We start from the raw sequence: 57671 nt of genomic DNA on the forward strand, positions 1-57671 counted from the left end.
CATTAACTCTTTGGAAATATCCAAAGTAGATTCTATGGTTACTGACCCACCTTATGGTATTTCCACATCTAAAAAAGGAGATATGTCTGAAATATTTGATAAATTATGTTTATTATTAAAAAAAGGCGGTTATATGTCCTTTGCAGCACCATGTATTATGGATTTAAATTTAGAATTGGTAGAATTGTATTCTATAAAAGTACATAAGAGTTTAACTAGATATATTCACGTTTATAAAAAATTAGAGTAATTTTAGCCCAATAGTACAATTCTTCTAATTATATACATTTTTTATACATTTTCATTTAAGATTAATTTCTATTTTAAAATATAATTTAAAGTTTTAAAAAATTATAAATAAAACTATAGCATATTAATTATACCAAATAGTAATAATTTACATAATCATATAATTTACATATTTACATATATACAAACGTCATATTATAGCGTATTATAAAGTTTATAATAGTTTCTATGTTTACATTATGATTAGGAACACTATTAAAGACAGTTTCTAATGGAGGGTGTGATAACATGAAAATCATAGTTGTAGGGGGAGGAACCTCCGGAATACTTTCAGCATTAGCCCTTGGAAAAGAAGGTCACGAAGTATTAGTACTTGAAAAAAACGATAAAATCGGAGGATTATGCCGAAGTGAAACTATTGACGGGTACACCGTGGATATTGGAGTTCATGCAATAACCATGCTAAATAACGGACCATTAACTAGACTTTTGGATAAATATTCGCAGTATCTTCCAAATTTCAAACCTTATGGAGAATATTATATTAGAACAGACCAACTTCATAAGATACCAGTTTCTATGCATGAATGGATGACTACCGCCGTAATACCTCATAAAGATAAACTATTAGTTACTTCAAAAATTATAGACCTTATGACTGTTGGATTCGATAAGGAAGCTTCAGTATGTGATATTGTTAAAGATTTAAATCTTAGTGAACCTACTTTGGAATTTTTTGACACATTTTCATACTTCCTAAGTGGTGAAGGAATGGATAAAACGCCCCTTTGGAGATTATTCACCGGTGCAGGTTACATTCCAGAAGATGATATAATTCCATTCATATATAATGATTTAAGGATAAATCCATTACGTAAATCAATTTCCAAGAAATTTGATTCTGGAAGACTTTGGAATATGGTGGATGATGGATTATTAAAATCAATTAAAAATAAATCAAAAAAATATATTACTAAATTTATGGGTGAGGCCAGATTTGGTAGCCAAGGCTATCCAATGGGCGGAGTTCAATCCATTTGCAATTGTGTATGCAATTCTATGATAAATACAACTTTAAAAACCAATGAAGAAGTTTTAAAAATCACTCAAGAAGAAAATACGTATTATGTATATACTAAAAACGATATTTATAAAGCAGATGTCATAATTTATTCTGCGCCTGCTGTTACAATCCCTAATGTTGTTAAAAATGTTGAAGAAGTAAATAGTTATAATGAAAAATTCAAAAATATCAAATTTTCAGAATCTACTACCATATGGGTTGGTGATGAAGAAAATTACTTCCCATACATTGGTTCTGAAGTTTGGGTCGATTATCCATGTTGGGCTACAACTACATCAAATTATGACCCATGGCTTGCTCCAAAAGGAAAACATTTAATGGGTTTCTCATTTGTAAATAGCAAAGAAGAAGATGCAATAATTTCAATTGAAAATAAATTAAATATTAATCTTGATAAGGTTGATATGCTACATATTCAGAAAACAATCCCTGAACACGCCTCTTGTGCAATAGACCAGTTCTTTGTATACCCTAAAGTTAAAAATAACTTCTATGTGGTAGGTACTGATTCAGACCCTCGTAGTATGGGCGTAACTAGGGCATCTTACTCTGTTGAAATGATGCTTTCTGAATTCAAAAACACCTATCAAAATAATTTGCCACCTAAATTATAATATAACAATATTTATATTTTTTAATATTATAGAAAAGTTTAAAAATGTTTAAATATATCTTACTGTATTCGTATATTATTCGTATATTTTTGAAATTAATAAAGATAACTTATTTAATATCTGTTTTAGAATTTTAAAAATAATTAAAAGTACCCGAAAAGTACCGAATATAAACAAAATTTTACATTAATTTAAACTGGTGAAAATTTGAAAAGAGTTTTAGATGAAACATTGGAAAGTTCCCCCATAATCAAAAGAGGAGAGTATAACTACTTCATACATCCTATAGCTGACGGTGTGCCTTTATTCACATCCGATTTATTGAGAGATGTTGCTACAAGAACAATTAAAAAAATAGATACCAACATTGACAAAATAGTAACTGCAGAAGCTATGGGTATCCCTATTGCTACAGCTATTTCAATGTCAACAGACATTCCTTACGTAGTTATGAGAAAAAGACAGTATTTCTTAGAAGGAGAAGTTCCTGTTCATCAAGAAACCGGATACAGTAAAGGAGAATTGTATTTAAACGGTGTTCAGAAAGGGGATAGAGTTACAATCGTAGACGATGTTTTATCAACAGGTGGGACATTAATTGCAGTTATTAGAGCTCTCGAAAGAGCTGGCGCTGAAATAGTAGATATTGTTTGCGTAATTGAAAGAGGGGACGGAAAAGCAAAAGTTAAAGAAGTAACTGGCTACGATGTGCAAACTTTAGTTAAAATAGAAGTTACAGAAAACGGTGTAGTAATTTTAGAATCAAAATAATTATTTAAAACATTATATTTATATAAATTCTAATTTATTTTTAATTAATCTATTATATTTTTATTATATTTTTATTATTTTTAGAATAACTCTATTTTTATAATATATCAAATATTTTAGTTATTTTAAGTATTTTAAGTATTTTAAACAATATTTGACTATTTGACTATTTGACTATTTAACTTTTTAATTCACCAAATATTTATATCAAAAATCAAATAATTTAATATATAAATAGTAGGTGATACTATGGAAGCCATTTTTGAAAGAAGGAGCATAAGAAAATATCTTGAAAAGCCGATATCAAAAGAATTAATTCTTGATTTGCTAAAAGCAGGTATGTATGCCCCTACCGCATGTAATCAACGACCTTGGGAGTTTTTAGTAATTGATAACCCCGAAACTCTGTTAAAAATTACAGAAGTTCACCCATATTCTCAAATGCTGAAGGAAGCTCCGGTTTGTATTGCGGTTTGTTGCAATAAAGACAGAACTAATAAAATAGGAGACCCATTTTGGGACCAAGATTGTGCGGCAGCTACAGAAAATATATTGCTTGAGGCACAAGATAAAGGGTTAGGTGCAGTTTGGTTAGGTGTTTATCCAAAAGAAAATCTTATGAACGATTTGAAAAGAATTTTAGGAATTCCTGAAAACGTAATACCTTTTGCATTGATTTCATTAGGATATCCTGCGGAAAAACCAGAATATGTTGAGAAATTTGACAGTTCTAGAGTTTACTATAATGATTGGAAACATAGGTACTAATAATACCTGTAAAAAAATAAAATTAAAACTAAAAATAAAAATAAAAAATAAAAAATAAAAAATTATAATTAATTAAAATAAAATAAAAAATATATATTTATTATTTTAAAGAATTAGTGATGTAATCACCTAATTCTTCGATTTTTAATCTTTTTTGACTTCTTTCATCCCTTTCACGGATTGTAACGGTTCCACTATCTAAAGATTCACCATCAACGGTGATACAGAACGGAGTACCTACTTCATCCATTCTTAAATATCTTCTACCGATAGCACCACTATCATCATATTCTGCTATTATTCCAGAATTTCTAAGCGTTTCTTCGATTTCTTTTGCAATGATTGGCATTTGTTCCTTATTTACCAATGGGAAAACACCTGCTTTGATAGGTGCTACAGTTGGTGCCAATTTCATGAATGTTCTATCTTCTTCTTCGTTGAAAGAGTGTTCAATAACAAAGTAAGTTATTCTATCAACACCGTAGGACGGCTCGATAACGTGAGGAATTACCTTTTCTCCAGTTATCTTCTTAGTTACTTTTTTAGCGCCGATATATTCGCTTGTTAATTCGAATTCTTTATCATCTTCTGCTTTTAATACGTATTTATTGCCTTTTTCTGCATTTTCGATGTCTGAAACCATTTCTTCGATTTCTTTATAGTCCATCTCTGAAATCAATTTTTGAATTATTTTTGAATCTCCTTTAAAGGTTTTTCCCAATGCTTTAAAGTTTAATTCAATATCAAAAGTCTCAATTTCCTTAGGTTCTGCATATTCTACAAATACGCTTAAATCTTCACCACTTGTAGCCATATGTGATTTTAAATCGTAATCGGTTCTATCTGCTACCCCTACACATTCAACCCATCCAAATCTATCGGAATAAAGTTCTGCATCCCAACAATCTGAAGCGTAATGCGCCATTTCGTTTGGTAAATGTTGTCTAAATCTCATTTTGTTTGCGTCAATTCCCACGTCAAGTAAGAAATTAGCAGTTACTGAAATAAAGTACGCAATAGCTTTGTTTTTTACAATACCTTTTTCTACAGCTTCGCCCAAAGTCATTTTAACGATTTTTTCTTCTGCAGATAATGTGTCATCTTCTTGGTTTTTTGAAGGCAATAATGGTAAAACCATATCTTTTACACGCTCGAACTTCTCATAGTTCTTTTTATCAGGGTGTATAAAAAATTCAGCTTCTGCTTGGCTAAATTCCCTAAGTCTTATAACTCCCTGTCTTGGTGAAATCTCATTTCTGTATGATTTACCAATTTGGACAGCTCCAAACGGTAATTTATTTCTAAAAAACTGATTTATTCTTTTAAATTGGATAAATATACCTTGTGCAGTTTCAGGTCTCATAAAAGCTACTCTTTTACCACTTGGACCAATTGAAGTTTTAAACATTAAGTTAAAGGTATCAACGTCTTTAAATTCGCCACCACATAATGGACATTTTATATTATTTTCAACGATTAACGCCTGTAATTCTTCGAGTGTCTTACCTTCTGTATCGATATCTACGTTTTCCTCGATTATGTGGTCTGCTCTGAATGATTCATTACATTCTTTACATTGTACCAAGGGGTCTGTAAAGTTATCAACGTGTCCAGATGCCTTTAAAACTTCATAAGGGTTTATTGTAGGCCCCTCTATCTCGTAAAATCCTTCATTAATAATATAATGCTTTCTCCAAGTATTTACAATATTATTCTTTAAAATTGCACCTAATGGACCGTAATCAAAGAAACCTGCAATTCCTCCGTAAATTTCAAAGGAATTCCATAAATAACCTCTTCTTTTAATTAAATCCATTATTTTATTATATTTTTCATTTTTATCTATTTTTTCCATTTAATCACCAATTATTAAAAATTAGATTAAATCAACTTGATTAATATTATACTTTTATCAGAATTAATAAACTCATTAAAATTAATAGAATAATTTATTATATTTTCTATTATAGTTTATAGTATAATTTCCTATTGTTATATTTGTTTATTATATTTGTTTATATTATTTAATTATAACATTTACCTCTACAACATACCTATGAATCTTAATTTTCTATTTTAGCCAGGATTATTACAAAAGTATTGTTTTATTAGACAAAATTCTATCAATTAAATAAATAAATAATGCTGACGCCATTAAATCTGCAGTAGTCCCAGGATTTAATTTATTTGATTCTTGTGATAAATAAGTGTCAAAATCCAAAATTACAGTTCTATTGCCAGTTTTTTTAAAGTTTTCTAGGGTTTCTTTTGCCTTTTCAGAAACTAACTTTGAAACTTCGATACCTTTTTTCCTTGCTATTAATGTATCAGGATATTTTGAAAGAATTTCCAAAAATGTAAGAGTTACAGCTTCGTGTATTTCGTTATTTTTTTCATAATTATTCTTTAAAAGTTCGTAACCTTCGTAAGATATTTTAAAATTGGAAACCCATTCTTTAGAAATCGTATCCCATTCTTTAGAAATATTATAAACATCGTACAAGTTTAAATTCTTCTCGACAAGTTCTTTTTTTGAATCGTCATTTTTAACGTCTGGACCCTCTTCTGGAGGATTAACATAAGCCATTCCAATTTCTATTGCTTCGTATACGGCTATTGCATCATTTACCGTCGTATTACTTGTAATATATTCTGTCCATTTTTTTAAATCTTCTAAATTAAACTCTCCTAGTTTTGAAGCTGCCATTGCAATTGGAGTATGTAACATTATAATACCCAGATTTGCGTTGGAAGGTGACCATTTTACAGACTCGATTACCGCCTCTTTTATGGCTTTACCAACATTTATTTGAAAATTATTGGATTCTTTTAAATCGGAATTTGAATTTGAATTTGAATTTAACTTTATACTTACATCCAAGTCTTTAAACCTGTTTGAAACGGAATATATTGCATTTCCAAAAGCTATTCCTGAAGTTATAAAATGATGATATTTTATATCGTGATAATCACGAGTTCGATGAACGTTTCCAGGTTTAAAACTACTTACTTCCAGGCAACAAGCCATCTGTGATGCTTTCATAATATCAAAAGGATTCATTAGTATACACCCATTAATCAATTTATATTAATTTTATCCGTATTACATACTTAATTTATATTACATTTATATTAATTTTTATCAATTGTATATGAACGTAATTCATAATAAAAGTATTAATCTTTATTTAATTTATTTAAATAACACACTGTTTTATTATAAAATATTTGGTAAAAATTATAAAAAAGTATAAAAAATTACAAACGATGTATAAAAGTAATATAGTAATAGGTAAAAATACATATCTTTAAATATATCATAGTTACTATAATATAATATATAATATAATATATCATATGATATAGTATTTAGAATAGTAAAAATTTAAAATAGGATAATTACAAAATCACACAAAATAATTAATTATAAAATATGGGTAACTATGAAAACAAAGAAAAAAGAACTTATGGAATACTTAATACTTTACCACATCCGTGAAAAGCCATATCATGGCTATAAATTAATTTGTGATATTTCAGAAGATATTGGAGTACCTAAAGTGTCACCAAGCTTCGTATATCCGGTTTTATCAAGATTTACTAAGAAAAAGTACATAAAAGTAATTTTACATGACGATAAAAAAGTTTATGAAATTACCGATTTGGGTTTAGAATATCTAAAAGAAAATTCCGAAAAATTAGAAAAAATTCTAAAAATTAAAGATGATATTCGAGAATTTCACCTATCGGGCGGGGAAAAACTACATGATGTATTAAATGTACTTCACTCAGAATACTCAAAGCTTGACTCCGAATCCAAAAGAAAAATAGGTACTTGTATGATAAACTTTTCAAATGAACTGGAAAAAATAATTTATGAATATAAATTAAATCAAAATTATAAAAAATAAGGTTTAAAAGGGGGGAAATTATGGAAACAGAAGGTGTAACTAATTTATTAGGAGACCCTAAAAAAGCAATTCTTAAAATATCTACACCCTTGATAGTTGCTATGTTAATTCAGACGTTATATAACTTAGTAGATACCATATGGGTTGCAGGCCTAGGTGACAGCGCACTTGCTGCTGTAGGGGTATTTTTCCCATTCTTCTTCATACTAATGGCAGTATCCAATGGTGTTGGTGTTGGTGCTAGTTCTGCTATATCTAGACGTATTGGTCAAAATAACCGGGAAAAAGCGTCGGTAATAGCCGAGCAAAGTATAATACTATCATTCGTAATTGGTATATTGGTAATGGTTACTATACCGTTCTTAAAAGCTATGTTCATAGGGTTGGGATTTGAAGAAGATGTCGCAAATCTTGCTTATGATTATGGTAGCATTATGATTATAGGCTCTGTGATATTATTCTTCACCAATATGGGTTCTGCAATACTTAGGGGAGAAGGAAACACTAAAAAACCAATGTATGCCATAGTTGTTGGTTCCATTATAAATATAATACTTGACCCTATCTTTATATATGTACTAGGCTGGGGAATTAAAGGTGCTGCGATTGCGACAGTTATTTCAATGTTAATTACTGCACTGCTATTTGCATATTGGATATTTATTAGCAAAAACAACTATGTAAACATGAAATTCTCAAAAGATAGAATAATACCCGAATATTCTGTATACACAGAAATATTTAAAGTTGGAATACCTGCATCACTTGCTCAAATTTCAATGTCACTATCAATGTTTGCTATGAATTATATTATTGCAATTGTAGGAGGTACTGCAGGGATTGCGATATACTCTACAGGTTGGAGAATAGTATCTTTGGGGGTTATCCCACTTCATGCTATTGCCGCGGGTGTTGTAGCGGTTGCAGGTGCTGCATATGGTGCATGTAATCCAGAAAAAATTGAAGAAGCCTACAAATATGCAATAAAATTTGCAGTAGTTTGTGAAACAGTTGTGGCAGTTGTAATATTACTATTAACACCCCAAATTGCGTATTTATTTACCTATTCAGAAGGTTCTGCGCATTTGTACGATGGAATAGTATCCTTTATGAAATATATGTTCTTATTCTACCCTGTTGTACCATTGGGTATGCTAACATCTGCAATGTTCCAGGGGATAAACAAAGCACGTTATTCATTAATATTGACGATATTTAGAGCTATTGTAATGCAGTTAGTAGCCGCATATATATTTGCATTCGTATTAGGTTATGGATTAGAAGGCATATGGATGGGAATAATTGCTGGAAACGGAATATCTGTAATAATAATGTACCTCATAGGAATCCGCGTAATAAATAAATTAAAAAATACGTTGACTAAAAAGAATGTTGAATTTTAATAAATACTAAATTATAAAATACTTATAAAATACTTATAAAATACTTTTTTTTATTAATTTTTTATTAATTATATATCAATTTTTAGAAATATTAAAATTAAAAATAGAATAGTAATATAAGATAATATATCGGTACTATATTTTTAAACCAATATGTGATAGAAGATTAAATTATATAATTATAATTATAATCCTTTTGCTCTATCTAAAACGATATCAATAACTCTATCATCTGCACCCATTGGTTTTCTGTAGATTATTTCAACGTCTTCTGGGATATCCATAGGGTCTCCATGGCTGTGTGCGTGACCGTGAGCATGGTCGTGACCGTGTTCATGGCTGTGTGCGTGACCGTGGTTATGACAGTCACAGTTTTCGTCGTGGCATTCTTCATCTAAAAGACCTAATATTGTAGGAATGTCTCTTTCAGTGTGGTTTCCCGGTGCTAAAAATACCGGTGTTACAACGATTTTTTTGTAGCCCATATCTATAACTTTTTGAATTGCTTCTGGAATTGTTGGGTGGTTAAATTCCATCATACCAACTTCTACAACTTCAAATTGTCCTTTTGCCCTAATTTTATCTGCAACTTCTGTAACTGTTTGTTTGGAGTAAGGGAGCTTACTACCATGACCAACCAAAACTAATGCTTCCATAGTTAAAACCTCATACTAATTTATAGTAACACTACGGTATAGTTTAAAACCTAAATAGTATTACGATATTGTATATTTTATATTTTTAGTATTATTTTTATTAAAATTTTTAATACTGTATTTTTAAGTAGTGATTATATATTATAAATCTTTCTATCTACTTCAAAACATAAAAATATATTAAACATTTCTTTAATAAATATCTTGCTTATTTGAATTAGTAATAATAAAAGTTAAAATAATAAAAAGTAAAATTAGAATATACAAAAAGTAAAATTAAAGATAAAATTAAAAATTAAAACAATAAAATAAGAAAAAAGTTATTGGCATAAATTAATTATGCTTTTACTTCTTCAGTTTGAGCTTCTTCTTCGCCGTATATTTTGTGTGAAATTTCTCTTAAGGTTTCAACACCTTTTGCTTCTGTTTTTAACAATTCCAATTGTGCTAAAACTTTACTGCCGAATTTCTCTTCAATCATTGCTAATCTGGTTTCTTGTAATCCTCTTCTTGCTTTACAGAAGCTACATTCAACATCTGCAGGGATTACTTGGTTTACAACAACTGCGTCAACTGGTATTTTGTACTTATCAAGTGACTTCATTGCTCTCTCACTTTCTAAAATACTCATTTCTTCAGGGATTACTACTAATCTAAATGAAGTTCTGTCAGGGTCTGCCATGATTTTCCTTGCTTTCGTAATTTTTGCTTTCATTACTTCCATTTCTTCTAAAGCTTTATCATAGTCGACATCTTCGTTATCGCCACCGAAAGGCATGAATTTTTTCATCATTTTCATCATGCCACTCATTTGCTTTTTAAACTTAATCATTTTTGTCATGTATTTGTCCATGATTTCAGGTAAGCCTAAAAATCTTAATGTGTGACCTGTTGGTGCTGTATCGAATACAACGACGTCAAATTCATTTCCATCCATATATTTTAAAAATACATCAAATGCTGCACTTTCGTCAGTACCTGGAGCTAAAGAAGCCATTTCTAATTGCTCTTCTAACATTCCGCCCATCATTGGGTTTTCGTCCATTTGATTTTTTAATTTATCTTTATATTGGTCCATTGCTGCTTCAGGGTCAATCTCTACAACATATAAGTTATCGAATCCGTTTACTTTTGTAGGTTCGTGACCAAATTGTTGCTCAAAACTGTCTTTCAATGAGTGCGCAGGGTCTGTTGATACAATTACAGTTTTTAAACCTTGTTCAGCACAGTAAATACCTGTTGCGGCACTCATTGTGGTCTTACCAACACCACCTTTTCCACCGAACATGATGTATTTTGTTGTTCCATCTTCTTTATCTAATTTTTTTGAGGTAATTCCTTTTAAAGAATTTTTTATCTTGGAGAATACCAAATTATCACCTTTTAGTGTCATAAATTTAATAATAACAATAACAATAATTACTAATAAGAGATTTAGAATTATGTAGCGTAAATTTTATAATTTTATAATGTTTATCATAATGTTTAAATAATTATCGATTGGTAATGAGTAGTGATTGAATATAGTAAGTTAATATTATTTGTAAATTCTATAAGTTATTTATGTTTAAACTATTTATACTCATTGATTTAGTTAAAATAAAAATTTTTGATTAGATTTAGTATGTAAGTTAAATTAAATTAGTTAAATACTATTTTATGAATTTTCTTTGTTACAAGATTCTTTTAATTTACGTATAACTTCCTCTTTGTCCACCATAGTACATACACAACCATCCTTTAGTAGTAAGACACCTTGGACTGGTATACCTAACTTAGAAACCCCATTCATACCCATGAATAAATCTATGTGGCAAGCAACTGCGAATATACCATCGGGCTTACATTCCCTAAGCAAACGTTTCATAAAAGTAGAGCCTGGCACAATATAAGTAGCTATATAACCGCACTCCTCGCCTGCTTTTATTAAGTCACCCAGAGGACATTTTTTACAGTGTACGCATTTAATACCATCTTTTCCAAGTTTTGCTGGGCATTCTAAGTCCCTTAAGCAATGCGGCAATATTAAAACTTTTCGTTTAGATTTTAAGAATTTTTCGCGATAGTATTTATTATAAAAATCTATTGCTACATTATAGAAACTATATTCCGTACCAATCCATAGGAAAAATTTTAAAAGTATGGGGTAATAGTTATTTAATATATATAATGAAACTCTAGGCAATAATATAATCCCTCTTTTCATTAGTACATAGCCTAGAAAAATTGCTAAAGTAAGTATAGTACTAAAGACAAATAATATAATTAATGATACAATACCTAATGATTGAATTCCAAATCCTAATATATCCATGTTATCACGGTGATTTTATGAGTGTAAATATATATATTGACCATAATTTTTATGATAATAACGCCTACGGCTATGAAAATCATTCTGATAATAATAAATCAGATGAATGTTGTGTAGATGACTCCTATAACCCTAATTCCCAAATATCTTCAGAAGACAACGTTTTAAATAAAAATCCTAACGAGTTAGTATATATAACTAAATCAGGGGATTTGACTAAGTTAGACCATGTTTCACAATATGCGCCCCTCAGCGGGGATAATCGAATAGATTATTCCAACTATTGTGCAATTGTAATCGACGTATTAAGAGCCTCCACAACTATATCTACATTATTAGAATTATACGATAAAGTATATATAACAGATAGTATCGAAAAAACTATGAATTTCCCCAATTCTATCAAAATGGGGGAGAGAAATGGCATTAAAATAGACGAATTTGACTACGGAAATTCTCCCGTGGAAATATTAAAAGATAAAAATAAAATTACCGAATTTGCAAAAAATGGGGGTAATTTAGTACTTACCACTACAAATGGTACTCGAGTTTTGAATAGCATAATTTCAGATGATATTTATATGGGTTCTATAAATAACGCTGAAGCAGTTGCAAAAGAAGTATACAATACTGCAGTCAAAAAAGACAAAGATATCGTATTGATTCCGTGTCATAGGTGTGGTGATTTTGCAATAGAAGATTATATAGGTGCTGCGTTGATTGTAGAAAATATATTAAAAATTCCGGGAAATAAAATAACAAAACAATTAGAACAATTGATACCACTTAGAAGTACTATAAAATTTGACTGGAAAAATACAATATTAAATTCAAAATCCGGACAAGGTTTAAGAGATAAAGGGTATCCTTACGATGTACTGTATTCTGTTCAAGAAAATATATATGATAATGTTGGCAAATATAATCAAAAAGAGAATTATGTGTACAGAGTATAATTAATCGGTAATATTACAATTTACTATTTTTCTAATTTTTTAATTATTTTTATATTTTTATATTTTTATTTTGTATATTTTTATTTTGTATATTCTGAATTATCATAGCATATAGAAATTAATAAATATTTAAACTTATGATTTTATAGTACGACTTAATTATTTTTATAAATATGAGAATATTTAATCTGTAATATATTGTTAATATAACAATACAAAATTAAGTACATTATAAACATATAGTATGAGATTATATTTAGTAGATGTATTATTTAAGATTAAACAATTTATAAATCGTTTCAATAACTTAATTAATTAAAAACCATTTAAAATTACGCAATTACAAAAATATCAAAAATAGTTAAAATTTACCGAAAAAGAGAGATAAAATGTTATACATATTAGCAATTTTATTATATATTGCAATGATTGGATTTGTTGCATACATTAGTAAAAACAAAATAAAAGGATTTTCTGACTTTTTCCTTGGCGGTCGTTCCGTTAATCCGTGGATGTCTGCATTTTCATACGGTACTGCATACTTTTCAGCGGTTTTATTTATCGGATATGCTGGAAAAATTGGATGGGGCTTTGGTATGTCTGCCCTATGGATTGTATTAGGTAATGCTTTATTAGGTTGTTACTTAGCTTGGGGTATATTGGGCAAAAAAACAAGAGAAATGACCCAAAGGCTTAATATATCAACCATGCCTGAGTTTTTAGAAATTAGATATAATAATAAAAAATTAAAGGCCGTTACATCGTTTATAATATTTTTATTTTTGGTTCCGTATTCTGCTTCTGTTTATAAAGGTTTGGGGTATTTATTTGAACAAATATTTGGTATTCCAACGATATATGTGTTATTGTTAATGACCACACTTACAGGATTATATTTATACTTTGGAGGATTTGTTGCTGCTACTTTAGCGGACTTTATACAAGGTATTATCATGCTAATAGGTGTAGCGTTGATGTTATTCTTTGTAGTTGGCACTTCAACAGTTGGTGGAATTGATAACGTTATTCCTGCACTATATTCTATAAGTCCGCAACTAGTAGACCCCGTTGGACCTCCAGGATTTGTAGCATTGGCTTCATTGGTAATTCTTACAAGTTTAGGTACCTGGGGTTTACCTCAAATGATACATAAATTCTATACGATAAAAGATGAAAAATCTGTAAAATGTGCTAAATGGGTATCCACATTCTTTGCATTAATTATTAGCTTTGGAGCATACTTTATGGGTGTTTTGGGCAGGTTATTCTTCCCTACTGCGCCACCAACATATATGGGATTACCAACTTTCGATATGATTATACCTACCATGGTAGATACAGCATTACCTAATTGGGTAGCTGCAATAATATTGGTATTGGTTCTTTCAGCTTCAATGTCTACGCTAGCTTCTTTAGTTCTTGCTTCAAGTTCTGCGGTAGTCGTAGATTTCTTAAAAGAGATGAAACCAAACATTACAGGTACTGAATTAATGAAAACTATGAGAATAGTTTGCCTTATGTTTGTAATCTTATCCTTTATATTAGCGATATTCCCTACACCAATTATATCATTAGCTGCACTATCATGGGGTTTAGTCTCTGGATGTTTACTTGCACCTTACGCTCTTGGTCTTTATTGGAGAGGAACAACTGTAAAAGGAGTATGGGCAGGTATTATAACAGCATTAGTTGTTATGCTAGGAGGTTCTGCGGTTGTAGGACTAAACAGTTCGTTAATACCTACATTAAGTGCTATATCTATAGTATTGCCTATCTTTGTAGTTTATTTCGTTAGTTTATTTACTAAAAAGATGGATAAAAGATATTTGGACTACATATATGATACAGGATTTAACTCGGAAAATAAAAACAACGATAATAGAAATGGAAATGGAAATGATTTTAATTTAGAAAATCATGAAATACCTGAAAAAGTAAATATTAGATATAAAAAAATAGATAATAAGGAATAAGAAGAAATAATTAAATATTGAAAAACGAAAATAATATAAAATTAATTCTAGATTAATAGATATAGTTAATATAGTTAAAGTAATTGAATAATTTAGCATAATTGAGGAGATTATATGTCTGAAATTAAAATATGGGATGAAGTGGAAAAATTAGATAGGAAAGAAATAAAAAAAATACAGATTTCTAAATTAAAAGAAACTGTAAAAAGAGCTTATGAAAATGTTCCACTTTATAAAGAAAAATTTGATAAAATTGGACTTAAACCTGAAGATATACAAACGTTGGACGATTTAAAAAAGATTCCCTTTACTGAAAAAGATGATTTCAGGCAAAATTATCCTTTTAGAATGTTTGCAGTCCCTAAAAAAGAAATTGTTAGAATTCACGCATCTTCTGGAACTACGGGTAAACCTACCGTAGTTGGATATACTAGAAAAGATATGGATACTTGGACCAATTTAGTTGCAAGAATGATTACACAGGCGGGCGTAACTGATGAAGATACTGTTCAGATTGCTTTTGGATACGGTCTTTTTACAGGTGGATTTGGTTTACATTATGGTATGGAGAGAGTAGGCGCTTCAGTTATACCAATGTCGAGTGGAAACACGAAAAAACAAATTATGATTATGAAAGACTTCGGAACAACTGTATTGGTAAGTACCCCTTCTTACGCATTGCATATGGCAGAAGTTGCTGAAGAAATGGGAATCGACCCTAAAAAAGATTTAAACATTAAATTTGGTTTATTTGGGGGGGAAGGTTGTTCAGAAGATGCTAGGCGAGAAATAGAAAAAAAATGGGGCTTATTAGCTACTGAAAACTATGGTATGAGCGAATTAATTGGTCCGGGTGTTGCTGGGGAATGTGTTTACCAATGTGGCATGCACATTGCGGAAGACCATTTTATACCTGAAATTATCAATCCTGAAACTGGCGAAGTATTACCTGAAGGAGAAACCGGTGAATTGGTTGTAACAAGTTTATCAAAAGAAGCTCTCCCGGTATTGAGATACAGAACCAAAGATATCACAAGTTTAACATCTGAAACTTGTAAATGCGGTAGAAAAAGCGTTAGAATGTCTAAAATTAAAGGAAGAACTGATGATATGATGGTTATTAGAGGAGTAAATGTATTCCCATCACAAATTGAAACAGTTTTATCCGATGTAAAAGAAATAGGACCGCATTATGAAATTATTGTAACTACAAAAGGTCACCTTGACCAGATTGCAATTAATGTAGAACTTTCGGACAGCAACCTTCTTGAAAGCTATGGTTGTTTAGAAAAACTTAGTAAATCTATAGAACATAAGCTTAAAACAGTTCTTGGCTTAGGGATTAAGGTAAACCTTGTAAACCCTAAAACACTTGAGAGATTTGAAGGTAAAGCTAAAAGAATCAAAGATTTAAGAAATATAAAAGAATAATATCATGACGAATCGTCATCATGTTTAATCTATTTTTATATTATTTTTATATTATTTTTTTAATTAATTTGTTATTTCAAAATTTTAAAAAGAAATAATTATTTTTATTTATTTTATTATATTATTAGATTATTATTCATTTTGTCTTAATTTTGCCAATAATCTTAAGATTTCCAAGTAAACCCATACAACGGTTACTAAAATTCCAAATGCTCCATACCATTCCATATGCTTTGGAAGACCGTATTCTGCACCTTTTTCAATGAAATCAAAATCTAATAGTAAGTTTAATGAAGCTACACCTATTACAAGTAAGCTAAATCCAATACCTATTATTCCCCCTTCATAAATAAATGGGGCGTATATTCCAAAGAAGCTTAATATAAAAGTTAAAAGGTATAATAAAGCAATACCACCAGTTGCTATTAATAAACCTGTTTTAAATTTTTCAGTTACTTTTATTATTCTAAATTTATAAACAAATATCATTGTTAATAGCACGCCGAAGGTACCAAAACTTGCTTGGAAAGCTATTCCTGGGTACATTGTTTCAAATACTGCTGAAATAAAACCCATTGCTAAACCTTCACATATTGCGTATATTGGTGAAAGTATTGGGGCTGTCGTATTTTTAAAAGATATGATTAAGGCCAAAATAAAACCTACAATAATTCCGCCCATGCCCAGCAAACCTGCAAAACCAGGTTGTGACGCGTATAATGTCCAAGAAATTACTGCAGAACCTATTAAAAATATCGTTAATATAAATATTTTGTTTATTGAACCGTTTATTGTCATTTGCTCAGTTATAGGCATGCTTGAAGTACTACCTGCAAGTTGTCTATAACGTTCCATTGCGTGAGCTCCGAAAACTGGATTAGAACTTTTCATATGTTCACCTTTAAATTAATTTAATGTAAATTTTATAAATTAGAGTATTTTTAAATGATATTTAGATTAGACTTTAAAATAATAAATTTATAATTTATAAATTTATGTATCTATAGTATGTAAAATTAAATATATAAATTGTTCTAAATAATATATTATATAACTATGGGGTTGGTAAATATAAATATTTAAATTATATAATTAACGAAAGGTTTATATACTAAGTGGTAATATGTATAGTTGCAACTAATGAAATGGAAATAATGAATTAGAATGCAAAATTAAATATGTAGTGAGCAGGGATCGCCGAGCCTGGTCAAAGGCGCTGGACTTAAGATCCAGTCTCGTAGGAGTTCGAGGGTTCAAATCCCTTTCCCTGCACTAACTGATTTAGGAGTTTGATATTAAGTTATCAAGCTCCTTTTTCTATTTATGGAGTAATTTTTAAGGTATTGTACCATACCTATGGGACTGGATTTAATCCAGTAAGTAAATAGGTACAAATTCAGTTGAATAAAATTGAGACTTTGTTGTAAATGAATACTCATTTAGACAATATTCTCAAAAAAATTGAGTAGGTACTGGATAATTTGCTTTTTTAGTATTGTTTAGTATATTGGTTTATTTTAATGTATAAATATATTTGTCTATTGACGTATAGATATTAGATGATTGTGTTATTTTTGTTAAATATGTATCGTTTTATTTAAGTATATGGATATAGTTTAAAAAAAAGAATTTTAAGATTTATTCGCTAATGAAGAACCCTTTTCGTGGTTCGAACAAATCACCGACAATCTTTAACTTTTTTATGACTTGTTCATAGGTATCTATTGGATATTTTAAAACTTCAGTAACGTATTCCAACAACTCCGTTGTTGAGATTCCACCTTTAGCTTTATTGATGATTGCTTTATCTAAGTCTATTTTTATATTACCATTGAATATTTTTACAAAACTATTCAATAGGTTATCTATTCCGAATACTTGAATAGTTGCATTTTCTCGCTTTGTTTTTAACTCTGAGGAGTTATAAGTGTATATTGATGATAATATATTTTTTATTTCTTCAAATTTAAGCTTAATACCTAAATCTCTTTTAACGATGTTAATGATGCTTTTGATGTTTATTTTTTTATTGTTTAATTTATTGCCTAACTTGAATATCTTAATCAATACTTTTGACTCAAATATTCTTTTATAGCCTTTAACATCTTTTATATTATTTTTAAGTCCTTTAACAATGTTATATGCGATATTTATTCTTTTATTGATTGAACCCCATTTGGCAGGTGCACAACTTGAAACCGCTTCAGCAATTTCTTCAGTACTTGCATCTTTACCCATTAATAATTTTGAGAGTTCAGGGTATTCATTATGTAGTTTTAAGTAGCTTATTACACGTTTACATATTTTTATGTGCTTCATAACGAGGTATTTCTCAGTTTCAGTAAACATATCATATTTATGATGTAATGAGGCGGTGTCTACAGCTTCAAAGTTATCATTTATTATTTCTACAACTTTTAAAACTTCAAATTCATTTAATTCTTTTACAAATTTTCTTGTTTCAATAATGTCTGAAACATCGGTTCCTTCAATATCCAAATGCGGAATTATTTTCCATTCTGAATTGGTTGTTGCTTCAAAGTAAGTTTTTAATAAACTTGAATCTGCTACAATTTGTCTTTCTAATTTTCTGTTGACAAGACTCGCTATTTTAGATTCGTCAACGATATATTCGCCATCTTTCCACTTTAAAACTTGCAACTGATTTATCATATTTGTATATTTAAATTCCATATCTTTATTCATTAATTCGCCGTTGTATTCAGTCATTAAATATTCATTAAATAATGATAAATCTTCTTTTGCAATCTCCAACATTTTATTATATTTTAATATATTATGCTGGTGACCTGCTTGTGAATATATGATACAAGTATTACCGCCGTTTCTAACTCTTGCTAAAAACTGTCTCATTATGGTAGCGGATGAAGTTTTAAGTACTGCAACGATGTCAACTTTATCTTTAATATTCATTTGAACTGATTCTTCTTTTTCAGAACCATTTTTAATATTAATTCCTTCAGCAATGACTCTTGTTGCCAATATTAAACCATCGGGAATTCTTTCTTGTTTTATAATCATTTGTGCAGCTTCATCGGTCTCAACGGATTCTCTTGTAATTTCATAAATTGGTGAATTAAAATTATAAATATTTAATAATTCTTTAATCACTTCAATCTCTTTTTTAGAGTCAACTAACACCAATGACTTTTTACAATCCCTATTGAATGCCGTTGTGATGTATTTACAGAAATTAATAACATTATAATTCGCTAAATGTCCAATATCTGATTCAACAACGTAAGTATTTTTAAAATATTTTTTATTATCGTTGAATTCAGCTTTTACAATTTTTCTATTCTGAAGGTTTACAAGTTCAGGCGTTGCAGTTAAATATACTGAAGCGTGAACTTTTTCAGAATAATTTTCTATTTTATTAATTTCGTCTCTTCTAAGGTCCTTTTGAAGTATCATATTGTGAGATTCGTCAACGATTAATATTACATCGTCATCGTCTCTTATTTGTACTCTTTCGTATGTTCCTTTGCTGGTTTTCTCAAATTTGATACTTTCAAACTTGATATCGTCCATGATGTTAAATAATTGGTTGTAGGTTCCTATGATTAATCTTGTATCATTTGCGGTTCTATGCTTTGCTTTACTGCCTTCATAGTATGCTGGAACTCTAATTCCTTTATTTAGTAAATTGCTTTGTGTTTGCTTTACTTGGGTTCTGTAAGGGAACAATAGCACTATTGTTTTATCTTTATAATCATTGGTAAGTTTATCAATGTTATTTGTGATATTGTATGTTTTTCCTCGCCCTGTTTCAGCTTGTAGGATTACACTTTCTTTGGTTTTTATAGATTTATTTACTGCAGTTTGCAATACATCGTATGAAAGGTATTTGTTACACTTTATTGTACTTGCTTCTTTATTTTTATTTAATAATTCAATTAAATATTCTTCTGCAGATACGTAATCGCCTAAGTTATTTGAAATTCCTTTTAATTTTATAAATTCTAAAATTTTATCTTTGAAACCGCCCCATAAGTATGCTACAATGTTGGTTCTTAAACTGTTGTTGTGCCAGTCAACCGCTACAGCGTTATGTGCTTGGTTCGGGTATATTGTACAATCTGGGTTGTTTCCATCGTTGTAATATATGGAGTATATACTGATGTATTTACCATTTGATTTGTAACCAATTTTTAAATAATTGAATAATTCAATTATCCAATCTTTGTTATACTTCTCAGTAAGCTTTGTTTGAATAAATTTTGTAAATTTATATTCTTTTTTCGATAAAGATTTAAAATCTTTTATTTTAATATTAGCTTTTTTTAATTTGTTAATTAACTCAAATGACTCGGTTGTCTCGCTGGATTCCTTTACGGTTGATATATATTCTTTATTTTCGACTCCAAATTTAAATATAAATACTTCAGGCGTAATTGGAACTAAACTATTTTTTATAAATAAAATTTTACAGTTTCTTTCAGTTCCGTATTTTTCTTTTCTGTTCTTGGTTCCAGGGAGTCTGTCGACTCTTGCTATATCGTACATTGCAGAGTCTGCACCGTTTCCGATATCTTCAGCAATTTTTGAGAAGATTGGAAGTTCTAATCTTGATATAGGTCTGTCGATGTAGTAGATAAATCTTAAACCGCCACCTGTAAAAACTATTAAATGCGGTTTTGTATAATCATCAGGCAAGGTATTAAAGATATCTTTTATTTTTTGGTTCATTTCTTCCTTTGATGGTTCTTTGTCTTTCCATTCATCGATATCAAAATCAATTGGAATGTATGACCAAGCGGTTGATGATTTAGAAGTACCTTTCTTTTCTTGTCTTGGAGCTATGCCTATTGATACAGTTGTTATTCTTGCTTTTGAACCTATTCGTTGTTTTATTTGTTGTTCTTTTTCGTAAATTTTGTTTGAAATGGTTTCGGCAGTATTTGCGATGTTAATACTGCTGTTAAAATCTGGGATTTCCATAAATTCACAGTATGCCCAAGAATTTCTATTATTTGGCTTTTGATATTGCTTATCTAATTCTACCAAATATCTTACTTCAAAAAAGTTCATATTCTTTGCAGATTTGGTTAAATCTTTTTTAAGTTCTTTGATTGAACCGTCAGCTATGCCCAATACTATTTTACTTCTAAAATTAGCAATTGAAGTTAATAATACACCGATATGGTTAACTAATTGCTTCTTATCAGTTTTTTTGTATTGTTTATAGTTTTTCATAGTACCAAATCTTTTATTTTATCTTTTTATTATTTTTTTAGTTTTAATTTTATTTTTTAAATTTAATTTTTTATTATCTTTTAATTTAATAAATTTATAAATTTATAAATTCTTTTTAATGGTGTTCAATAATATGTTTGTTCTTTCTTTGCTGTGTGCATAGAATAGTGTTGTCTCAATACTACTATGTCCTAAGTATTCTTTGACAACTTCAATCGGAACACCTTTATTTAATAGTTCCACGGCTCTCCCGTGTCTTAAGGAATGAACTACTACCCTTCTATTCTTGGGGATTTTGCCCTGCTCTTTTAGCTTGACTACTGCGTTCCTGTATACTTGGCTTAACCAGCCTCTTCTTACAGGTCCGCCCCTTATACTTTGGAATATAGGGTCGCTGTTGCCAGTGTTGACGTTATATTTAACGTATTCCTTTAAAGCGTTCAATGTGTCACTTGAACATACTACAAAACGCTCATTGCTGGATTTTGTATTCCTAATTCTAAATTTAGCTTCTTTAAAGTCACAGTCTTCGTAAGTGATTCCGATTACTTCGGAAACTCTGCAACCTGTGTCCCATAACATTCTAATCATTAAAGCATCTCTTAAATTTGACCTACTGCGGTGCTGTAAGATTGCTTTTAAAATTTCATTTAATATTTTTGAATCAATTGAATCATAGTGCTTTACTTCAAATTTGCTGAATCGTCTTCGCTCTTTACATTCTGTTTCAAATTCTTTGAAGTTGTGTAATCTTAAAACCCTGTAAAATACTTTTAAAAGCTTAAAGTATTGGATTACTGAATTACCTAACTTTCGTTCATTTTCCAAATAATTAAAAAATTTGGTAAACTCTGACCTGTTCAATGTGTCAGGTTCTTTGTCTAATTTTTTACAGAATGCTAAGAAGACTTTGAGTCTTGAAATATCGCTTTTAATCGTGTTTTCTTTTATTCGGTCGAATTCTCGTTCTTCTCTAAATTGTGCTATCCATTTGTTTTCGTCTGTAATCTCTGTTTTGCTTCTACCAGTGTTTACGAGAATTAAATCTTTCATATTAGCATTCATATTCTTCCTCTTGGAATATTATGCAATTTAATAGAAAATTTGCCCCTATTCCGTACCTGGAAACTATTTCATTCTCCTTATCGGATAATGTTAATAATTTTTTAGTCTTTAAGTTTCTATTTTTTATTTCTGCGATTGTTTCAGGGGCTATGTTTTCACAATTCTCCATTTTATGGACGTAATATCTTAACTCACGTGCTCCGATGTTTTTGTATAAATTGAAGTATCTTCTCATCAAACCACCCTATAAACCTTCAATTCGGTTAAATACATCATGGTGGTCTAATAAATCTACTAAAACTATCAAATCTCTTATTTCAGGATTTAAGATCGATAATTTATCCGCTCCATTCTCTTCTTTTATACTTATTTCGAGCATATTATTGTCTTGTTCAATTATTTCAATTAAAACTTTATTTAATTCAAGTATACCCGCTTGCTTAACTTCATCGTAAATTTTTTTATTTTGCTTCTTGGTGTGTTCATTAAATGTTATGTAACTGTCCCAACATATTGGATAATTCATTAATTTACCAGCTTCTTGCATTATCTGCTTTTGTAACTTTAAAGTTTCTAAAACATTGGTAGATTCTAAAGAATAAGTCATTCTATTAGTTCCATAACCAGTAATCAATTCTAAAGCTAATTTATCATCGTAAAAATTTATACCCAATCTGCTGTTTGTCGTTTGATCTTTAACAAAAGGTATTGCTAAATTTTTAAACTGTTCCTTTGCCATTTCTTGAAATTCTTTTATTTGATTCATAATCTCACCCTATCAAAACATTATTAATTTTAACCCCATTTAGTCTTCTGAAATAATGAAAGGTACCCTAGATATTCTAGACAATTTTTTACATACGTTTAATAATTCCGTTTTTGATTCCATGTAAAAATTTATGGGTTTAGAACCTACAATTGCCACTGCAACGCCATATTTTGAAAAATAAGGGTCTGCATTCTTTCCATCATTTAGGATAATCAAAGCTTCTTGGATACCATAACCTTCAGAAACAAGTTTTTTTACAGTATTAATTTTTTCAGCATTCTTTTTAACCGTCATATTATACCCCAATACTATAACCTAAATTTATTAGGTCATTTTTTAATCGTTTAAGCTCGTTTTCATCTTCTAAAACTATAGCAATACCTAATTTACCTAAGTGTTTACGGGATACGCCAATTTCAGCCCCGTTGCCTCTTGGTTTTATTAACCGTTCTTTTGTGATTATCATTGCTTATCATCTTTTAAAAAATATTATTTTTAGAAAATAATTCATTTAAATTCTCTGAATCTTCTTCATCTTCGATAATTATTGTTATTGCACGTTTTCCTAAGTACTTACGAGACAGATTTATTTTAGCACCTGTTCCGTAAGGTTTTACTAATTTTTCATCTAAGATAATCATTATTGACCCTCAATACTTACCAATGAACCGATTATTTTTTCTTTAATGGATTCATTATCTGGCAAGATTATTAAGATAGCTTCCTTACCCAATTCGACCTTAGGTAAAGAAAATCTCGCTGAATTACCGTGAGGGGAGATTATACCCCAATATACATCAGTATCGAGTTTAGCTGTGTTTGCCATAAGTCACCTCTAAAATTTCCATAGTGTCTTGTAAATACTATTATTTAGTAGTATAATTTTACAAGTATATATAACTTATGTATTATTTTACAAGTACCGATATAACATACATATAAAGTATTATTTTATAACTAACATTTATTATACAGGGTAACTTAATTTTATTATAAGCAATATAATATACGAAGTGAAAAATCATGATAATTAATTTAATTAAAAAAAAGCATGTGGATAGAATTCTAAAATTACTTTATGAATCTAACGAATTGTATTTTGGACAACTTACATCTATATTAGGGATAGATACGGGTAATTTAAGCAAAATTTTAAATGAAATGTACAAATTAGGTTTACTTAAAAAAAGGGAAGAAAAAACAGAGTATAAGTTACCCCGAACTTATTATTCACTCACTGAAAAAGGTTTGAAATTAATAAAATTATACATTGAAATTGAAAATTTAGATAATACAAATTGTGAAAATAAAAATATAATTGATAATTCTAAAAATAAAGTTATAAATAATTCTGGAATAGTAATTGGAGATACTAAAGATTCCAATATTACTATAAAAAAATAATACCTGCTATTTTGTAAAAGTTAACATTAATTTTTATTTTTAACTTCTTCTTTTAAATTTTAAAATAATTATACAAATATTTATATTTTATGGTTACTAATTTATTATATACAAGTCCATTATATTAATTATTTAAAGATAAAAGTACTATATGCCTATTAACTATACGCCAGGGGAATTATATGAGTAATAAAAAAGGATACTATAATTTAGATAGTTTAGATGGTTATGAATTCGAAGAATTTGTTGCACAAATATTGAGACATAATAACTATGAAGATGTAGTTGTAACCCAAAGAAGCAACGACAAAGGTAAAGACATCATAGCAAAGTCAAAAAAGGGTAAAAGATTTAAATACCCTGTTGTTGTAGAATGCAAGCATCAAAAAAGTGTTGGAAGACCCGTAGTTCAAAAATTACAAGGTGCACTATTACATGAACTCGGTGACAGCCAGTATATTAAAGGTATGATAGTAACTTCAGGAACATTTACAAAAGGTGCTATTGAATATACTGAAGAAATAAATAATATGTATTCCGAAACTATGGAATTAGAATTAATTGACGGAAAAGAACTAATTAAAAGATGCAAAGCTTCAAACATCGTTGTAAAGAATGGTAAAATACAAATCAATAGTGATTTAACCTTTGAAAATATTTCTGAAGAAGAACAGTTTAATTATGCACTTAATAACTTAAAAAATATTACTGGAATTGAAAAAGTTCAATATGATATTAAATGTCTTAGAACGTACCACCCTTACTTTTTTGTTCCCTACGGTGTAGATTCAAGTACTTCGACAAGAGTTGGTTGTATTTATCAAGTACGTGAAAAAAACAAGAACATGGTATTAGATGGAATTTCTGGAGCAGTTTGTGAAGATGTCGAAGCAATCTATGATGAAAATGCAAAAGTTATAAAAATCCCCAAAAATGATTTAAAAGATTTAAAACCTTTTGAATTCTCTCAAAAAGAAATAGAAGATATTGTAAAAGACATTATAATCGATAAATACACTAAAAACGTAACATACACTGGAAACAATAACGTAACATATAATAAAGTGTGTTCCCCATTGAGAAAGGATATATTTTTTAAAAAAACGTCTGCAATATACTCCCCTACCTATCATAATGTTATAAACATTAATCAAAACCAATATTCTCAAAAAATTATTACAAATAAAACTTCAGTATTGGAATTAAATAATGAATTAACTTGCTGTAAAGTCTGCGGAGAAAAAGCCGAAAATCGATATATTTGCCCAGTTTGTGGAAAGATACTTTGTAAAAAGCATACCGTATTTGATTACCTCGATAAGTCCCCAGTATGTCAAGAACATCGTATCGCTCAAAAATTACTCCTACAAAATATATATTTTTCCTCACCACAATCTCATTATATGTTTATGGAACAGTGGGTAAATATGAATATAATCCATAAAATAATATGTGATAAATATGTTTCAATGTTATTAGTAATATTAGGAGTAGTTATAGCTAGTTATATACTTTAATCATTATTTATTTTATTTAAATTTTATATTTTTTGAATTCTAATTTATTATATATAACTCTTTTTATTGTGATTAATTAATAAATAATTAATATATGTTACAACAATTTTTTATTATTTATAATTATAATGAGGGATAATATGCCACCAAAAACTACAAAAGGCAAAATTAGAAAGACTTTAACAGGAGATGGGAGAAAAAAACCATCTAAATTTGTAAAAGAAAATGCAGAAAAAGCATTCGGAAAATCAAAGAAAAAATAATTATTTTTTATTAACTATTATTTAATGAGGGGTTAAATGTTAAAAGATACACCAAGCACACGAATATTATCAAAACATAAAATTAAGATTGAAGAAAATGTATTATCTGTTAATTCGGGTAAGAAAGCATATGTCGCACTTAATAAAATTACTGCAGTTGAATTTGATAGTAGTACTTTATTTGCCACTGTTTTTTTAGGTATTCTTGCTATATTGATAGGAATTTTTTTAAATTTTGTATTTGATAGTGCTGTGCCTGCATTAATAGGATTGGGCTTAGCATTTATGAGTATTATGGTAGGGCTTATTACAATTAGAGTTAATATATATGCTAGTGGCTATAAGCTTATGTTACAGGGGAAATACAAAGATATGAAAGAATTATATGAAGAACTTAAAAAATTAGTTTAAAATTTTATTGTTTTTATTATTTTTATAAATTATTTATTAACTATTAAAGGTGATTTTTTGAAACTTAAAAAGGGTAAAGCTAAAAATATATTGGAAAGTTCTATTGAATCTGCATTACTGGCAGTAGAGATTTATAATCGTCCTAGGGCACCGTTTAAAGTAGAAAATTATATCTCATTGATGATTATAGCATGGATGCGGTTATTTCATGCATATTTTAATAAAACCATTGGTGAAAAATATTATTATAAAGAAAAAAATGGACGATATAAGCTTTATGATAAAGAAAAAAAAGCATGGGAACTCGGAACATGTGTTAAAAAATTTAAAAAAAATAATAGTTTAAAAGAAGGGGTTGAAGAAAATATTAAATTATTTATAGGGCTAAGAAATAAAATTGAACATAGACATATTGATAAAGATGAGATAAGTTTTCAATTATTTGGAGAGTGTCAAGCACTATTGTACAATTATGAAGAACTTCTTGTTGAATTGTTTGGCGAAGAATACGCACTAAATGAAAGTCTAGCATTTTCACTGCAATTTTCAAAATCCCAAAATAATAATTTAGATCAGGCGTATAAAAAAATGATATCATCCAATTCACAAGAACTTTTGGATTATATTACGAAGTATAGAAATAAACTACCCCAAGATATATTTGACTCACAAAATTTTAGCATAAAATTAATACAAATTCCAAGAATTACTAGTTCTAATCGAGCAGATGCTGCAATTCAATTTGTAAATTGGAATTCATTATCAGAAGAAGATAAACAAAAATATATTAAAATCAATGCAATAATTAAAGAAAAAGTAGTAAAAACAGAAGCTATCAACGTAGGTTCTTTAAAGCCCATGATGATTGTCAACCAAATTAAAAGAGAGGTTACTAAAGATTTCTATATAAAAGATTTTGTCCATTTATATAGAATATTTAAAATCAGACCTAAAGATAAAGAACAAGAAGAGTTAGAAGGTACTATAACAAATACGAAATATTGTCATTATGATATAATACATAAGGATTATATCTATAGAAAATCTTGGTTAGATTTTATTAAAAGCTTAATTTTAGAAAAAAAATTAAGTCGTGAAGAATTGTGGGCCAAAGCGGATGCAGGAGAAACTTTAGATATTTCAGAATTTGAATAAAGACTACTTTTGACCTTTACATACTATATAATCTTTTTTATTAACATTAATTAGGAAATATATTTATAGTTATATATATACACTTTTATTATTTATTAATAGAACAGTTTTTGGTGATAGTATCAAGTCAGTATCATTAATTGGTTGTAAATTAACGATGACAGGTCAAAAAAACCTATCAAGTATAGAAGTAAATGGAAAATATATGGATTTTTACAATATATTAAGCGAATTTTTAGACACGCATAAAAAATTAGATCCTAAACTTAAAAAAGATGAATCAACATTTTATGTAAAATCCATTGTTGAAGATAATAGGTATATAACAGGTATTGGATTAGGGGGGACCACAAATAGTGGTATGGGATCTGTCGATAAAAAAACTAGTGCCTACGAAGATACAAACGACAAATTAATATCTGAAAAATTAAATTATGTATTATATGTGCCAAAAAATAAAGATTATGCATTAATTTTATTAGAAAAAAGAGGTAATTCTTCTTTTTTGACAGTATTTAGGGACAATTTAAAAAAATATCTTAAAGAAGTAGTTAAATTACCCAATAATATTATAATATCACAATATGCTACTAAAAATTTATGTATACAATCGTTAGAAGACTACCCAATGGATTCCCTAGAAGTATCTAAAAAATATTATCCTAAAGACAAAGATCCAATTACAAAATATAACATAGGAAGAATTACTGTCAAAATAGAAGGTATCGAAGATAAAACATTAATATTAAAAAAGATACAAGAAAAGGCTTTGGAAGATTTAAGAAATAATAATATAAATGTTAAAAATTTACTAGATGAAATACCTGAAGAATTAAATTTGTTACCTAGTGCAGATACTGTATCGTTAGTTCAAAGAATATGCAAAGAGACAACTAAAAAAATAAGTTTTAAAGGAAATAAATGTGAAGATATTAATGCATATTATAATATAACAGAAGAAGTAGGTAGAGATGAAATTGGGAATCCTACATCAGAATCATTAGTTGATTTGGCAAAAGAATGTATGGAAGATCTGGTTGAAGATATTGAAAATAACTAAACCTAATATTTTCTTTTTAAGTATTATATTTTATATTTTAATTTTTTTAAAAATATTAATAAGCTATTATAACCATATATTTTAATACAAAATCCTTAGGTAATACTTATGTCACGAAATATATCTAGTAAAACTATGAAATTATTGTTTGCAAATAGCGGTAATAAGTGTGCTATTTGTAAGACAGATATTACGGATAAAGAAGATGGAAATGCCACAGTTTTAGGAGAAATGGCTCATATAGAAGGATTAAACCCAAACTCTGCAAGATATAATACCAATATGACAGATCCTGAAAGAAATTCTTATGATAACTTAATGATCTTGTGCCCAACTTGCCATGCAAAGATAGATCATAATGAAGCTAAATATACTACCTATGATCTAAAAAAAATCAAATTAGATCACGAAAAATGGGTATCTGATAGATTAATTATTAAAAATTTTTCATTTGCCCACTTAGATGTTATACTATCATTTCTTATAAACAATTCTAGTGTTAAAACATACAATGAAGAAATACGTACCATCACACCAGGGGAAAAGATTGCGAAAAATAACTTATCTTCAAAAATTGCAAATTTTATAAAAATGGGAATGTGTAGAACTCCCGATATTAAAGAATATTTAAATAAAAATCCAGACCCTAATTTTTCAGATGTATTACGAAATATATTTGTAGAAAAGTATTTAGAGTTAAAAAATAAAGATATTTCTGAAGATGAGATATTTATAGAACTAATAACTTTTGCATCAGCGGGTAATATATATGACCTTAGTTATTATAGTGCTGGCATTAGCTTAGTAACTTATTTTTTCGAACTTTGTGAGGTGTTTGAAAAATGATACTGCCTAATAAGTCATTACTACTTAAATATTCAATATTAGGTTTAGGTAGTAAAATATTAATTGAATTAAATAACCCCCAAACTATTTCTTCATTAAGGGATAATACTAAAAAATACGAAGAACTTAAACCTTTTGATAAATTTATATTAACGTTAGATTTTCTTTATATGATTAATGCAATAGAATACAAAGATGGAATAATTAAAAAGGTGATTTAGTATGATTAAAAGCTTACGTTGTAATCAACCATCATTTAAAACCATAAATTTTAAAGAAGGATTCAATGTAATTTTAGCAGACACTACGAAATCATCTAAAGAAAAAGATTCTAGAAATGGAGTAGGAAAATCAACATTGATTGAAATAATACATTTTTGCTTAGGCAATACGCCAACAACAAAAACCGTATTAAAAGATGAACATTTGAAAAATTGGATATTCACTTTAGACTTTGAGCTTAGTGGTAACAATATTTCAGTATCCCGAAATACTGGTGATAGTTCCAAAGTTATAGTGAATAGTAATTTTTCTACATGGCCAATAAAACCTTCACGAAATAAAGAAGGAAAATATGTTTTGAAAAATAAAGAATGGATAGAGGTCTTAGGAAATTTAGCTTTTGGATTAACTAAAAATTCGAAAAAAAAGTATTATCCAACATTTCGTAGTTTGATATCCTACTTCTCAAGAAGAAGTTCAGGCGCATATTTGAACCCATTTAAACATCACCCCAATCAGAAAGAGTGGGATATACAAACAAATAACGCATATTTACTTGGTTTGAATTATAATTATGTTTGTGATCTTCAACTTCTTAAAGATAAAAAAAATACCCTTAACGAATTAAAAAAAGCATCAAAATCTGGAATTTTAACAGAATATTTTGATTCCAAAGCAGAACTAGAAAATTCAAGAGTAAGACTAAATGAGGAAATTGAAAAATTAGAAGAGGAATTGTCTTCTTTCAAAGTACACCCTCAATATTATGAAATTGAAAAAAATGCAAATAAATTAACTGAACAAATACATGAACTTGTAAATAACCAGTCATTAAATAATAAGTTAATTATGAGTTATCAGAAATCAACAGAAGAAGAAAAAGTAGATACGTCATTAGAAAATGTGCTATCAGTATATGAAGAAGCCGGGGTACTGTTTCCCGAAAGAGTAACAAAACGTGTTGAGCAATATATGGAATTTCATAAAACTATTATATCTAATAGAAAAAAATATCTAAGTGACGAAATTCAAAATTTACAGTTAGAGGTTACAACCCAAAGCGAAAAAATAGCGGAGTTAACAAATAAAAGAGCAGTTTATTTGGATATATTAAAGAGTAATCATGCATTAGATGAACATACAAAGTTATCTAACTTATTATCTGAACATATTAAACAAAGAAATTATATTGTTAACATACTAAGTAATTTAGATAAATTTGAAAAAGGTAGTAGTACTATAAAAATTGAAAATGAAAAATTACATTTAAAACTAATGACCGATTATGACGAAAGGAAACATTATATAGATAAAGCAATTAAAATTTTTAATGAAAATTCGAATCATTTATACTCAGAATCGGGTAATCTATTAATAGATGTTAAAAAATCAGGGTATAAATTTGATGTTAGTATTAAAAGAACCCAAAGTCAAGGTATAAGTTATATGAAAGTTTTTTGTTACGATATGACATTGATAGAACTTTGGGCACAGAAAAAATACTCACCTAAATTTTTAATACATGACAGTACAATATTTGATGGTGTTGATGAAAGACAAGTATATAAAGCATTAGAACTTGCCATGGAAAAATCAAAAAAATTGGGATTCCAATACATTTGTACTATGAACTCAGATAATGTTCCATATAATGAATTTAGCAGAGAGTTTAAAAATAAATTTGAAGAGAGCACCGTTGCAAAATTTACAGATAGTAGTTCAGATGGTGGTTTATTGGGTATTAGATTTTAAGTAAATTAACTTATTTTCTAGAATACCTATACAAAGTACTCTTACTTATCCCAGTAATCTCTTTTATTTCTTTTAAAGTACAATTACCTGAATTATAAAGCTTAATGGCCATTTCTAATTTTGATTTATCAACTTTAGGGCGACCACCGACACGTCCCCGAGTTCTTGCAACGTCTAAACCATTTTTAGTCCGTTCTGATGTCAAATCCCTTTCAAACTGAGCTAACCCTGCAAAAATAGTAAATAATAATTTACCGTGTGCAGAACTGGTATCAAGCCAAGATTCTTTTAAACTCTTAATCTCAACGTTTAAAGATTTGCAGTTTTCAACAATCTCAACTAAATCTTTCGTACTTCTTGAAATACGTGTAAGTTCTGTAACGATTAAAACATCATCTGCCCTAAGTAATTCAAACATTTTATCGAATTCAGGCCTATTTCTTTTAGTTCCGGAAATCTTTTCTAAAAATATCTTTTCACAACCTGCTTTTTTTAAATCTTCGACTTGTCGTTCCAGGTTCTGGTCTCTTGTTGACACTCTTGCATATCCAATTTTCATAATATCACGTAATTCCCAAAACTCATAAAATATTTTAGTTTTAAAACTTTGATTTTGGTACGAGTTTTGAAACCAATATTTTAACAAAAAATAATAAAATAATAATAAAAATAAATAGTACCATAAACGACCGTTATTGGCACTTTGTAAATTCTAAAATTTATTAAAAAATAAAATGTAAAAAAATATTAATTAATATAATTTATTAATCACATTACCAATATTATCTTTTCTTAAAATCTTTCCATTTTTGTCATGGGCATTTAATATAATCACAGGTATACCATCTAAAAACGCATATGTATGTTGCACATACTTGTGATAAGGTACGTTAGCATCTTCACCTCTTTCTTCCTTATTTTTTTTGTATAAATGTCTAACTTCTGAACTGGCTAATGTTACTTTACTACTATTATTTGACGTACTTATTTTTGATTGTTGCATATTATATAATATTTCTAAATTCATTTTTTAACCTCTTTTAAATTTAATAAATTAAATTTATTTTATTTCTTTAACTGATACAATCGTTAAATTATTTTTGTATTTTTCATTAATCTCATCTAAAATTGCACTGGATGAATTTATTGAATAAATATGTTTTTGAGTGTAAACTTTTGATGTTCCGTTACTATAGGTTACTTTTAACTTCCAATTAAATAATTTATTACTTCTTCGATATTTTGAATAATAATGATTAATTAATGGTTTTGCTAAAAGCAATGATATTAAACTGATTAAAAAAGTTGCATCCAATAAATAATTTAATTTAAAATAATAAAATATTCCTATCATTATAATCAATACTGCTATGAAATTTAAATAACGTTCATAGTAGTTTAATATAGTTTTATATCCCATTCTACCACCTTTATTTATTCTTCAGTATTTTTTATCTTGATATTATCAGTATTTAATAAATCCATAATGTTTTCGCATCTTTTAATATCTTCAATAGCCCTATTCTTTTCATTGATTAGTATATTTTCCAATACTGCTCCATCTTGTCCTAATATTCTCAATAATCTTGTAATACAGATAGTATGTGTTGATAACCTTCCAGTATAATAATCAATCCATATTTCACTTTCGTTAACGCCGTTTTGATTAGCAATTTTATTTAATGTTAAATAATAAGCATCTTTTTCAAATAATTTTAATTCATCTTTTGCAAGTTCTTTTATTTCGTTGTGTAATTCTGAATACTTTGTTTCTGTGTCTTTTACTTCGTTTGGTATCTCAATACTATTATTGCTTCTTTTAATACTGTTTAAAAAGTTCATTATAACACCTTATCGATAGTTTGATTTAAATGATTTAATTCAATTAATGCATCATCTGCAAGTTCCTTTATTTCATCTTGTAAAGTTTTTGATTGAATCTTTCTTAATTTTTGAAAGATTACAAGCATACTTTTAGCACATACAGTCTTAGCTTGAACTGTTTTAGGTCTTCCTCGTTTCTTTTTCTCTTCTTCATCGTCATCTTCAATTACTTCTTTTTTAGGACTAATTGGCGGTATTTTAAAATTAGGAATATTAAATTCAGGTTCTGCAGGTTCTTCTTCAACTGTTTCATTTTTATGTTCAATTGCTTCAGGTTCTTTATTTTTTTTAATAACTTCTTCCATTGGTGGAATGTTCACTTTATTCATCAATACCTGCCCCCTTTTTCAATTGATTCTCTAATTCATCAAATACTGAAAAACCCATTTCCATTCCTGAAAATTCTTTTGCTCTTGACTCTTTTCTACCTTTCATTCCTTCCCTACCTTGGTATGCTTTCATTGTAGGATTTAATGCAATTGCTCTTTCTAAAATTACCGGCAATTCATCCTCTAAAATTTTAGTCATTGCATTCTTATAAGCTTCAGCTTTTTGTCTTTCAATATCCCAAAATATTCGTTGTCGTGGGTCATTACATTCTATCGGAATAACTTCTTCAGTTAATGGATTAATAACTCTAAAAATATGTGCATATACTGTTAATACTTCATTTCCTTTTTGAATACAGTATTCAGGGACTTTTAAAATTCTATATTGTTCCTTGGAACCTAAAAATATATTTCTTAATTTAATAATTAATTCTTCAAAAAAGTCAATCGCTCGTTTACGATATAGTATTATATAACCAGTTTCAGAAGGAATTAAAGCTTCAGGATATCCATAAATAGTTTCTTTTTCCCCATCGTTCCATAAAATAAGTTTTTGAGTACAAGAATATGGTTTTAAAGAGTTAATAATTAAATTCTCTTTATTTTTCTGTTCTTTATTTCTTCGATATTTATCTAGTGGATTGGACAAAGTTTCTTCTTCAGACTCTTGGTTCTTTAGGTATTGATTATTATTGTTATTATTGTTATTATTGTTATTATTATAATTATTATTAGATTGTTGATTAGATTCTTGTTCTTTTTTCGAATCATTATTTTTAAACTTACTAAATAACCCCAAAGTATCACCCTATAAAGATTGAGGTTGTCGGAATTCTATCCTATCAGTATATGATTTATCCCAAGAAAACCACCCTTTAAATTTCATTTTCTTTTTAAAATCTTCATATTGAGTATATGTAGAAACTGGGTCTGGTGGTTCTACCGAATCCTCAAAATCATCAATCAATTTATTTAAAACTTTCCAGTCTGTATGTGATGCTAATCGTCCTATAATTCCAACGTGTGAAGCTCCCATCAATAGTGATTGAGGCAAGCCATACATATATTGAGTTGCAGTAATTAAATTGATACCCATAGAACGCCCTTCTCTTAAAATTTTATCAACCGCCCATTGTCCATTTTTATCGGTTAACATATTCTGAACTTCGTCAACTACAAAATATATAGGTGTTCGTGTCTGTGATGCGTGATTAATAGCATACATTACTAAAAACTTAAAAATAAGACACTCTTCTTCATGGGTTAAATCAGAATTACTTGAAAAATCAATAACGTTTATTGCATCGGTTGATAGGTTAGTAAATAAAGTATCTTTTTTAGAAAATAATTTATCATTTTTTATTTGATACATTGTTTCTGCAATTCTTAAATAAGTTGCTGAAGGATTAGACTTATTATTTTCATACTCCAATGCAATTCCTTTAACTATACTAGGGTCTTTTATTCCTTGAACTTCCCAAATATTTTTTAATCTTTGAGCATAAATTGCCTGGTCTCCCAAATTACTTAATGCAGATAATAATGAGAATGGAATTTTATCATAGGGTATTTTTCCATCAAAGACCTTACACATATGCCAACCATTATCCATTGAAATATATTCTTTCCTTCGTCTTGGTCTGAATACAAAACGTCTTGTTGGAAATACATAAGGTTGCAAGCCTTGACGTCCTAAAAATGTATTTTTATCATCATATTTATAGAATTTTCCAATTATATTAGGTACACCAAAAGCAAAATCTCCCATCATCCCCAAATGTTCCTTATATTGATTTTGCATTTGAATATAATTTTCAATATAATTCCAAACCCATTCCCCATATTTTTTATATATCTTATTGTCTGAAGATTTTTCAGTCTCCGTATTATATATTTCATGTATCTTTTCTGCTTTAGTATGGTCTGTTTTCTTTTCCAATACAATAATCATTGCAGGAATCTTTGCCATATTGTGAGCGATATTTATTTCTTCAACTAAGCCCCTCATTAGTGTAGTTTTCCCATATCCTGATTTTCCTAAGAATATCATATGGTTTGCTTCGCCTACACTCATCTTCACATGTCTTTTTGTCTTGTCTCTTTTCTTTGATGTGTCGGCTCTTCCTAATCCCATAAACATGTTTATATCCATAATATCACTATATTCAAATTAATAATTATAAAGGGTAGATATTTTTAGCCATACCCTCAAATCACCGGGTTTGGGTAGTAGTAACATAATAAAAGAAGGGTATATAGGTCGTTAGTAGTGGTAGTAGTGGTAGTAGTTACAGTATAAAAAACTAAATTTTAGTTAGTACTTGTAAATTAATTACAATGGAATTTCGTACTTCTTCTTTGCTCTCATCATCATTAAACCTATTACTAAACATACTATTACCCCAAAAATTCCAGCTATTTTAAAATTAAATAAATCTTTCTTCATATCGTTGTATGAATTTACATAGTTATTAGCTGTTTCATTTGATTGTTTGTTAATTAAATCAGTTATTATATCTTTATAATCTTTATTTTTAGATTCAACGAATTCTTTTTCAGTCTTTATGTGTATTATTTTCTTATTTAATTCTGTTATATTTTTATTTAATTCAATATTTTTCTTTTTATAGGATATATATTCAGCGAGTAATTTATCTTTTTTAGTTAATTCTTCTTCTAAACTTGTTATATTATCCTGCTGTTGCTCCACTAATGCACCGTATGCGTTTAAAGTCATAGTTTGATTAGTATTAGTTGTTTGTGCATTAATTGGAATTATTTGAATTAATATAATCGATATTAATAATATTATTATATTTTTATTCATAAGCTCACGCCCACCATTAACCGAATAAGCCTTCCATTTTACAATGACCCGTTCTTCTATCAACCATTACATAACCCATAAAATCGCCCTCGGTTCCTACCTTTCCAAATCTCATTTTAAACATCCAATAATAATTATCATTCTCTCGATATTCTTCAATTGACTCGGGTTCTACATCAATCATATAGTTATGTTCTGCTAATTCTTGATTATATTCTGAATTTAAATAAGCCCGTGCTTTATTTAATGCTTGAACCCCACCGATTGAATACTTTTTAGGTGAGTTAGATAATATTACAAAAGAAGCGTCACTATAACGAACGGTTTTATTTGTAATAATGTACCCTGATGAAGGATAGCCATATTCTTCCATTCTTTCATTTATAATATCTTCTTCAGACTGCTGAATGTTCAAAATAGTAAATGTACTAATAAAAATAATTAAAAAAATAAAAAAAAGAGTTTTTAATATTTTCATATTATCCCAACCCAGGGATTCCTGGAATTGGTGGCAATAAAGTTATATTGGCTCCAAACGTAGCCACTGTTGCACCAAGCCATAAATAAAGTAAAAGCTCATCATCACCTGTTTCAGGAGCAAGGATATACAATGAACATACTGCCGCTGAAATAACTGCAGGAACTGTTATAGAACCTGATGATAAAGTAATAGTCCCCATCGTCGCATAAAGCACTGCTATAAATGCTATTATTGCAGTAATTACTGTTTTTATAAGATAATTTGTAGTACCTGCAGGAATTATCTTAGAATACATTTTTGACACGTCTGCATATTTATCCAAGAGCTCTATGAAAACTATTACTGCAAATGGTAATGATGCAAATGCAGTTGTTACTTCATTTATATTTACAGATTGCGTATTTAACCAGTATAATAAAGCACCAACACCTAAAGCAGCAGCTGCCGCCTTAGGTATCCACGTACTGGTGATATATTCCGTAGATGACACATTTATCACCCTATACTAATTCGAGAACTTCAGTCCCGTTTGGAATTCTGTAAGTATTATTGTTGTATTCAACATTTATATAATAATATAAATTTGAATTATTTGCATTTACAGCCAATGTTACAACTTTTGGCAATGATACATCTGAAGAACTGTAAGCTTCAATAAATGAATCATTTGTATAACTTGTAAATATTGTTAATTGTGATGCAATTATATTTTCAGAAGATGCTTCAATTGATATTACTGAATTATTAGTTGAATTATCAAATACTGCAGATGTAATAAAATTGATTGTATTATTTGTAGTTTGATTAATTGTTGAATTAATTAAAGTATCATTTATTAATGTATTATTATTATTAGTGTCATTATTTGTTGAATTATTTGTTGTATTTTTATTTTTTAAAAAATCGAATAAAAATCCGCCACCATCGCCACCATTTCCATTTATGCAATATACTCCTACACAAGTTAGGACTAATGCAATAACTAATCCAATTGTAATATTTTTATCGAGCTTCATTTTCCACCTCTGAATAATTAATATTCAATTCTTCAGGGTCATCAGTAAGTTGTACACCTTCATAAACCCCTTCATGAATTGTAATATCTGTTTTACCGTTGTCCCAAGCTATTGCATAACCTAAAACTTTAATATCACACTCTTCTATATCATTGATAGCTTTTTTTAATATAGAATAAACATTTTTACAGGTTTTTTCTTCAGCTTTTAAATCCAATATATCACCTATTTCTTTTTACTCTTCTTTTTAGTCATTTCAGAACGTGACTTTTCAACTACGTTACCCTCTTTATCAACGTAATAGAACGCCCCTTTCTTTTTATTAATTTTACCTACGTTTCTTACCATTGTATCACCAATTAACTAAAATTAATTATTGATTGATTTAATGTTTGATTTATCGAATTATTCAATAATGAATTATTTAAAAGATTTAATGGTATAGCCCCAGTACTTGGGAATATAGTATTTAATATATCGCTAAAAACTCCAAAATAACTCAATAAACCAATTATTAAAATAGAAATTAGAATCAACTTCCAATTTTTTAAAACAAATATTAATGCTACAATTAGTATGATTTCTAAAATATGAGATTGAAAAAATACTAAAATTGTTGATGTATCTATCGCCATTACTTACCACCTTTTGCAAGATAACCAATAACGACACCAGTGCCAACGCCTAACATTAGTTTTGACACTTCTAAAAGTATACTATCGATATTTTGAGTGATGTACAACATTGAAAGAGTTGCTAAAACAATTAATGATATTGCATCACCAAGTCCCCAATCTGAGGAAGCTAATTTCCAAACACATAATAAAATCAACACTGTTGGGGTTGCCCAAGCCAATAATTCAGAAAATCCCAAAATATTGCCAATAGTAGAAATTGGTTCATTATATGCCAGAGTTACGAGTAATGCGAGTATTATTGCGATTATTTGCTGAATCATTTAAACCACCGAATTATGTACTTAATCCAGGGATTGAAGGAATTATATCAATGTATTTAGCCATCGTTGCAATGGTAGCTCCAAAGTATATATAAAGCATATACGTTTCAGAACCCGTACTTGGTGCTAAAATATACAGGGCAAATATTGCTGCAACGATAATTGCGGGAGTTGAGGAACCTACCGCGAGAGTCATCGAACCAGTAAGTAAATAAGTTAACGAAAGGAAAATAACGCCCGCTATCAATACCGTTACTAAAACTCCTGAACTATTTCCTTTGAATGCTTTCCCATAAATAGTATTCATATCAATAAAATGGTCAATAATCTCTGCTAAAATATAGAATAACAGAGGAACTGCTGCAAATCCAGTGATGATTTCATTTCCCGAAACACTATTCTGCATAATATACCAGAACAGACCTGCAAAACCCAAAGAGCAAAATATAATCTTTAAAATCCTATTAAAAGAGTTACTCTTTGGGATATTGGTGGTAATATTCTTTACTGCCATAATATCCCTCTTTTTTTATCTTTTAAGTACGTATATTGTACCAATTATCAAAATAATAGCTACAATTATAAATGTCTCATCGGGTACATGTGCAATACCAAGACCCGATTTTATTTCGTGGAATTTTTCAAGTAATGCCTGACCACCAGCGAATAATACCGATGGTTCATATTCTTTAGCTAATTCTTCCAACTTTTTAGCGTTATTAGCAAGTGCTTCAGCTTCTTCAGTATATCCTTGTTCATACTTTTCAGCAGCTTGAGACCAGTAATCACCAGCGGGTTCATAACAAGATGCCGACAAATAAGTATATCTTTTTACATCTTCAGGATTATCAGTCGTTTTTGACTTTTGCAAATATTCTAAAGCTTTAGAATAATCATTTATTGCGTTTTTAGATGCAACTTTTGCATTTTCATTTGTATAATATCCCGAATTGGATTTAGATTCTACAACGTCCCTTTTTTGCTTTGTAGACTTTTCAGCTAAATCAATGATTTCATTAATCCTTTTTCTATCGGATTCGGATATTGACCCATCAGCTGTTAAATCTGCAATTTCTTTCCTATCTTCATCAGATATAGAATATTTTAAGTTATTAATTACAGATACCAACGGACGAGTGATATACCATATAGGAACTTTAGAATATCCATCGTCTACATCAGCGACGACTAAAAAATAGGTTTCATAGGTTTCAGTATTTTTATTATAAAGATAATTTAATGCAGTTTGTACCTCGGAGTGTACGCCCATATCGTGGAAGTTTCCAGGTGTTTGACTTACTAAATTTGAAGAATTAGAATTTAATCTTAAAACTACTGCCCTATAATCATCAGTTATGGTAACTGGTACTGGTTCTAAGTTTTTAGGTTGCCCAATTGCTACAAATCTGTATTTTGAACTTGAATTATAGACGTGGGTACAACTTGCCCAGGTTCTTGAAATAATATTAGATGTTGCACCGTTAGAATAACCAGCATAAGCAATTAACTCCAAATTATTAATATAATCTACTGGAAGCGATGCAGATGCACCATTAGTATAATATTTACCATTCTTTTCATTATTCCAAGCATCTAAAGATTTTAATTTAGTATTTATATTAATGGTTTTATCAAATTCTTCACTTTCACGAGTGTATGTATGTCCATCCTCTGAAGTATGGGATGTTCTTTCAATCTTGTACAATTGGGCATTACCGTGTACTTCAACAATTATTTCAAATTTTTTAACCTCTGCGTCCATTAATTCTTTTAATGTATCACGATTAGGTATATTTGATATCATAGAATTAGCCTTACCAATATATGGGTCAGGTGCTTTCATTGTAACGTTATAAGATACTTTGTGAATATCTCCTTCATGTTCTTCACAATCTTTCCATAATGTAGGAATATCATTTATCCTTTTTTCATTCCATTTTCTACCTGATGAATCCACCAAGTATATGGAAATATAATCAATATTAACGTATGATTTATTTTCTGAACCCGTTATAGCTTCAGTTAATTCAACAGAAATTGGGAAAGCTGAAAATCCATAAATCCTTTCAGGACCTTCAAGATTAATAATAACATCTGATAAAGTGCCTTCAGTTTTATAATTATAATTACAGATTGAACTATCTAAAGTATTTCTTAATTCTAAAATATCTCTTGCAGCTGATTCTTCTGAATATTGTTTAAATCCTGCAATTTTTTGGTAAGCTTCAGTATTGTTAATATAATTAGTATTGCTTACGTTTTTCTCACCTGTTACAACTGCAGCATCAGTGTTATCTTTTCCTGACAAGTATCTCCAACCTGCGTCAGCAACTACTGCACCAACTGCCACACATCCAATTACGGCTACAGCAGGTAGCCAGACGGGTGCAGTACCCGCTGCAACCAGTCCTGCAGCTACAGGTAATACTACTGCAGTTCCAAACCAAAATCCTCCCGCACCCCCTACAACACCAGCAAGACCATCATCTACCCCTACATCATGACCGAAAATGTCAATAGCACATGCTGGTTGTATAAGTAAAAGAGATAGGAGAATACTAATCAATTTATAATGATGATTTATCATTTTTTACCCCACTTTAAATATATTGTAACTGCTGCAACAATTATAATTATTATTGCAATAATTAACAAATAAGTATTATTGGAAGTCAAACCCCCAATTGGTAAAAATGAGTTTTTAATAGTTAATACAACGTTATCAGAGAATATAGCATTATTATTTTGGTCATAAACAGTTAATAACATGTTGTAATTATCAATACCTTCAGTAGGTTCAGGAACTGTAAAAGGGACTGAAACAGCTTTATCTTTTGAAAATGGAGCTATTGAAAAAGTCTTATTAACCGTTCCATTTAGGATGTTAGATGATAAAATAGCCTTATAATTCTTTACAGTGTTTGAAGGATTTGAAATAGTAAATTGTACATTTGCAACTGTATTTTTAGCAGCAGTAATATTTTTAGTTTTTAATATTACCGGGTCAATTATTTCAATCGAATAATAAGATTTTACAGTTCCTGCTTTTGCAGTTAATTCAAGTACATAATTACCTGGTTCGGTTATTGGAACTTCAAAAGATTTTTCACAATATTCTTGTAATGCTTCAGACGAACTCCAAACCTCTGTATTATTAGTATATAATGCTACAAGAATTGAATATGATTCCCCTTTTTGCTCCGTAACCGTTAAAGTATTAGTTCCAAGTTTCCAATCAGGTATTTCAAGTAAAAAAGGTAATTCTAAAACTTCATAATTAATAGTTTCTAAATTAGTATAAGGAGTACCTTCCAAATCCAGTGCTGTGATTTGAGCGGTAAAAGTTCTTTGACCCCAAGATGATGGAGTTTTATATTCAATAGATAATGACTGTAAATCACTGATATCCCCTAAAATATAAGAACCATCTGTAGTTTTTGGCAATATTTGGTTTTTATAAGTAACTTTAGTTACTTCAGCCCCTGAAATTCTCAATCTTGTAGAATACGCCGAAAGAACTGGCTCCAAATTTAATTGAACTCTTGAAATAGAGTTAGGATATATATTTTCTTGGAATTGTTTTGAAACCTTAAAAATACCATTTTTAGCATTTAAATTTATATGAAATTCTTTTGACGTATTTGAAACAGTGATTGTATCTTCATACGTCCAAAATCCTTCTTTTTCAAGTTTAATAGGTATTTCTCCTTCATGTGTATCGGTTGTTAAATAACCCGAGTTATCTACAAGTCCTTTATCAAAAGATTCTACCCAAACTCTTGCACCAGGTTCCGTATATATCTGAATCGTTTGAATTGGTGCAGGTTCACGAAGTTTATAATTTGCATCATGAATATACATATCTGATTTAGAAACTACAAAAACTGTAGATGATGGAGGGCATACAGCACTATAATCAGCAATTATAGCTACCATTCCCGCTAGGGGTACCATACCAGTATAATATCCATATGCCGTACCCCCAGGTTCTTTATTTCTACCCCAACATTTTATTCCATTCAGATATACATTAGAACCCGAATAGAGATATTTACCGTACGAACTTCCAAAAAGATAAGTTGTAGATGGAGAACTGCAAGTAAAATTGTAATATTTAGTAGGTTGAGAATATAATTTATAAATAGAAGGATTAAATAAAACTCCTTCAGAATAGCAAGTTAGTTCCATAGCTAATGTATTACTAGAGTATGAAATGGGCAATATTGCACGTACTAAATCTTTTTCAGACTGAAAATATGCTTTATTACCATCTATACTTTCCACTTGTGGCGTGTATCCTTGCCATGTCGTATTAAAATATTGGGAAATTGTATAAGTAGTATAAGAATCTGGAAAAATAGCATAATAATCAGTTGTTGCACTAACTGATGCTACACTTAATAATATTAATAAAAATAAAAAAATTCTTTTCATTATATCACCGAATTAATTGCGATTTCTAAAATAATGTAATCAGGTTTTCGGTTCTTTTTTCTTTTAATTTCAATTATTTTTCTAAAAAATAATTCTTTTTGTTCTTTGGTTAAATTTAGCTTCTTAGCTATTTTACCGCCGTTCATTTTAAGATTTTGAATGTTTGAGCATTTTGCATTTTTTAAAATAACTTTTGATTGCAAAGCTCCACAGTTAAAATTTTCATTATCAACGTTTACTGGTTGAAGTTCCCCAATGTAATCATTATTGTAAAACTCAACAGGGTTCATACAATAAGGACAAATATGTATCAAAAATAACACCTCAAAAATAAATATATTCATAAATTTCGATATAACAAAAATAGAGATAGATATTAGGAAATGAGCATCCTCATCATCGAAAAATCTCAGAGGAGAAAAGGCAAAACGGATATTACAGTTTAATATGTGTTTAAAGTAATATATAAATATATCTACATATACCGATATAACCCTAAATACTAAGGTAGCTTAACCATATTAAAGAATAAATCGGTCGTATATAGTACAATCGACTTATTAAGGATATTAACAAATAAAAATAATTACGTAAACAACTTAAAAACTAATAATAAATAACGGCTTGAACTATCGCTAAATTGAAAAAGCTTAGTAAATAATATAACGTTTATTTTATAGATTTATATAAAATGTTGAACTCCGGTGCACTTAAGATCCAGTCTCGTAGGAGTTCGAGGGTTCAAATCCCTTTCCCTGCACTAACTGATTTAGGAGTTTGATATTAAGTTATCAAGCTCCTTTTTCTATATATGGAGTAATTTTTTAGGTATTGTACCATACCTATGGGACTGGATTTAATCCAGTAAGTAAATAGGTACAAATTCAGTTGAATAAAATTGAGACTTTGTTGTAAATGAATACTCATTTAGATAATATTCTCAAAAAAATTGAGTAGGTACTGGATAGTTTGCTTTTTTAGTATTGTTTATAATATTGGTTTATTTTAATGTATAATTTTAATTTTTTCGGATACTAAATTATAATATATAAGTTTTTCTGGTTTAATAGTTTAGAAACTAATTAATATATAAAATTACAACAAATTACTTATTTAGCATTGAAATAAAACAATTGAATTAATTAAAGATATTAAATCCTTAATTATTGTCTTTTTTATTTCTTTTTATTTTAGATTAATTTTATAATTATCAAAAAATTCTTTACAATTCATATATCGTTTTTTTTAATTTCTTAATTTCTTAATTTTGTAAAAATAATAATCTAATCAAATCAGGAATAATACATCAATAATGTAATATATTAATAACGCAAATATTAAAATAAAAATAAAAACTTATAATTATAGCATATTAATTTAAAATTGTAAAAATTTATAAGATAGTTGTTAAAATGAAGGTGATATTATGGTTTCCGTATCCATAATTGGTGGTACAGGATATACTGGTTCAGAATTACTTCGATTACTTGCAAATCATTCAAAAATTGAAGCAATAGAGCATATTACATCACGAAAAGAATCCGGGAATAGTATTTTAAAAATACATCCACATTTAAAGTCTATGGGCTATGATAACCTATGTTTTGAGGATATTGACCTTGATAAAATCGATAGTGATGTTGTATTTTGCGCAACCCCTCACGGTGCCTCTATGAATATAGTTCCTAAATTACATGAAAAAGGAATTAAAGTAATTGATTTAAGTGGAGATTATAGATTTGAAGACATCTCCATGTATGAAGAATGGTATAACTTAAAACATACTGGAAAATTAAATGCAGTATATGGTTTACCAGAATTACATAGGGAATTAATAAAAAAAGCGGATTTAATAGCAAATCCTGGCTGTTTCCCAACTGGGGCTATATTATCAATTGCACCCCTTGTAGAAAAAGGAATTATTGAAGAAAGAGTTATTTTTGACTCTAAAACAGGCGTTAGTGGTGCAGGGGTAGAACCAAGTCAAACTACACATTATCCTAACGTAAATGAAAATATAAAGCCATATAAGATAACAAATCATAGGCACACACCAGAAATAGAAAAAGAACTAAACAAATTAGTAGAAGTTTCCAATAAACCCGTTAAAGTATCATTTACCCCGCATTTAGCCCCATTTACACGAGGCATACTAACAACTGCACACACTTACTTAAAAGAAAATAGTTTAGACATTACCCAGGCGGAAATTGTAGAAATATATACAAAATTCTACAAAAAAGAACATTTTGTTAGAGTTTATGATGAAGAAATGGTTTCCTTAACCGGCGTTAGAGGAAGTAATTTCTGCGATATTGCAGGCTTTGAAATCGATAGAAATGGGAGATTAGTAATGGTATCAGCCATAGATAACCTAGTAAAAGGTGCTAGTGGTCAAGCCATCCAAAATATGAACATAATATTGGGTTTTGATGAAAAAGAAGGTATAAACTATTGCGGTTTAAAACCTTAAAGTAGTTAAAATTAAAAAATAGAAGATATATGCTATTATTTAGTATAAATCAGATATAAGATATAAAATAATGATAATATAATTTATTATCTAAATATTATTTAATTTATTTTAATTTATTTTAATTTTAATTCTTAGCAGTTTTTCTCACTTTTGAATCCAATGTTATTATTTCCGTATTTTCGGATAATGAATGAGTTAATCTTTTAACATCAAACCTACCTGCTGAAGAATGCTTCGAATCAACAATTATTCCTATTTTCTTTAGATAATTGTAAGTAAGTGTATTTTTACCATGTATAAATATTTCTCCAAGGTCCTCTACAGTATTTACATCTATTGACATATAGAAAGAAGGTACTATCGAAATATCTACGTCTCTAGAAATAGCTTCTTCCAAATGCTTTACGTAACTAAAACCTTCAAATTTTGGAGAAATACAAGTTTTGGGGCTCATTAATAATAAATTAGTGCCACCACCTCTAGAAGGGCATAGCAATATAGAGCCATTATTAGCCTTAGAATTATTATTAGCGTTATTTGAATTATTGATATTAGTAATACTATTAACATTATAGGTAGTATTCCTATCATTAGTATTATTAGAATTATTATTCGCATTATTTGTAAAATTATATAATATACTTTTTAAATCCTCATTTTTTATCAAAGGAATGTCTGCAGGGGCTATCAATACAGAATCTTCTTTTACGTAATTTATTGCATAATCGATGGCATCATTTAAGTTATTTATTTCATGAGGCTCTTTTATTGGAACTATCCCATATTCAGAAAATTCATTTAATAATTCATTGTCTTTACTTATTATATAACAAGTATCACATATGGGGCTTACTTTTTCATAAGTATCCATAATCATAGTTTTTATAAGTTCTATTCGCTCTTTTGGCGTTAGAAACTCTTTTAATCTTGTTTTAACGCTTGAAAGTGGGGATACAGGTATTATTGCTGCAATCATAATATCACAAATAAGTATTTGATATACCGCATTTTTATTATTATTTTTATCGTAATTAAATTATATATTAACTAAATTATATATTGATTAGAATTATGGTAATTACATAAATATTATTTTTAAACTATAAATATCTATTCAAATAATTGCATTAAAAATTAAAAAAGCAAAATAACCAAAATAATTAAGAATTGTAATAAAATAAACATATTTTAAAATAATAGATTTTGTAAAAAATAAAAGATTAAGATTAAGATTAAGATTAAGAATTAAAAATTATTAAATAAACATTGTTGCGTTAGCAAAAGCACTCATATCGCCGGTTTCTCCATGTCCTGGTAATATATTTACTATTTTTTTAGAATAAGCAACTCTTTCAAGACTATTTATTGAATCTCTTAGTTCAGCAATGTTTCCAGTTGGTAAATCATGCCTACCGACGCCGTAAGCAAATAATGTATCGCCAGTTATTAAATTATCCTTATATACTAAACTTAAACCACCCTCTGTATGTCCCGGCGTTTCAATATATTCAATGTTTGCTTCTTTTAACTGCTCTTCTACTTCATTTATAACCAGTATATTTTTTGGAGGTATCATATCAACCCCAAATAACCTACTAACTGTTACATTATCCGCATTCTTCAAATGGGGCAAATCTTTCGAACCTATTATTACAGGAGCGTTATATGCCTCTTCAAATAAGTAATCACTACCCGTATGATCGTAATGACAATGTGTATTTATAATATAATCTATTTTACTAGTATATTTTGATATTTCCTGCCTTAAATTTTCAAAATTACTTGAGGTACCAGGGTCTACCAAAATAGATAGCTTATCAATTATCAAATAACTATTACTATCGTATCCAATACCATTTAACCTTACAATCATTAAATCACCTTAAATGAATACAATCGCCAACTTCAATCAATTTTATACCTAAATCAGAATTTGTATCTAAATATAAACCATTAAAATCAATATTTACGACTTTCCCAGTTAATTCACTATCTTTTAATATTATTTTCACATTTTTATTTAGTGTTTCCGAATTTAATTTATAGTTATTAATTAAATCATCTGAATTCATAGTTAAATAATTTGTAAAATTTGATAATAACCTCGTAAGGAATAGATTTTTATCTATTTGCTCCTTTTCCGTATTTTCAAACATTTGGTTTAAAGATATCGCTTTATAACTACAATCATTGTCAATATTACCCAAAGAATTGTTTAAATTTACACCTATTCCGATTACAATATAATTTTCCTTGATATTTAATTCAGACAATATACCGCAGATTTTGCAATTATTAAGCAATATATCATTTGGCCATTTTATAGAATAATTTATGTCATCAGAAGTATTAAAAGAACTTGAAAATTCTTTTAAAGTAGTTAAAACACTTAAAGAAGCTATAAAATTAGAATGTGCAATTTCCTCAAATTTTGATATATCCAATACAATAGATAAATAAAGTCCACCTTCCTCAGACGCCCAACTTCTATTTAACCTACCTTTACCATCTGTTTGGGTGTTTGCCATAACTATAAAATTGTTTTGACCATTTTTTGCTAAATTATGACTTACAATATTTGTAGAATTTACCTTATCGTATTTAAAAACTTTAAATTTCAAAAATATCCCTTAATATTCTTTATATATGCTATAATCTGGATATACTTTATATTCATTATATCATAATATGTTAATGTAATATAATGAATATAATATATTATAATATAATATACTGTATAATACATTAAAAATTATTAATTAGAAATTTTCAATTGTATTTAGTATCATATTGTCGATACTTACATTTTTGATAATTTCGGGGGAAATATAGATTTCGTTTTCCTTATCCTTTTTAACTTTGCCGATAATTAAAACAATATCGTCTTTTTCAAATTCGTTCATTATTTTAGACATTCCTTTAAAACCTACGACTCTAACTTCTTCAGTCAAATCGTCAATTGTGTAAGCGGAAAATTCTTTAACTAAATTTGTATATTTAGACGAAATAATTCCGTAAAGGACTACTCTGGTTATTTTACCATATTTCTCACTTTCTATATAATTAGATTCCCATTGTCCCGAAGTTTCGATATAAGTACCGTTCCTGATTTCGGAAATAGGCAATCTTATGCCTACCGACCTTGTTAGTGCCATTACATCACCAGTATGTGTATTTATACTCATTAACAGTTTTTAACAGTTTTTAACAGTTTTTTATTTTAGATATATATTCTTCAATTATTTGACTATTTTTTCCAATTTCGTTGCTTATTTTTGAAGTATTATTGGAGTAAATTACATATCCTCGAGGAGTTAATTTGAGCACTCCAAAAATCATTAGAACGTCTTCTTTTTCGTGATGACCTTCGACCTTAGAAACTATTATTTCACCAGTTTCATCATATACTTTCAATTTTTTTCCTTTATAGTCTACAAGCTTTACGGTACCTAAAAGTGCAACAGAACTATCGATATCTTTTAACTCATCTATTTTTTGTAATTTATACATCTTCTCACTTTTCCATAGTTAAATATCTTTTTATTTCCTCTACGGGATTTGAAGGGTGCCAGAATTTAGATTGAAATATCGTTTCGTCGAAATAATCATTATGCTTAGCATATCCCGAAACTACAATATCCAAACCCATTAATTTTTTATTTAGCAATTCCATAATATTTTCATCATCGATTACCATTTTTTTAAGGTTTTTGAAGTCTAAAAAGTCATTTTCATCGTTTAAAGTTAGCCTTATAGTTCCTGTACCATCATCTAAAGTAACATTTACTAAAAATACCCATTTTAAATCTTCAGCTTCTTCATCTATCTTTTTACCACATTTACAAACGGCATAACCCTTTTTTAACACCATTTTCTTTTTACAATCATCGCAAAGTGGGAAATAGGGTTCTTTTGTGTGTAGAGCTACAATTAAACCCCTTAGTTCAGTATTATCCCCCTCCTGTAAGTCAGCTATAGATTTCCTAGATGACGAAGATGACGAACCTCCATTGGCTAAAAGTTCATTTAAACTTGGTAAATTACTTTTTACCTTAATTAAATTTCCAGAATTGGTTATTTTTAAGTGTATCCTATTATTGTATAATTTAGGGGCCTCTGCATCTTTTATTAATATAGAATCGCCCACAACCACGTCTTTTAATAAAGAACGTTGGTTACCCCAAAGTGATAATAATCCTTTTCGAGTGCCGTCATTTACCACGACGTTTATTACCTTTGTTCCTCGAACTTCTGATTCATCAAATATTCGTTCCACTCGAACAATAGTATTTATTTCTATCATCTTTTCTAAAATATCGCCAAGTTTTATAGTATCGCATTCTGAAACATCCAAATTAGTATTGAAAGTTAAATTATTGGTATTATCCTCATCTTTGTCCATATTATTTTTATCAATACCATTACTTTTTATCATATCCTGCTCTTCTTCATTATTTGTGGCATTAGATGATTGAGTTATGTTATCTTGCGTACTTTGTAGTTTTTGCGCATCTTGCCTATTTTGAGTACTTTGAGTTTGCTCAATTTTTTCCGACTTTAAAATTTCATCTAAATTTTTGCCAATACCGCTTGACATCTTATTCACCAGGGGATATTTTAATTACAAATATCGATTATTTCATAAAATTAGTTTTCAAATATATTTAAGCTTAATTATTATCTTATCTATGATATATTGTGATTTTAATCATTTTTATGTATTTTTATTTAATTTTACATAAAATATTAACAATATATAAAAATTAAGTTATTTTTTACGAATATTTTATTATTAAATAGATTTTATACATTTATTTATTTTATATATTATTTATATATTAGCATATATTAGCATATATCATTATAAAAATAGGCAATTGTAAAACATAAAAACATAAATATTTACATGCAATATTATATAGATATAAGATATAGTGAAATATGTATTTGAATAATTCATTTATAAAAAGTCCAAAAATGTTTTGGTAAAGTGTGCGCGTGGTGAAATTATGATAGGTAGCCCATTGTCATCCAACTCTAAAAAATTACTACTTTTAGGAAGTGGAGAATTAGGCAAGGAAGTTATTATTGAAGCTCAAAGGTTTGGTATTGAATGTATAGCGGTTGATAGTTATCAAAATGCTCCTGCAATGCAAGTTGCACATAAAAATTACGTAATTGATATGAAAGACTTCGATAGCTTAGTGGAACTCATAGAACGAGAAAAGCCTGACTATATAGTACCTGAAATAGAAGCAATTAATACAGATGCACTTGTCGAAATGGAAAGCAGGGGTTTTAACGTTGTACCGACTGCAAAAGCTACTAAATTAACCATGGATAGGGAAGGAATAAGAAGACTTGCTTCTGAAGGTCTAGGATTAAAAACTGCAAAATATGAATTTGCAGAAAGTTTCGAAGAATTGAACGAAGCAGTTGCAAAGATAGGAATTCCCTGTGTTGTAAAACCAATCATGTCATCTTCAGGTAAAGGACAATCTACAATAAAATCAGAAGAAGACATTGAAAAAGCCTGGAAAATTGCTCATGAATCAGCAAGGGGATTGGGGAGTAAAGTAATCGTTGAAGAATTCGTCAAATTTGATTATGAAATAACACTTTTAACGGCTCGAACTGCTTTTGGAACAAAATTCTGCGAACCTATAGGTCATATTCAAATTGATGGAGATTACCACGAAAGCTGGCAACCTCACGCAATGTCAGAAAAAGCTAAAAAAGACGCTGAAGCTATGGCTAAAAAAATAACTGATGAATTAGGAGGTTATGGTATTTTTGGCGTAGAAATGTTCATAAAAGGCGATAAAGTCATATTTAGTGAAGTTTCACCAAGACCCCATGATACAGGCATGGTTACGATGGTTACTCAAAATATGAGTGAATTCGAAATTCATGTTCGCTCGATATTAGGATTACCCGTGCATATTGAACTTTTAAAAGAAGGTGCAAGTCACGTAATAAAATCAGAAGTTAAAAAATATGCCCCTTCATATCTAGGTGTTGAAAAAGCACTTGAAGACCCAGCTTGTAAAATACGATTATTTGGAAAACCACTTGCTAAAATAGGTAGAAGAATGGGTGTGGCATTAGTTACAGGCAATAATACGGATGAAACTAGGGCAAAAGCTGAAAATTGCGCTCATAATATTAAGATAGAGTAAAATAATAATTCTAATAGCCATGATACTTGTAATAATTATAATATTAATTGCATAAAAATATAATAATATTTTTTTAAATTATTTTTTTAAATGTTAATTAAAAATAGTAAAAATAGATTAAAAATATTTTAATTAATTATTTGTCCTCGAGTCTAAAAATTCTCCTAACTCTACTACCCCGGCCATGTTCGTCCTTTGGTTGGTTAAAAAAATTACTTAGCTTATCTTCGTTCACATTTGGATAAATATTTAGATTAAAGTAATTATCCATTGTTATTAAATAATTGGAGTACGCCGTATCGACTATGTTACGTTCAATAGTCGTATTTGTAGGAATATCCTCAAATATATCATTTAAACCGCCATCCCATGCCGTATCCCATCCTGAAAAATTCATTAACATACATAGTGACATTAGCGTTACAAAAATATTAATGTACATGGTAACCCCTATTAGTATTTTAAGTTTTTAAGTTTCTAAATTTTAAGCTTTTTTAGCACTAAATTAACTATTTATCATTATTATATATAACATCTTCGATATGTAATTAAATTTAGTTATTTATTGTTACATATATTGCGTTACAATTATATAAATTTAATATCATATCATAGGTGGTTGGCAAATTATTTAAATAATAATATACTACATACTACATAATTCTAAAACCATTATTTTATAATTTTCAATAATATAATTTATGGAACTAACAAAACGAATAATTACGAAAATAATCGGTAATTATCAATATGGTGAAAATATGTATTCAATTCAAGATTGGAGGAGAACCCACTACTCTAAAGAAGTTGTTGCCGAAATGAACGAGCAAGAAGTTACATTAATGGGCTGGGTACACTCAATTAGAGCTTTAGGAAAATTGGCTTTTGTTATATTAAGAGACAGAGAAGGTACAATACAAATTGTAGTACCTAAACAGAAAGTTTCAGAAGAAACTTTTGAAATTGCTAAAAAATTGGGAAAAGAAGACGTTGTAGCAGTTAAAGGTAAAGTTGTAGCAAGTGAAAAAGCACCAAACGGATTTGAAATTATACCAATAGAAATAAGAGTATTAACAAAATCAAATGCTCCATTACCATTAGACCCTGCTGAGAAAGTACCTGCAGATATCGATACAAGATTAGACCACAGATTTTTAGATATTAGAAGACCTAAAATACAAGCTTTATTTAAAATTAGGGCAGAAATGTTAAAATCTGTAAGAAAAACATTTGATGAAACCGGATTTATTGAAGTAAATACCCCTAAACTTGTAGCAAGTGCTACAGAAGGTGGAACAGAATTATTCCCTATTTCATACTTTGAAAAAGAAGCTTTCTTAGGACAGAGCCCTCAGTTATACAAACAGATGATGATGGCAGGTGGATTTGATAGAGTATTTGAAATCGCTCAAATCTTTAGGGCTGAAGAACACAACACAAGAAGGCACTTAAACGAAGCAGTGTCTATCGATATGGAAATGTCATTCTCAGACGAATATGATGCAATGGATGTACTTGAAAAAGTAGTTTACAACTGTTACAAAGATATCGCAGAAAATAAAGCTGACGAAATTGAAACACTAGGAATTAACTTCGAAGTTCCAGATAAAAAATTCGCAAAATTAACGTACTCAGATGCGGTAGATATTGCAAATGGTAAAGGTATCGAATTAGAATGGGGAGAAGATTTATCAAGAGCTGCTGAAAAAGCTGTTGGTGATGAAATGGGTGGCTTATACTTTATTACAGAGTGGCCAACCGTTACAAGACCATTCTATACAATGCCATACGAAAACGACAATACAATCTGTAAAGCTTTCGATTTAATGCATAAAGAATTAGAAATTACTTCAGGAGCTCAAAGGGTTCACAAATACGATTTATTAGTGGAAAACATTACCAAAATGGGTATGAATCCAGAAGGATTTGGAACTTACTTAGAAGCATTTGAATATGGTATGCCACCACACGCAGGCTTTGGATTAGGTGCTGACAGATTTGCAATGATTTTGGCACAGGAAGAAAACATCAGAGAATGTGTTTTATTCCCTAGAGATAGACAGAGATTAACACCTTAATCCTAAAATCTCATAATTTTTTTAAATTTTTAAATTTTTAAATTTCCAATATCTTTTTTAAATGTAATTTTCAAAAATAAGTATCTCAATAAGTAATAATATATAAAAAAGTAATAAAAAAGTAAAAATATTTTTTTAAAGTCTTAAATTATCCAAAATAACTTAAATCGTCATTTTCGTTGGATAATTCTGACTCTTCTTGTGTAAGTTGTACTTTTTCAAGTAATTTTTCAACTTCTAAAGCTCTTTGTTCTAATTTTTTAGAATCTACTTCAAAACCAAGGGCTTTAGATAACACATTTAAAACATTAGTTGATGCTTTTGGGTCTACGACATAACCTATGGTCTCAGCCATTAAACAGGTTGCTTCTATGTTGTTCAATTTAGAAAACATTAGCATTAAACCAGCTGCTCCTAAGATACTACCATTATCGTCCCTAAATTCTACGCCATACTCTTTATGTTGTTCTGCAATCTCTGCAGAAGTTGATGCGACATAAACTTTTAAATCTTCGGTTGGGATTTGACCAATTCCTAGACCACCTAATGTATATGTTTTGGTAGCTCCGTATTCAATACCCAATTCCATGAGTCTCTTAGAAACTTCGTATTGACCCGCAGGCGATAATGATTGAGTATTGCCCACTATTATAACCATTGGAATAGGTTCTTCGATTAAATAGATGTCATTACTCATAAATTCAACGGAACCGTCCGGTTTAACATTTACTTGAGGGGGGAAATCACTACAGTAAATTTCCATTACCTTTTCTCCGTTGAACTCGTCAATTAAGTGTTCTGCGGCAATTCTACCAACGTGTCCAATTCCGGGCAAACCTTCAATTAATACTGCGTCCTTCAAAGGTTCGTGTTCCTTAATTTTTTTCTCAAACAAATTTATCATAGTATCTCCCATTTTTTAATAATTAAATAACTGTTTAAATTATACTTAAAGTAATAAAAATAATAATAGCCATAAAACAGAACTAAATATCATATATTATATGTTATGTATTATTGAAGCAATATATGATTAAATTCTAAACTTTAAATAATTTTTTATATTTTCCAGACAATTTTTGTAAATTTAAGATATCTTCTTCCGAAAGATGTAATTCTTTTGAAATTTTTTTAGATATTTGATTGTATCCAAAAAATAAGGACATAGCGGTTGTAAAATTTTTAGCAATTGTCTTATTGTGTATTTTGGCTTTATCAAAATCAATTAACTTAATTTCGTCAGAAACGATTACATGTTTACCGCCTTGTATTTCAGTATGGTCAATGCCCATTAAATCTAATTTTAAACATTGCTTAAGTGTTTCTTCGATAATAAATATTAAATTATCACCATTCAGCTCATTTATGCAATCTTTAATCATTTTTCCTTCAATATATTCCATTACTATGTAATCATTTGTAAACTCATAAACTTTTGGACCAATCCCTTGCTTATTAATAATACTCAATACGTGCCCTTCATGAAATATAGTATTTTTAGGAGCACCTAATCGTGATATTTTAATTGCAATTGGTAAATATTGCTTAAAATTACTATATTTAAAATTTTTATCAACATAGCCTTTTGAAACACAATTTTGGCAATATCCTTTAAATACAATACCCCTATGACCTTTTCCAATAAATTCCGTTAAAATTATACCTTTTTTATATAATATATCTACAATTTGCCAATCTATTAATTTTTCATTTGTAAAGTTTATATTTTTTATTCTATTTTTTAGCCTAGTTGTTAATCTTAAATTTAAATTATCTTCAATTTTACTATCTTCAGGTTTGGGAAGTTCAACTTTTTGGTCGTCATTTTGTTTTCCACAGTGTATTATGACGTTTAAATCTTCAGATTTTGATTTTTTATCTTTAAAATTATAACCTTTTTCCAATTTAAACTCCCTCGATTACATTATTGATTTAATAGTTATTTTTTGAGCTCATTGCTTATGTTCGATAAAGCAATACTGTGCCTTATATATAAAACGTTTAAACATAGTATTTTACAATCAATATATATAATTAATGAATTATATTAAGTATATTAAATTATATTGAATTACGGAATAATTAAAACAAAAATAACAAATAATATGGGTGGAAATATGGAAAATTCAATTTACGTTGGCGATAAAGGAGTTATGAACTATGTTACTGCAGTTATGACGTTATTTGATAAACCAGATATTAATGAAGTCATATTAAAAGCCAGAGGCAAATCTATTGTAAAAGCTGTTGATGTAGAAGAAGTATTAAAAAATAGGGTTATGAAATCAGTTAATATAAAAAATATAGCTTTAGGGACTGAAATTTTAAAAAGTAACACTGGAAAAGAAATAAATGTATCTACTATTGAGATAACAATTTCAAAAGAATAAATACGTATAAATTAAAAAGAAATAAAATAAAAGTAATTTATAAGTAGTTTAGTAATTTTACAAGTAATTTAATAATTCTTCAGATTTAACTTGAATTTGTTCGCCTGATTCCATATCCTTTACTGAAATCATGTTATTTTCCAAATCTTTTTTACCGATTATAATTACTTTCTTAGCTTTTAAATTATTTGCAAAATTTAAGGATTTATTAAGTTTTCTATTCATTAAATCCAATTCTACAATCTTTGAATTTTCTCGCAATTGTTTTGCAAGTTTAAAGCTTTCTTTGGTTAATTCTACGTCATTTCCTGCGGTTGTAATGTAAATTATCTCTTCATTTACCTCAGGCTCTTCGATATTTAACATAATTCTATCAAATCCATATGCAAAACCAACTGCAGGCGTAGGTTCTCCTTCGAACAACTCTATTAGATTATCGTACCTACCGCCACCACAAACTTGTCTAGCACCTTCTTTGGTACCATATATCTCAAATACCATTCCAGTATAGTAATCCAAACCTCTTGCAATTCCAAAGTTTATAATATAGTCATGGTCTACGTATTCCAATATTTCTTTTAAGTTTTGAAGTGCCTCTATTGATTTAGGGAATTTTTGGAGTTTTTCCATTAAAATATCTATAATTTCATTGTTTCCCTTTAAATCCAATATTTCAAACACGACGTTAGATATAGAAATATCTTTTTCAGATTCTATTGCGTTTAAAACTTCCTTTAAACCTTCAATATCTTCTTTATCAATTAATCGCCTAATTTGGGTACTTTCGTCATCTGAAAGATTAAACTCT

At 28.8% G+C, this 57671-nt stretch carries 64 protein-coding genes and 1 tRNA gene (2 of these 65 running past the window's edge); 23 read left to right on the top strand and 42 right to left on the bottom strand.

Annotated elements, in window-relative coordinates; translation table 11 throughout:
• From M2325_RS06165 to M2325_RS06180, 4 genes are all read left to right on the top strand, one after another.
• Positions 1-250, top strand: partial view of a THUMP domain-containing protein gene (locus tag M2325_RS06165; RefSeq protein ID WP_209591247.1) — the final stretch only. The gene continues 998 nt to the left of window position 1, outside the view; the window shows 250 of its 1248 coding nt (coding positions 999-1248); the start codon falls outside the window, past its left edge; its stop codon occupies positions 248-250.
• 287 nt (positions 251-537) lie between these two features.
• Complete coding sequence (locus tag M2325_RS06170) at positions 538-1947, top strand: FAD-dependent oxidoreductase (protein ID WP_209631840.1); 1410 nt, start codon at positions 538-540, stop codon at positions 1945-1947.
• Between the two features lie 207 nt (positions 1948-2154).
• Positions 2155-2718, top strand: coding sequence for a hypoxanthine/guanine phosphoribosyltransferase (hpt, locus tag M2325_RS06175; RefSeq protein ID WP_209591251.1), 564 nt, complete (start codon positions 2155-2157; stop codon positions 2716-2718).
• Positions 2719-2967: 249 nt separating this feature from the next.
• Positions 2968-3486, top strand: a complete 519-nt coding sequence (locus M2325_RS06180; protein ID WP_209591253.1) for a nitroreductase family protein — start codon at positions 2968-2970, stop codon at positions 3484-3486.
• A gap of 100 nt (positions 3487-3586) precedes the next feature.
• Here M2325_RS06180 and glyS read toward each other — a convergent pair whose 3' ends face one another.
• The gene (gene glyS / locus M2325_RS06185; RefSeq protein ID WP_209591255.1) at positions 3587-5341 is read right to left on the bottom strand and encodes a glycine--tRNA ligase; all 1755 of its coding nucleotides are present in this window, start codon (positions 5339-5341) and stop codon (positions 3587-3589) included.
• Positions 5342-5575: 234 nt separating this feature from the next.
• Positions 5576-6547 carry a triphosphoribosyl-dephospho-CoA synthase gene (locus tag M2325_RS06190; protein ID WP_209591257.1) on the bottom strand — a complete coding sequence of 324 codons (972 nt, stop codon included), beginning with the start codon at positions 6545-6547 and terminating at the stop codon, positions 5576-5578.
• A 382-nt stretch (positions 6548-6929) separates the two neighbouring features.
• On the opposite strand from M2325_RS06190, the gene M2325_RS06195 reads away from it, so the two are divergent.
• Both M2325_RS06195 and M2325_RS06200 read left to right on the top strand, forming a co-directional pair.
• Entirely contained in the window at positions 6930-7397 is a 468-nt protein-coding gene (locus tag M2325_RS06195) for a PadR family transcriptional regulator (RefSeq protein ID WP_209591259.1), read from the top strand.
• Between the two features lie 20 nt (positions 7398-7417).
• Positions 7418-8800 carry an MATE family efflux transporter gene (locus M2325_RS06200; RefSeq protein WP_209591260.1) on the top strand — a complete coding sequence of 461 codons (1383 nt, stop codon included), beginning with the start codon at positions 7418-7420 and terminating at the stop codon, positions 8798-8800.
• A 185-nt stretch (positions 8801-8985) separates the two neighbouring features.
• Here M2325_RS06200 and cfbA read toward each other — a convergent pair whose 3' ends face one another.
• The 3 genes from cfbA to M2325_RS06215 form a co-directional block, all read right to left on the bottom strand.
• Positions 8986-9456: a sirohydrochlorin nickelochelatase gene (gene cfbA / locus M2325_RS06205; protein WP_209591262.1), complete on the bottom strand. Its 471-nt coding sequence runs from the start codon at positions 9454-9456 to the stop codon at positions 8986-8988.
• A 337-nt stretch (positions 9457-9793) separates the two neighbouring features.
• Positions 9794-10828, bottom strand: a complete 1035-nt coding sequence (locus M2325_RS06210) for an arsenical pump-driving ATPase GET3 (protein ID WP_209591264.1) — start codon at positions 10826-10828, stop codon at positions 9794-9796.
• A 285-nt stretch (positions 10829-11113) separates the two neighbouring features.
• Positions 11114-11770, bottom strand: a complete 657-nt coding sequence (locus tag M2325_RS06215; RefSeq protein WP_209591266.1) for a DUF116 domain-containing protein — start codon at positions 11768-11770, stop codon at positions 11114-11116.
• 17 nt (positions 11771-11787) lie between these two features.
• On the opposite strand from M2325_RS06215, the gene comB reads away from it, so the two are divergent.
• The 3 genes from comB (at position 11788) to M2325_RS06230 (ending at position 16130) form a co-directional block, all read left to right on the top strand.
• Positions 11788-12726: a 2-phosphosulfolactate phosphatase gene (gene comB, locus M2325_RS06220; RefSeq protein ID WP_209631839.1), complete on the top strand. Its 939-nt coding sequence runs from the start codon at positions 11788-11790 to the stop codon at positions 12724-12726.
• A 389-nt stretch (positions 12727-13115) separates the two neighbouring features.
• The gene (locus tag M2325_RS06225) at positions 13116-14699 is read left to right on the top strand and encodes a sodium:solute symporter family protein (protein ID WP_259052112.1); all 1584 of its coding nucleotides are present in this window, start codon (positions 13116-13118) and stop codon (positions 14697-14699) included.
• 114 nt (positions 14700-14813) lie between these two features.
• Positions 14814-16130, top strand: a complete 1317-nt coding sequence (locus tag M2325_RS06230) for a phenylacetate--CoA ligase family protein (RefSeq protein WP_209591270.1) — start codon at positions 14814-14816, stop codon at positions 16128-16130.
• A 132-nt stretch (positions 16131-16262) separates the two neighbouring features.
• Here the strand turns inward: M2325_RS06230 and M2325_RS06235 are convergent, their stop codons facing one another.
• Positions 16263-17021 (bottom strand): Bax inhibitor-1/YccA family protein, encoded by a 759-nt coding sequence (locus tag M2325_RS06235; RefSeq protein ID WP_209591272.1) that lies wholly within the window; start codon positions 17019-17021, stop codon positions 16263-16265.
• Between the two features lie 296 nt (positions 17022-17317).
• On the opposite strand from M2325_RS06235, the gene M2325_RS06240 reads away from it, so the two are divergent.
• A tRNA-Leu gene (locus M2325_RS06240) sits at positions 17318-17402 on the top strand.
• Between the two features lie 366 nt (positions 17403-17768).
• Here M2325_RS06240 and M2325_RS06245 read toward each other — a convergent pair.
• From M2325_RS06245 to M2325_RS06280, 8 genes are all read right to left on the bottom strand, one after another.
• On the bottom strand, positions 17769-21347 hold the full coding sequence (locus tag M2325_RS06245) for a DEAD/DEAH box helicase family protein (protein WP_259052115.1): 3579 nt from the start codon (positions 21345-21347) through the stop codon (positions 17769-17771).
• Between the two features lie 102 nt (positions 21348-21449).
• The gene (locus M2325_RS06250; protein ID WP_013180929.1) at positions 21450-22412 is read right to left on the bottom strand and encodes a tyrosine-type recombinase/integrase; all 963 of its coding nucleotides are present in this window, start codon (positions 22410-22412) and stop codon (positions 21450-21452) included.
• Positions 22402-22647, bottom strand: coding sequence for a DUF2540 domain-containing protein (locus M2325_RS06255; RefSeq protein ID WP_013180928.1), 246 nt, complete (start codon positions 22645-22647; stop codon positions 22402-22404). Before M2325_RS06255 ends, M2325_RS06250 begins: the two co-directional genes overlap by 11 nt.
• A gap of 9 nt (positions 22648-22656) precedes the next feature.
• Complete coding sequence (locus M2325_RS06260) at positions 22657-23178, bottom strand: hypothetical protein (RefSeq protein ID WP_259052122.1); 522 nt, start codon at positions 23176-23178, stop codon at positions 22657-22659.
• Positions 23179-23217: 39 nt separating this feature from the next.
• On the bottom strand, positions 23218-23475 hold the full coding sequence (locus M2325_RS06265; protein ID WP_013180927.1) for a hypothetical protein: 258 nt from the start codon (positions 23473-23475) through the stop codon (positions 23218-23220).
• 1 nt (position 23476) lies between these two features.
• The gene (locus M2325_RS06270; protein ID WP_259052125.1) at positions 23477-23647 is read right to left on the bottom strand and encodes a DUF2080 family transposase-associated protein; all 171 of its coding nucleotides are present in this window, start codon (positions 23645-23647) and stop codon (positions 23477-23479) included.
• Positions 23648-23660: 13 nt separating this feature from the next.
• A complete protein-coding gene (locus tag M2325_RS06275; RefSeq protein WP_209591700.1) occupies positions 23661-23822 on the bottom strand; it encodes a DUF2080 family transposase-associated protein in 162 nt (53 codons plus the stop codon).
• Positions 23822-24007 carry a DUF2080 family transposase-associated protein gene (locus M2325_RS06280; RefSeq protein ID WP_013180924.1) on the bottom strand — a complete coding sequence of 62 codons (186 nt, stop codon included), beginning with the start codon at positions 24005-24007 and terminating at the stop codon, positions 23822-23824. The genes M2325_RS06275 and M2325_RS06280 overlap by 1 nt, the downstream gene beginning before the upstream one ends.
• Positions 24008-24204: 197 nt before the next feature.
• Between M2325_RS06280 and M2325_RS06285 the strand changes: the two genes are divergently transcribed.
• From M2325_RS06285 to M2325_RS06325, 9 genes are all read left to right on the top strand, one after another.
• Positions 24205-24585 carry a winged helix-turn-helix domain-containing protein gene (locus M2325_RS06285; RefSeq protein WP_209591699.1) on the top strand — a complete coding sequence of 127 codons (381 nt, stop codon included), beginning with the start codon at positions 24205-24207 and terminating at the stop codon, positions 24583-24585.
• Between the two features lie 182 nt (positions 24586-24767).
• Positions 24768-26102, top strand: coding sequence for a restriction endonuclease (locus M2325_RS06290; protein WP_259052131.1), 1335 nt, complete (start codon positions 24768-24770; stop codon positions 26100-26102).
• 140 nt (positions 26103-26242) lie between these two features.
• Complete coding sequence (locus M2325_RS06295; RefSeq protein ID WP_259052134.1) at positions 26243-26365, top strand: hypothetical protein; 123 nt, start codon at positions 26243-26245, stop codon at positions 26363-26365.
• A gap of 36 nt (positions 26366-26401) precedes the next feature.
• On the top strand, positions 26402-26776 hold the full coding sequence (locus M2325_RS06300) for a hypothetical protein (protein WP_259052144.1): 375 nt from the start codon (positions 26402-26404) through the stop codon (positions 26774-26776).
• Between the two features lie 90 nt (positions 26777-26866).
• Positions 26867-27931 (top strand): DUF3644 domain-containing protein, encoded by a 1065-nt coding sequence (locus M2325_RS06305; protein ID WP_374759692.1) that lies wholly within the window; start codon positions 26867-26869, stop codon positions 27929-27931.
• Between the two features lie 157 nt (positions 27932-28088).
• Entirely contained in the window at positions 28089-28991 is a 903-nt protein-coding gene (locus M2325_RS06310; RefSeq protein WP_259052150.1) for a hypothetical protein, read from the top strand.
• 108 nt (positions 28992-29099) lie between these two features.
• Positions 29100-29837 (top strand): ABC-three component system protein, encoded by a 738-nt coding sequence (locus M2325_RS06315; RefSeq protein ID WP_259052153.1) that lies wholly within the window; start codon positions 29100-29102, stop codon positions 29835-29837.
• Entirely contained in the window at positions 29834-30058 is a 225-nt protein-coding gene (locus M2325_RS06320) for an ABC-three component system middle component 6 (protein ID WP_259052155.1), read from the top strand. The genes M2325_RS06315 and M2325_RS06320 overlap by 4 nt, the downstream gene beginning before the upstream one ends.
• Position 30059: 1 nt before the next feature.
• Positions 30060-31811, top strand: coding sequence for a DUF2326 domain-containing protein (locus M2325_RS06325; RefSeq protein ID WP_259052163.1), 1752 nt, complete (start codon positions 30060-30062; stop codon positions 31809-31811).
• A gap of 10 nt (positions 31812-31821) precedes the next feature.
• Here M2325_RS06325 and M2325_RS06330 read toward each other — a convergent pair whose 3' ends face one another.
• The 18 genes from M2325_RS06330 to M2325_RS06415 all read right to left on the bottom strand — a co-directional run bounded on the left by M2325_RS06330 (position 31822) and on the right by M2325_RS06415 (position 44063).
• Positions 31822-32370: a recombinase family protein gene (locus tag M2325_RS06330; protein WP_259052174.1), complete on the bottom strand. Its 549-nt coding sequence runs from the start codon at positions 32368-32370 to the stop codon at positions 31822-31824.
• Positions 32371-32562: 192 nt separating this feature from the next.
• Positions 32563-32838 (bottom strand): hypothetical protein, encoded by a 276-nt coding sequence (locus tag M2325_RS06335; protein ID WP_259052177.1) that lies wholly within the window; start codon positions 32836-32838, stop codon positions 32563-32565.
• Positions 32839-32871: 33 nt separating this feature from the next.
• Positions 32872-33231, bottom strand: a complete 360-nt coding sequence (locus M2325_RS06340; protein WP_259052179.1) for a hypothetical protein — start codon at positions 33229-33231, stop codon at positions 32872-32874.
• Between the two features lie 14 nt (positions 33232-33245).
• Entirely contained in the window at positions 33246-33653 is a 408-nt protein-coding gene (locus M2325_RS06345; protein ID WP_259052182.1) for a hypothetical protein, read from the bottom strand.
• Positions 33653-34024, bottom strand: a complete 372-nt coding sequence (locus M2325_RS06350; protein ID WP_259052184.1) for a hypothetical protein — start codon at positions 34022-34024, stop codon at positions 33653-33655. Before M2325_RS06350 ends, M2325_RS06345 begins: the two co-directional genes overlap by 1 nt.
• Complete coding sequence (locus M2325_RS06355) at positions 34017-34823, bottom strand: hypothetical protein (protein WP_259052186.1); 807 nt, start codon at positions 34821-34823, stop codon at positions 34017-34019. The genes M2325_RS06350 and M2325_RS06355 overlap by 8 nt, the downstream gene beginning before the upstream one ends.
• Positions 34824-34832: 9 nt before the next feature.
• Positions 34833-36176 (bottom strand): ATP-binding protein, encoded by a 1344-nt coding sequence (locus M2325_RS06360; protein ID WP_259052196.1) that lies wholly within the window; start codon positions 36174-36176, stop codon positions 34833-34835.
• Between the two features lie 180 nt (positions 36177-36356).
• The gene (locus M2325_RS06365) at positions 36357-36851 is read right to left on the bottom strand and encodes a hypothetical protein (protein WP_259052198.1); all 495 of its coding nucleotides are present in this window, start codon (positions 36849-36851) and stop codon (positions 36357-36359) included.
• 16 nt (positions 36852-36867) lie between these two features.
• Positions 36868-37266: a hypothetical protein gene (locus M2325_RS06370; RefSeq protein ID WP_310572595.1), complete on the bottom strand. Its 399-nt coding sequence runs from the start codon at positions 37264-37266 to the stop codon at positions 36868-36870.
• Positions 37267-37330: 64 nt separating this feature from the next.
• Positions 37331-37822 carry a hypothetical protein gene (locus tag M2325_RS06375; protein WP_259052202.1) on the bottom strand — a complete coding sequence of 164 codons (492 nt, stop codon included), beginning with the start codon at positions 37820-37822 and terminating at the stop codon, positions 37331-37333.
• A gap of 10 nt (positions 37823-37832) precedes the next feature.
• Positions 37833-38348: a hypothetical protein gene (locus tag M2325_RS06380; RefSeq protein WP_259052211.1), complete on the bottom strand. Its 516-nt coding sequence runs from the start codon at positions 38346-38348 to the stop codon at positions 37833-37835.
• Positions 38335-38565, bottom strand: coding sequence for a hypothetical protein (locus tag M2325_RS06385; protein WP_259052214.1), 231 nt, complete (start codon positions 38563-38565; stop codon positions 38335-38337). The genes M2325_RS06380 and M2325_RS06385 overlap by 14 nt, the downstream gene beginning before the upstream one ends.
• A gap of 8 nt (positions 38566-38573) precedes the next feature.
• Positions 38574-38696 carry a hypothetical protein gene (locus M2325_RS06390; RefSeq protein ID WP_259052215.1) on the bottom strand — a complete coding sequence of 41 codons (123 nt, stop codon included), beginning with the start codon at positions 38694-38696 and terminating at the stop codon, positions 38574-38576.
• Between the two features lie 286 nt (positions 38697-38982).
• The gene (locus M2325_RS06395) at positions 38983-39306 is read right to left on the bottom strand and encodes a hypothetical protein (RefSeq protein ID WP_209732459.1); all 324 of its coding nucleotides are present in this window, start codon (positions 39304-39306) and stop codon (positions 38983-38985) included.
• Positions 39307-39319: 13 nt separating this feature from the next.
• The gene (locus tag M2325_RS06400; RefSeq protein WP_259052218.1) at positions 39320-39820 is read right to left on the bottom strand and encodes a hypothetical protein; all 501 of its coding nucleotides are present in this window, start codon (positions 39818-39820) and stop codon (positions 39320-39322) included.
• A 15-nt stretch (positions 39821-39835) separates the two neighbouring features.
• Positions 39836-41893, bottom strand: a complete 2058-nt coding sequence (locus M2325_RS06405) for a hypothetical protein (RefSeq protein ID WP_259052220.1) — start codon at positions 41891-41893, stop codon at positions 39836-39838.
• Positions 41890-43740, bottom strand: coding sequence for a PEGA domain-containing protein (locus tag M2325_RS06410; protein ID WP_259052222.1), 1851 nt, complete (start codon positions 43738-43740; stop codon positions 41890-41892). The genes M2325_RS06405 and M2325_RS06410 overlap by 4 nt, the downstream gene beginning before the upstream one ends.
• Entirely contained in the window at positions 43740-44063 is a 324-nt protein-coding gene (locus M2325_RS06415) for a hypothetical protein (protein WP_310572597.1), read from the bottom strand. The genes M2325_RS06410 and M2325_RS06415 overlap by 1 nt, the downstream gene beginning before the upstream one ends.
• A gap of 1103 nt (positions 44064-45166) precedes the next feature.
• Between M2325_RS06415 and argC the strand changes: the two genes are divergently transcribed.
• Positions 45167-46213, top strand: a complete 1047-nt coding sequence (argC, locus tag M2325_RS06420; RefSeq protein ID WP_259052229.1) for an N-acetyl-gamma-glutamyl-phosphate reductase — start codon at positions 45167-45169, stop codon at positions 46211-46213.
• A gap of 127 nt (positions 46214-46340) precedes the next feature.
• On the opposite strand, the gene M2325_RS08260 is transcribed toward argC, so the two are convergent.
• From M2325_RS08260 to M2325_RS06455, 6 genes are all read right to left on the bottom strand, one after another.
• Positions 46341-47192 (bottom strand): CofC family guanylyltransferase, encoded by an 852-nt coding sequence (locus tag M2325_RS08260; RefSeq protein ID WP_209591276.1) that lies wholly within the window; start codon positions 47190-47192, stop codon positions 46341-46343.
• Positions 47193-47471: 279 nt separating this feature from the next.
• Positions 47472-48089: an MBL fold metallo-hydrolase gene (locus M2325_RS06435; RefSeq protein ID WP_259052232.1), complete on the bottom strand. Its 618-nt coding sequence runs from the start codon at positions 48087-48089 to the stop codon at positions 47472-47474.
• A gap of 4 nt (positions 48090-48093) precedes the next feature.
• Complete coding sequence (locus tag M2325_RS06440; RefSeq protein WP_209591280.1) at positions 48094-48837, bottom strand: biotin--[acetyl-CoA-carboxylase] ligase; 744 nt, start codon at positions 48835-48837, stop codon at positions 48094-48096.
• 138 nt (positions 48838-48975) lie between these two features.
• The gene (locus tag M2325_RS06445) at positions 48976-49371 is read right to left on the bottom strand and encodes an OB-fold nucleic acid binding domain-containing protein (RefSeq protein ID WP_209591282.1); all 396 of its coding nucleotides are present in this window, start codon (positions 49369-49371) and stop codon (positions 48976-48978) included.
• Positions 49372-49420: 49 nt separating this feature from the next.
• Positions 49421-49726 carry a hypothetical protein gene (locus M2325_RS06450; RefSeq protein WP_209591284.1) on the bottom strand — a complete coding sequence of 102 codons (306 nt, stop codon included), beginning with the start codon at positions 49724-49726 and terminating at the stop codon, positions 49421-49423.
• Positions 49727-49730: 4 nt separating this feature from the next.
• The gene (locus M2325_RS06455; protein ID WP_259052235.1) at positions 49731-50813 is read right to left on the bottom strand and encodes a DNA-binding protein; all 1083 of its coding nucleotides are present in this window, start codon (positions 50811-50813) and stop codon (positions 49731-49733) included.
• Positions 50814-51225: 412 nt separating this feature from the next.
• Here M2325_RS06455 and purT point away from each other — a divergent pair, with 412 nt between their 5' ends.
• Positions 51226-52395 carry a formate-dependent phosphoribosylglycinamide formyltransferase gene (gene purT / locus M2325_RS06460; protein ID WP_209591287.1) on the top strand — a complete coding sequence of 390 codons (1170 nt, stop codon included), beginning with the start codon at positions 51226-51228 and terminating at the stop codon, positions 52393-52395.
• A 136-nt stretch (positions 52396-52531) separates the two neighbouring features.
• Here the strand turns inward: purT and M2325_RS06465 are convergent, their stop codons facing one another.
• Positions 52532-52837: a hypothetical protein gene (locus M2325_RS06465; RefSeq protein WP_209591288.1), complete on the bottom strand. Its 306-nt coding sequence runs from the start codon at positions 52835-52837 to the stop codon at positions 52532-52534.
• Positions 52838-53156: 319 nt separating this feature from the next.
• Between M2325_RS06465 and aspS the strand changes: the two genes are divergently transcribed.
• Positions 53157-54473 carry an aspartate--tRNA(Asn) ligase gene (gene aspS / locus M2325_RS06470; protein ID WP_209591290.1) on the top strand — a complete coding sequence of 439 codons (1317 nt, stop codon included), beginning with the start codon at positions 53157-53159 and terminating at the stop codon, positions 54471-54473.
• 148 nt (positions 54474-54621) lie between these two features.
• Here aspS and M2325_RS06475 read toward each other — a convergent pair whose 3' ends face one another.
• A complete protein-coding gene (locus M2325_RS06475) occupies positions 54622-55377 on the bottom strand; it encodes a proteasome assembly chaperone family protein (RefSeq protein ID WP_209591297.1) in 756 nt (251 codons plus the stop codon).
• Positions 55378-55513: 136 nt separating this feature from the next.
• The gene (locus tag M2325_RS06480) at positions 55514-56377 is read right to left on the bottom strand and encodes a serine/threonine protein kinase (RefSeq protein ID WP_259052246.1); all 864 of its coding nucleotides are present in this window, start codon (positions 56375-56377) and stop codon (positions 55514-55516) included.
• A gap of 213 nt (positions 56378-56590) precedes the next feature.
• Between M2325_RS06480 and albA the strand changes: the two genes are divergently transcribed.
• Positions 56591-56863: a DNA-binding protein Alba gene (gene albA, locus M2325_RS06485; protein WP_209591298.1), complete on the top strand. Its 273-nt coding sequence runs from the start codon at positions 56591-56593 to the stop codon at positions 56861-56863.
• A 57-nt stretch (positions 56864-56920) separates the two neighbouring features.
• Here the strand turns inward: albA and hisS are convergent, their stop codons facing one another.
• Positions 56921-57671: the 3' portion of a histidine--tRNA ligase gene (gene hisS / locus M2325_RS06490; RefSeq protein WP_209591300.1), read on the bottom strand. It continues 503 nt past the right edge of the window; only the last 751 of its 1254 coding nucleotides appear in the window; the start codon falls outside the window, past its right edge; the stop codon is at positions 56921-56923.

It is taken from the genome of Methanococcus voltae PS (genome assembly GCF_024807035.1).
Lineage (GTDB): Archaea > AGJL01 > Methanococci > Methanococcales > Methanococcaceae > Methanococcus > Methanococcus voltae.

What these genes read in the sequence shown, in the direction of transcription:
- M2325_RS06170 (WP_209631840.1), top strand. Translation starts at nt 538, where the DNA reads ATGAAAATCATAGTTGTAGGGGGAGGAACCTCCGGAATACTTTCAGCA.
- M2325_RS06180 (WP_209591253.1), top strand. Translation starts at nt 2,968, where the DNA reads ATGGAAGCCATTTTTGAAAGAAGGAGCATAAGAAAATATCTTGAAAAG.
- glyS (WP_209591255.1), bottom strand. Translation starts at nt 5,341, where the DNA reads ATGGAAAAAATAGATAAAAATGAAAAATATAATAAAATAATGGATTTA.
- M2325_RS06190 (WP_209591257.1), bottom strand. Translation starts at nt 6,547, where the DNA reads ATGAATCCTTTTGATATTATGAAAGCATCACAGATGGCTTGTTGCCTG.
- M2325_RS06195 (WP_209591259.1), top strand. Translation starts at nt 6,930, where the DNA reads ATGAAAACAAAGAAAAAAGAACTTATGGAATACTTAATACTTTACCAC.
- M2325_RS06200 (WP_209591260.1), top strand. Translation starts at nt 7,418, where the DNA reads ATGGAAACAGAAGGTGTAACTAATTTATTAGGAGACCCTAAAAAAGCA.
- cfbA (WP_209591262.1), bottom strand. Translation starts at nt 9,456, where the DNA reads ATGGAAGCATTAGTTTTGGTTGGTCATGGTAGTAAGCTCCCTTACTCC.
- M2325_RS06215 (WP_209591266.1), bottom strand. Translation starts at nt 11,770, where the DNA reads ATGGATATATTAGGATTTGGAATTCAATCATTAGGTATTGTATCATTA.
- comB (WP_209631839.1), top strand. Translation starts at nt 11,788, where the DNA reads ATGAGTGTAAATATATATATTGACCATAATTTTTATGATAATAACGCC.
- M2325_RS06225 (WP_259052112.1), top strand. Translation starts at nt 13,116, where the DNA reads ATGTTATACATATTAGCAATTTTATTATATATTGCAATGATTGGATTT.
- M2325_RS06230 (WP_209591270.1), top strand. Translation starts at nt 14,814, where the DNA reads ATGTCTGAAATTAAAATATGGGATGAAGTGGAAAAATTAGATAGGAAA.
- M2325_RS06235 (WP_209591272.1), bottom strand. Translation starts at nt 17,021, where the DNA reads ATGAAAAGTTCTAATCCAGTTTTCGGAGCTCACGCAATGGAACGTTAT.
- M2325_RS06245 (WP_259052115.1), bottom strand. Translation starts at nt 21,347, where the DNA reads ATGAAAAACTATAAACAATACAAAAAAACTGATAAGAAGCAATTAGTT.
- M2325_RS06250 (WP_013180929.1), bottom strand. Translation starts at nt 22,412, where the DNA reads ATGAATGCTAATATGAAAGATTTAATTCTCGTAAACACTGGTAGAAGC.
- M2325_RS06255 (WP_013180928.1), bottom strand. Translation starts at nt 22,647, where the DNA reads ATGAGAAGATACTTCAATTTATACAAAAACATCGGAGCACGTGAGTTA.
- M2325_RS06260 (WP_259052122.1), bottom strand. Translation starts at nt 23,178, where the DNA reads ATGAATCAAATAAAAGAATTTCAAGAAATGGCAAAGGAACAGTTTAAA.
- M2325_RS06265 (WP_013180927.1), bottom strand. Translation starts at nt 23,475, where the DNA reads ATGACGGTTAAAAAGAATGCTGAAAAAATTAATACTGTAAAAAAACTT.
- M2325_RS06270 (WP_259052125.1), bottom strand. Translation starts at nt 23,647, where the DNA reads ATGATAATCACAAAAGAACGGTTAATAAAACCAAGAGGCAACGGGGCT.
- M2325_RS06275 (WP_209591700.1), bottom strand. Translation starts at nt 23,822, where the DNA reads ATGATTATCTTAGATGAAAAATTAGTAAAACCTTACGGAACAGGTGCT.
- M2325_RS06280 (WP_013180924.1), bottom strand. Translation starts at nt 24,007, where the DNA reads ATGGCAAACACAGCTAAACTCGATACTGATGTATATTGGGGTATAATC.
- M2325_RS06285 (WP_209591699.1), top strand. Translation starts at nt 24,205, where the DNA reads ATGATAATTAATTTAATTAAAAAAAAGCATGTGGATAGAATTCTAAAA.
- M2325_RS06290 (WP_259052131.1), top strand. Translation starts at nt 24,768, where the DNA reads ATGAGTAATAAAAAAGGATACTATAATTTAGATAGTTTAGATGGTTAT.
- M2325_RS06295 (WP_259052134.1), top strand. Translation starts at nt 26,243, where the DNA reads ATGCCACCAAAAACTACAAAAGGCAAAATTAGAAAGACTTTAACAGGA.
- M2325_RS06300 (WP_259052144.1), top strand. Translation starts at nt 26,402, where the DNA reads ATGTTAAAAGATACACCAAGCACACGAATATTATCAAAACATAAAATT.
- M2325_RS06310 (WP_259052150.1), top strand. Translation starts at nt 28,089, where the DNA reads ATGACAGGTCAAAAAAACCTATCAAGTATAGAAGTAAATGGAAAATAT.
- M2325_RS06315 (WP_259052153.1), top strand. Translation starts at nt 29,100, where the DNA reads ATGTCACGAAATATATCTAGTAAAACTATGAAATTATTGTTTGCAAAT.
- M2325_RS06320 (WP_259052155.1), top strand. Translation starts at nt 29,834, where the DNA reads ATGATACTGCCTAATAAGTCATTACTACTTAAATATTCAATATTAGGT.
- M2325_RS06325 (WP_259052163.1), top strand. Translation starts at nt 30,060, where the DNA reads ATGATTAAAAGCTTACGTTGTAATCAACCATCATTTAAAACCATAAAT.
- M2325_RS06330 (WP_259052174.1), bottom strand. Translation starts at nt 32,370, where the DNA reads ATGAAAATTGGATATGCAAGAGTGTCAACAAGAGACCAGAACCTGGAA.
- M2325_RS06335 (WP_259052177.1), bottom strand. Translation starts at nt 32,838, where the DNA reads ATGAATTTAGAAATATTATATAATATGCAACAATCAAAAATAAGTACG.
- M2325_RS06340 (WP_259052179.1), bottom strand. Translation starts at nt 33,231, where the DNA reads ATGGGATATAAAACTATATTAAACTACTATGAACGTTATTTAAATTTC.
- M2325_RS06345 (WP_259052182.1), bottom strand. Translation starts at nt 33,653, where the DNA reads ATGAACTTTTTAAACAGTATTAAAAGAAGCAATAATAGTATTGAGATA.
- M2325_RS06350 (WP_259052184.1), bottom strand. Translation starts at nt 34,024, where the DNA reads ATGAATAAAGTGAACATTCCACCAATGGAAGAAGTTATTAAAAAAAAT.
- M2325_RS06360 (WP_259052196.1), bottom strand. Translation starts at nt 36,176, where the DNA reads ATGGATATAAACATGTTTATGGGATTAGGAAGAGCCGACACATCAAAG.
- M2325_RS06365 (WP_259052198.1), bottom strand. Translation starts at nt 36,851, where the DNA reads ATGAATAAAAATATAATAATATTATTAATATCGATTATATTAATTCAA.
- M2325_RS06380 (WP_259052211.1), bottom strand. Translation starts at nt 38,348, where the DNA reads ATGAAGCTCGATAAAAATATTACAATTGGATTAGTTATTGCATTAGTC.
- M2325_RS06390 (WP_259052215.1), bottom strand. Translation starts at nt 38,696, where the DNA reads ATGGTAAGAAACGTAGGTAAAATTAATAAAAAGAAAGGGGCGTTCTAT.
- M2325_RS06395 (WP_209732459.1), bottom strand. Translation starts at nt 39,306, where the DNA reads ATGATTCAGCAAATAATCGCAATAATACTCGCATTACTCGTAACTCTG.
- M2325_RS06400 (WP_259052218.1), bottom strand. Translation starts at nt 39,820, where the DNA reads ATGGCAGTAAAGAATATTACCACCAATATCCCAAAGAGTAACTCTTTT.
- M2325_RS06405 (WP_259052220.1), bottom strand. Translation starts at nt 41,893, where the DNA reads ATGATAAATCATCATTATAAATTGATTAGTATTCTCCTATCTCTTTTA.
- M2325_RS06410 (WP_259052222.1), bottom strand. Translation starts at nt 43,740, where the DNA reads ATGAAAAGAATTTTTTTATTTTTATTAATATTATTAAGTGTAGCATCA.
- argC (WP_259052229.1), top strand. Translation starts at nt 45,167, where the DNA reads ATGGTTTCCGTATCCATAATTGGTGGTACAGGATATACTGGTTCAGAA.
- M2325_RS08260 (WP_209591276.1), bottom strand. Translation starts at nt 47,192, where the DNA reads ATGATTGCAGCAATAATACCTGTATCCCCACTTTCAAGCGTTAAAACA.
- M2325_RS06435 (WP_259052232.1), bottom strand. Translation starts at nt 48,089, where the DNA reads ATGATTGTAAGGTTAAATGGTATTGGATACGATAGTAATAGTTATTTG.
- M2325_RS06445 (WP_209591282.1), bottom strand. Translation starts at nt 49,371, where the DNA reads ATGGCACTAACAAGGTCGGTAGGCATAAGATTGCCTATTTCCGAAATC.
- M2325_RS06450 (WP_209591284.1), bottom strand. Translation starts at nt 49,726, where the DNA reads ATGTATAAATTACAAAAAATAGATGAGTTAAAAGATATCGATAGTTCT.
- M2325_RS06455 (WP_259052235.1), bottom strand. Translation starts at nt 50,813, where the DNA reads ATGTCAAGCGGTATTGGCAAAAATTTAGATGAAATTTTAAAGTCGGAA.
- purT (WP_209591287.1), top strand. Translation starts at nt 51,226, where the DNA reads ATGATAGGTAGCCCATTGTCATCCAACTCTAAAAAATTACTACTTTTA.
- M2325_RS06465 (WP_209591288.1), bottom strand. Translation starts at nt 52,837, where the DNA reads ATGTACATTAATATTTTTGTAACGCTAATGTCACTATGTATGTTAATG.
- aspS (WP_209591290.1), top strand. Translation starts at nt 53,157, where the DNA reads ATGTATTCAATTCAAGATTGGAGGAGAACCCACTACTCTAAAGAAGTT.
- M2325_RS06475 (WP_209591297.1), bottom strand. Translation starts at nt 55,377, where the DNA reads ATGATAAATTTGTTTGAGAAAAAAATTAAGGAACACGAACCTTTGAAG.
- albA (WP_209591298.1), top strand. Translation starts at nt 56,591, where the DNA reads ATGGAAAATTCAATTTACGTTGGCGATAAAGGAGTTATGAACTATGTT.